The following is a 57,671-nucleotide window of genomic DNA, read 5'->3' on the forward strand; positions in this document are numbered from 1 at the left end:
GTGGCGCTAAATCATCATAGCCATATGGCAGTGCAGGTAAAGTAATGGTTGTCATGTTTCATTCCTTGCAAATTTGCTGGGTTTTACATTAAGTGCCTTTATTGTAAATGATTCTATAGACAATAGGGCAGTCTTTTAATACACAAAATATGCAAAAAATTTCTTTATGAGACATATACGATACAACAATGATTAGAGTTTTTAGTTCATTTAGTGAACGGTATAAAAAACTCTAACCTGTTTTTATAACAATGCTGATCTAAGCCCAGTTTCGGAAAAACTACTGCGCTTTAGCTTGTGATGCCTCATGATAACGACGATTCACTTCATCCCAATCCACAACATTATAAAACGCAGCAATATATTCAGGGCAGCGGTTTTGATATTTTAAGTAGTAGGCATGTTCCCATACATCCAGACCTAGAATAGGTGTATTGCCATGCATCAGTGGTGAGTCTTGATTAGCACTACTTTCCACAACGAGTTGATGTTCAGATGTGACGCTCAGCCATGCCCAGCCACTCCCAAAGCGACTAATGGCAGCCTTGGTAAAAGCCTCTTTAAAAGCATCGAAGCCTCCTAGTTGTTGATCAATGGCTTCTGCAACAGAGCCAGTTGGATTTCCTCCTCCTTGTGGACTCATGACTGTCCAGAACAGTGAGTGATTGGCATGGCCGCCTGCATTGTTGATCACCATATTTTTAAGGTTGGCAGGAACTTCATTCACTTTGGCAACCAATTCTTCTACGGGGAGTTTTTCCCATTCTGTACCTTCAATTGCACCATTAATATTATTGATGTACGTCTGATGATGTTTGCTGTGGTGAATTTCCATGGTTTTGGTATCAATATTGGGTTCAAGTGCATCGTAAGCATAAGGAAGCGTTGGTAAAGAATAAGCCATGTGTTTGATTCCTTTTAATCAAAATGATTTTATTGGCATAAATTAAAGCGTCTTCATTATTTATTTAAAAGCAAATGAGAATCAATATCTTTTAATTCGCTTTTATCTATACAAAAGGGGATAAAAATAAATTTTATTTATCATTTATTCTAGTTGGCAGCTGATAGGGTGAGTAACGCGGATCTGCTCTCCGACTGTTCGCGTATTTTAAATAGTCAGAAGCAGTGCGATGCGGAGCGTCTCATGATTTTAATCAGTTAAATTGGATAGGGGCTGGTCTAAATATTGAGTTGAAATATAAAGGAAAGGAGTGAAACAAACTTCACTCCCTTGATGGATGGATCGGGTTAAATTGGGTTGTTGAGTTCAAAATATGCAGTGTCAATTGAAAATTGATCGGCAATGGCTTGTGCCAAGCGCTGTACACCATAACGTTCAGTGGCATGATGGCCGCATGCGAAATAATGTACCCCAAGTTCTTTAGCTTCATAGAAAGTACGCTCACTTACTTCACCAGAAATATAAGCATCACAATCTGCTTGAGCTGCTTTGGCGATAAAGTCTTGCGCTCCACCCGTACAGAAGCCTATTTTTTTAATTGCAGTTTTATCACTTGGTAAATGGATCACATTAAAATCAAAAATAGTCTGCAACTTTGCCTTGAAGTGTTCAGGGCTGAGCGAGTCGTCTAAATAGCCGATATTACCAATAGGATGCTTTTCACTTGGATCTAGTGCTTCCAGATCGTGTAGACCAATCAAATCGGCAATAGCGATGTTATTGCCTAATGTTGGATGTGCATCCAAAGGTAAATGATAGGCAATTAAAGAAATATTATTTTGAATCAGTTTTTTAATACGATTGCCTCGCATTCCTGTAATTGGGTAGGGTTCACCTTTCCAGAAATAGCCATGATGAACAAGCAATGCATCAGCTTGCTGAACAATGGCAGCATCAATCGCATCTTCTGATGCGGTTACAGCACAGACAATTTTGTTGACTTCAAGCTTGCCTTCGATTTGTAAGCCGTTTGGTGCATAGTCTTTAAACTCATTTGCTTTTAAGGTTTGATTACACCACTGCACAATGTCATGCAAATTTGCCATGCGATTCCTCAATTGTTTACATCTTTTCTAAAGATCAATAAGAACATATTTTTAAATGTAACTAAAGCTAGACAAAACTTTTTAACTTTTGCATTGATTTTAAGCAATTTACTTTACAATAGTGGAAACTTCCAGTTCTTCAATAAATTACGTTCATAACATAATTTCGCGTAGAGGATAATAAACGTGCGCCGTGCATTTACATGGTTACCTTGGGTATTACTCATTCTTGTTATATTTAGTTTTCTGGCTTGGCAGAAATCGCATCAGCCGAAACCAACTGTAGCGGCTGATGGTGTAAAAATGCCAGCCGAGAAGGTTGAACCGTTGATCGATACCTCGCGTGCGGGTGGGGTGGTGTCGTATAGTGCTGCGGTTAAAGTGGCAGCGCCAGCCGTGGTCAATATTTTCACGACCCAGAAAGTAAAGCAGATGAATCATCCTTTATTGAATGATCCTGTATTTCGTGAGTTTTTTGGCAACCAAGTACCGCAACAGCCTCAAAATGAAAACAGTTTAGGTTCAGGCGTGATTGTACGTGCAGATGGATATATTCTGACCAATAATCATGTGATCGCCCAAGCTGAGCACATTGTAGTTGCACTTTATGATGGTCGTCGTGCTGAAGCAAAAGTGATTGGTACTGATCCTGATACAGATTTGGCTGTGATTAAGATTGAGTTAGACAAGTTACCTGTTCTTCCATTTAAATTGAGTGGTAATGAAGTGGGTGACGTTGTACTTGCAATTGGTAACCCATTTGGTGTGGGGCAAACCGTGACTCAGGGCATTATCTCGGCAACTGGACGTTCTGATTTAGGAATTAATACCTATGAAGACTTTATTCAAACCGATGCTGCAATTAATCCGGGGAACTCGGGTGGCGCATTGATTGATGTTGCGGGCAATCTGATTGGTGTTAACACCGCGATTTTCTCTCAATCAGGTGGCTCATTAGGGATTGGTTTTGCGATTCCTGCCAAAGTCTGCCAGCAAGTGCTGAACTCTATTCTGAAAGATGGTCGTGTCGTGCGTGGCTGGTTAGGAATAAGTTTGATTCCAAATAACTTGGATGAAGATGTATTGGCTGCTAAACCGATTGGCGTTACTGTTGCAGATGTACTACGCGAAGGTCCTGCTGATTCTGCGGGAATTAAACGTGGTGATAAAATCATTCAGGTGAATAATGAACAGATTTCTTCTGCTTCACATTTAATTAATTATGTTGCATTACAAGCACCAGAAAGCTTAATTGATGTTGTGATTGAGCGTGATGGTAAGCAGCAAACCGTGCAAGTCAAAGTTGGGGAGCGTAAAGTGCAGCAAAATGCACAATCGCAATATATTCCGCTGCCTAAACGTCAGTAGTAAATTTGATTGATGTTGATTAATAAAAGGGCTGCTCAAGTGCAGCTCTTTTATTTTATGCATTTATTCATAGTGTAAAAAGCCTGCTGATTGATTCAATCAGCAGGCTTTTTACATTTTTAGAGCTTTTTATTTTTTATTAAAGCATCGAAATTTGATGATTTGATGACAGTTTTCTGATTGTTAGATGACAATAATGAAGAGTCGAAATATGTGCTTAATGTGCACAGAAGGCTTGATTGAAGTATTCAAATAAATCAGGCGTTTGAAACCAGATCAGAATCGAGATGCTGATGAGGCCAACAACGCAGACGAGCAGGATCAATGTAAAATATCGTTCAATATTCATCATGAATGATAGCCTCTTCATTGACGAAAAGATGGATCACCACACCAAATACGCTAAGCACTAAACAGGCCAGCCAGATCATATTATAGTTACCTGCAAGGTCATGATTGACGCCGCCTAACCAACCACCGAAAAATGAACCGATTTGATGGGTAAAGAACACAATACCACTCAGCATGGATAAATATTTGACCCCAAACATGTTGGCTACAATGCCATTGGTGAGTGGAACCGTTGAAAGCCAAAGTAAGCCCATAATGATCCCAAAAGCATAAACGGTCAATGTGCTGAGTGGTAGCAATAGAAATGCAATAATCGCAATCCCACGTAAACCATAAAGCAACATCAGTAACTTCGGTTTTGAATAGCGGTCGCCTAACCAGCCAGCACCATAAGTCCCAATGATGTTAAATAAACCAATGAGTGCTAAAAACACCGTTCCTGTTGTCGCATCAAAGCCGTGATCGATCAGATAGCCAGGCAGATGTACCCCTAAAAACACCACTTGGAAGCCACAGACCAGAAAACCAAGAGATAGCCACCAAAATGGTTTGTGTTTTCTGGCAATGTGTAAAACTTGTTTAAAGCTGAGGCTGGGTTGATTTAACGCTTTAGGTGTTGTAGAGGCAGGGGATTTCAATAACCAAGCCAGCGGGACAATAAATGCAATGGCAAAGGCACTCACCAGTAAAGCAGAAGACCAACCGATCGTTTTAAGTAGCAAGAGGGTTGAAGGCAACATGATAAACTGCCCAAAGGAACCCGCAGCACTGGCAATCCCCATCACCATACTACGTTTCTCTGGTGGTGCAGCACGACCAACCGCAGAAAGCAGTACGGTAAAAGAGGTCGCTGATAGCGCAAGCCCGATGATAAGGCCTAAGCTAAGATTAAGTAAAAGACTTGTGGAGCTAAATGCCATGAGCACTAAACCAATGGCATAGAAGAGGCCACCTGTCATGACCACTTTTTTCGTTCCATATTTATCAGCTATGGCCCCTGTAAATGGTTGCGCTGCACCCCAGATTAAGTTTTGCATGGCAATGGCAAAACTAAAAATATGATGACCCCAGCCGTAGGTATCACTCATGGGAACGAGGTATAAACCAAAACCATGGCGGACACCTAATGAGAGTGCAAGGATCAGTGCACTTCCAATTAGCATATAGACCAATTGTTTGGAAAATTGAGGAGTTGGCATTGTTGTTGTGATCTTGGAATAAGTGAAAAGTATTTTAAAATACTTCTATTGATATTTCGATTCTAAAAATGATTAGAGTTCTATTTGTTTGAGTAAATTGTTTACTATTAAAAATGTCAGGAAATAAAAAAAGCAGCGATGGCTGCTTTTTTTATGAGTTAAGACTTTTAGAAACGATAGCCGACACCGACATAGGTAATCAGTGGGTCAATATCAATTTTGGTATTGGCTTTGATGAGTTCTTTGCCAGTGTTGGAGTCTGAAATGGTAATTTTTGCATCACTACTCATTGGTGCATAAGTTACCGAGCCTACAGCAAACCAGTTAGGGGTAAAATCGTAAGTTGCACCTAATGTTGCCATTGGTGCCCAAGCATCATCTGCTTCGACCTTAATTTTAGGATTAGCCGATGATATTTTACCATCAAGCGCTGCCCCAGCTTTGTTATCAAGCACATTCTGAATCTTATGACCAGCAGCAACTAAGTCATTGCCAACATTATCATCTAGTTTTAGATGAGTAAAATGGGCATACATAACGCCTATACCTACATAAGGTCGGAATTTATTCACACCAGATTTACCAAATTGATAATGAAGTTCAGCAGCCGGTAACCAGGCAGTTGCTGACGCGGCTTTTTTGCTCTGTGAGAGGTTCGTAATCGGAATATCTTTTCTCAGCGGTAAGTCTCCACCAATAATCAGTCCAGCATCGATTATGCCTGCAACTTTTCCTGGCTTATCTGATCCACTTAAGGGTGCTGAGATTTGTCCTTCTCCCTTGATGTTAACTTTGGGTGGTATACCTGCTTTAAATTCTAAGGACACATTATCAGTAAAATGATAATTGGCCATTATACCAAGTGTATCGACATTATTTGCGGTCAGACCTGTTCCTTGGGCTTGCCAATTAGATAAACCATTGATGGTGGCATCTCCAGCAACTTCTGAATTTAAATAGGTTTTTCCATCAGAACCCTTGTGAGTAATAAGTGGTTTTGTTAACGGATTAGTGACCAGACTTTGCAGGGTATCATGTTTTTTCTTACCATCTGCTGTGGATTGATCTACAGCACCCAAAACAGAGTCAACGGTGATATCACCGACTTTGGACTTTGTTCCCTCGGCTACACTCGTGTTGATATTAATTGGGTTGCCGTTGCCTTGAGGCATAGCATGTAACCAACCTGCGGAAACCGAAAAGCGTTTGAAACCATCGCCATCTTTTAGACTGAAATAAGGTGAGTCTGCAAAAGCAAAAGTGGGTAGGGCACATAAGCCTGTAATTAGGCAAGCGAAGGGCTTTTTCATCATTTGAGGACTCCATGTCCGAATGTTTGTTAGGATTTTTCTTGCGCCCACCTTAACGCGATTTTTATTTGGGCTTTGTTTAGTTAGGATTTATAATTGTTATGCTTATGAATTTTTTGTTTGATTTAGATAAATTGATGAAGAAATTGTGAAGGAATAAAAAAAGCCACCGAAGTGACTTTTTAAACTAAATTTAAGGAAAATTAATCACATAAAGCGTGATAGATCTTCTTCTGGGCGAGCTGTTAAAACTTCGATCCCTGTTTTGGTTACTAAAATTGTATGTTCATATTGAGCAGATAACTTGTGATCTTTTGTGACGACGGTCCACTTATCACCTAAAAGTTTAGTCTGCCAAACACCTGCGTTTACCATTGGTTCAATCGTAAAGGTCATGCCAGCCTCTAGGCGCATACCTGTACCTTTTTGCCCATAATGTAACACTTGTGGTTCATCATGGAACACATTGCCAATGCCGTGACCACAATATTCACGTACTACACTAAAGCGCTCAGATTCAACATATTGCTGAATTGCATAACCGACGTCACCAAGGTATGAACCATCCTTTACTGTTGCCATGCCACGATACATCGCTTCCTGAGCCACTGAGCACAAGCGTTTAGCTAAAATTGAAGTTTCACCACCAATGACATACATCATATTGGTATCGCCGTGATAACCATCTTTAATTACGGTCACATCAATATTAAGAATATCGCCATTCTTTAAAATTTTATTTTCAGAAGGAATACCGTGACAAACCACATGGTTTACAGAAGTACAAATAGAATGCTGGAAAGCAGGGCGACCAGGTGCAGCACCATAGCCAACGCAGGCAGGAATCGCCTGTTGAACATTTTCAATATGATTGCGACAGATTGTATCGAGTTCTAATGTACTCACACCCGCTTTGATATGCGGTTTAATCATGTCTAGAACTTCAGCCGCCAATTTGCCTGCAACACGCATCTTCTCAATTTCTTCGGGCGTTTTGATTAATCGACGAGGAGCTGTATAAGTCGTATTCATGATCTCTAAAAACTTTTGGTAATTTGCAAGCGTCTATGGTATAAATAGCCGCCTATTTTATCAAATGCTTTTCGTGACTATCTTTTATTATTTATGAAAAGATTTTACGAAGATATCTGATAACAATAGTCGTAAAAAAATCCGCACATATATCGACACATTACTCTGGGTGCCTAGCAATAGGTGGAGAATGCGGATATATGGAGGCCTAACCCAAACTTTAAGGTAAAGAAAATGGCAGATTACAACGTAAGCATGCGCGACCTTCTTCAAGCAGGCGCACACTTTGGTCACCAAACTCGTTTCTGGAATCCAAAAATGCGTCAATACATTTTTGGTGCGCGTAACAAAATTCACATCATCAACCTTGAGCATACTGTTCCTGCGTTAAATGATGCTTTGAACTTTGTTAACAACCTAGCGAGCAAAAAGAACAAAGTATTGTTCGTTGGTACAAAACGAGCTGCTTCTAACATCATCCGTGAACAAGCTCAACGCGCTGGTCAACCATATGTAGATCACCGTTGGTTAGGTGGTATGTTGACGAACTGGAAAACACTTCGCCAATCTATCAACCGTTTAAAAGATCTTCAAACTCAATCTCAAGATGGTACTTTTGCTAAGCTTACTAAACGTGAAGCTTTAGAGCGTACTCGTGAGATGGAAAAACTTGAACGTGCTTTAGGCGGCGTTAAAAACATGGGTGGTTTACCTGACGCATTATTTGTAATCGACGTTGATCACGAAGCGATTGCAATCAAAGAAGCGAAAAACTTAGGTATTCCTGTAATCGGTATCGTTGATACAAACTCTAACCCAGACAACGTTGATTACGTTATTCCGGGTAACGACGATGCGATCCGTGCAGTAACTTTATATGCTTCTGCTATGGCTGATGCGATTCTTGCTGGTAAAGAATATGCTCAATCACAAGCAAATGCACAAGCTAAAGGCGACGACGCTGCTAAAGACGCTTCTGAGGCTTAATGCGTTTTGACGCAAGCTTGTCATTTTTGCGACATGTAATGGTGGCAAATTAAAGCGTCGAGATTGCAAACGGCCCAGAGATTCTTTGGGCCGTTTTTGTTGAACAGATTTATTTTCTACCGATTTTAGGAGATCAACATGACTGCAGTTACTGCGAGCATGGTAAAAGAATTACGTGACCGTACTGGTCTTGCAATGATGGAATGCAAAAAAGCATTAACAGAAGCAGGCGGTGACATCGAACTTGCGATTGATAACCTTCGTAAATCAGGTCAAGCAAAAGCTGCTAAAAAAGCAGGCAACATTGCTGCTGATGGTGCGATCACTATTATTCAAAACGGTAACAAAGCAATTCTTGTTGAAGTTAACTGTCAAACTGACTTCGTTGCTAAAGACGAAAACTTCAAAAACTTCTCTGATAAAGTTGCTGCTGCTGCACTTGCTGCAAACGAAACTGATGCTGCGAAAATTGCTGAACTTAAGCTTGAAGACGGTGCGACTGTTGAAGAAGCTCGTGTTGCATTGGTTCAAAAAATCGGTGAAAACATTCAAGTTCGTCGTGCTCAAATCGTTGAAGGCGAAAACTTGGCTGTTTACAAACACGGTTTAAAAATCGGTGTTGTTGTTTCTTACACAGGTGATGCTGACACTGGTAAAGGTATTGCAATGCACGTTGCTGCGTTCAACCCAGTTGCTGTAAATGCTGAAGCTGTTCCAGCTGACTTGATCGCTAAAGAGAAAGAAATTGCTGAAGCGAAAGCGTTAGAATCTGGTAAGCCTGCGAACATCGTTGAGAAAATGGTAACGGGTTCAGTTGAAAAATACTTGAACGAAGTTGCTCTTGATCGTCAAATGTATGTAATCGACAATGACAAGAAAGTTGCTGATGTATTAAAAGCGACTGGTACTGTTGTAGCTCAATTCGTTCGTTTCGAAGTGGGTGAAGGTATTGAGAAGAAAGCTGAAATGAGCTTTGCAGAAGAAGTTGCTGCTGCTCAAGCTGCTGCGAAGTAATTCGTATCTTCTAAAAAACCCAGTCTTTATGACTGGGTTTTTTATTGCCTGTTAAAAAGCCCAGCAAGAAGAGTGGGCTTTTTATGGATGGGCTTATTGGTCTTGTTTCTGTAGCTCGTATTTTTCAGCCAGTTCGCCAGTAATTTCTTTGCCTTCTGTATCGAGGGCTTTCAAGTAGCCTTCAGCAACAAAGTATTTGCGGCCATCACCCGCTTTATCGAGCTCAATAACAGAGGTGTTTTTGCTGTCAAAAGTAAATTTACCTTTGCTTTCAAATGCTTTTCCATCACCTTTACCAAGATAGGTTTCTTTGAGTGTGTAGGTTTTATCCAAATTGAGTTGAAGTTGGGTTTCAATACCTTCGCAATCTGCACAAGGAAGAACGCCTTTATATGTGCCATTCCAGTCTAATGAGTTTTCTGCGGTATGTGCGCTATCTACAACTTCTGAGCTGCTTTCCGTGCTCATTGCAGGTGGGGTTTGTTCATCAGTTTTAGGGGTTTCTGCTTTATTACATGCGACTAAAAAAATAGAAGCTAAAGAAATGGCGATAATTGATTTTTTCATCTTAGATATAACCTTGTGAAAACATTAATATCCAAGTTATTAGATTTTAAAAAGAAATGGTAGTAAGGGAATGTAAGGGTTATTTAACCTTTGGTAAAGCAGGACAAGTTAACCTTGTCTTGCTTTGAAGCGGGGGTTGATTTGCAAATGATAAATAGCTTGCCACGACGTTTAACAATTTGGCAGTCACTGCTGCGACGTTTGGCGCTTTTGAGGGATAAGCATACTTTCATTTTGGTTCCTAAGTTTTAATGTAATGTTATAATATTACATTTAATTTGTGCTGTAAAGTTTGCCTTATTATTTGAAGAATAGTGGTGATGAGATAAGTGTGGGAAATAAAAAAACCCTCATCTTTCGATGAGGGTTTTTTGAATCTGGAGCGGGAAAGGAGACTCGAACTCCCGACCCCAACCTTGGCAAGGTTATGCTCTACCAACTGAGCTATTCCCGCAATAGGACGCATTATAGAGAGTTTCATTCAAGTGTCAACTCTTTATCATGCTAAGTGTTGAATTAATCAGCACGTCGCCAAATTGTACCTTGACGGGTATCCTCCAAAACTACACCTTGATCCAATAAAGACTGGCGAATGCCATCGGCTTTCGCAAAGTCTTTGGCTTTTTTTGCATCGACTCGTTGTTGAATGAAGTTTTCAATTTCAGTATCAGACAGTTTAAGTGCTTCTTGACCAATATCTGACTTAAGGAATTCATCCACATCATGTTGAACTAAACCAAGAATGTTCGTTAAGTGGCGTAGGGTAGAGTAAAGCATTGTTGCTTGTTCTGCTTGCTCTTCTTTCACTGCACGATTTAGTTCTTTATTCAGTTCAAATAGTACCGCCATTGCTTCAGCAGTATTAAAGTCATCACACATGGCATTGTTAAAGCGTTCAACAAAGCCCTGTTCTAGCGTCTCAACCGTTTTTTGACCGTACACCTGTTGATAGGCTTTAAACGAATGATAGAAACGGCTGAGTGCTGTTTTTGCTTCTTTTAGAGCCACATCAGAGAAGTTAACCGGGCTACGGTAGTGTGATGACACAATGAAGTAGCGAATCACTTCAGGGTGGAATTTCTCCATCACATCGCGAATGGTAAAGAAGTTGCCTAAAGACTTAGACATTTTCTCACCATCTACATTGATGAAGCCAACATGCATCCAGTAGTTTACATATTGTTCGCCCGTTGAAGCCTCACTTTGTACGATTTCATTTTCATGATGCGGGAACATCAGGTCTGAACCACCACCATGAATATCAAAGTGGTTGCCGAGGCAGCAGGTTGACATTGCTGAACATTCGATATGCCAACCTGGACGACCGTTACCCCAAGGTGAAGCCCAAGCAGGTTCATTTTCTTTGGCGTGTTTCCAGAGTACAAAGTCAAAAGGATGCTTCTTTTCAACTTCAACATCGACACGTTCAGATGCACCTGCTTGCATATCATCCAATTTACGGCCTGACAGACGGCCATAGTTATTGAACTTGCTGACTTCAAAATAAACATCGCCATTGGCAGCAGGGTATGCAGCTCCTTTATCAACCAATGTACCGATCATATTTTGCATTTGATCAATATATTCGGTGGCTTTTGGTGCTTCATCAGGTTCAGCACAACCTAAATTTGCTGCATCTTCATTCATGGCTTGAATAAAGCGAGCTGTGAGTTGCTGGATGCTTTCACCATTTTCATTGGCACGTGCAATGATTTTGTCGTCAATATCGGTAATATTGCGGATATAACGAACTTTCCAGCCTTGGCTACGCAGGAAGCGAATGATGTAGTCGAATGCAACCATAACCCGAGCGTGTCCGATATGACAGTAGTCATAGACTGTCATGCCACAGACATACATATCGATTTGACCTTCTTTACGTGGGACAAATTCAACTTTTTTACGTTGCTCAGAGTTATATAGAACAAAAGGTTGCATAAGGGTTTTCAAACACTCTACAAAAATCGTTATTCATCATAACGTATGCACCATATTTCATAAAGTTATCAGTAGAAAAAAGATGGCTTTCGTTTGCAATATTTCTTTATTCATGGCCGATGGGGTGCGATACTCGAATTTGTGCCTTTTTTGCAAAATAATAATAAATGATAGCCGTTGCCAAGAGACCGACTAACCAGGAGATATCGACTCCACCTAGCATGGTCGCGATTGCACCCGTGTAAACTTTACTGTGAATAAAGGGGAGTTGTAACAGTACTCCCATGACATAACAACCAATACCAATAGGGTTCCAACGACCATATTCCCCATCTGGATCGTATAACGCGGCAACATCACATTCTTCTTTAGAAATGAAATAGTAGTCCACGAGGTTGATGGCGCTCCAAGGAATAAAAAAGGTGAGCAAGAACAGAATAAAGGCCTTGAAGGTATTTAAAAAAGTATGTTCACCAAGAATCGCGATGAGTGTAGAAATGGCAACCATCGCAAGCACGATAGATAAACGCGTCATTTTTGAAATTTGAGAATGAGGTTTGAAACTATTCCAAATCGTTGCAATGCACATAAAACACCCATAAGCATTCAGCGTTGACAGGGTGACTTTGCCAAAGGCAATACTGAAATATAAAAAGGTAATAATAAGAGCAGCCGTATTCATGCCGACGACATATTGCACTTCATTTCCGACAAATCCGCCTTGAGCAATCTGTGCAATGAATACGCCTAAAGTCATCGAAATTTGGGAACTGAGTACAGAGCCTAAACCGACTGCCAAGAAGACACGTGTGGAAGAGGTGTTTGAGGGTAAATATCGGGAATAATCAGCAACATAAGGACCAAATGAAATTTGCCAAGAGGCTGACAGTGAGATCGCTAATAAAAAGGATGGCCAGCTAAATTTTTGAACGGCAATTAACGCTGCAAAATTTGAATGAGTCAAAATTTGGCTTAAAATAATCACAAAGGCAATGATGCCAATGACACTGGCAACTTTCCCGACCCAGTGGATTAGACGATAACCAATGGTTGCAAAGATCACAATAAAAGCTGCGTAAATTAAAATTCCTGTTGTGCTGCTTACATTGATCAATTGTGCGATGGCTTTACCCGCCAAAACCTCACCTGTGGCAGTAAATCCGATGTACATTAAACAAACTAAGAAGATTGGAATACAGGCTCCATAAACACCGAACTGGACGCGGCTGGAAATCATTTGGGGAAGACCCAGTTTAGGACCTTGTGCGGCATGTAAGGCCATGACGATGGCACCGAAGCATTGCCCAATCAATAAACCAATAACTGACCAAAATACATCGCCACCAAGTACAACAGCTAAGGCACCTGTAACGATTGCAGTAATTTGCAAGTTGGCACCAAACCACAATGTGAATTGACCAAATATGCTGCCATGCCTTTCATGTTCTGGAATGAAATCAATACTGCGGCTTTCAATAAACTGATGTTTTTCTTTCTCATCCAATGAGCTCATTTTCACTCCGTATCCTTGAAATACTTATCGTTATTCACAAATACATGATTTGTTGCTTAAGTATGTTCATGTATAAACTGACATGTATATGTATATACAATTTGGTTTAATAATAAGCAAGTCTTTTGTGCAAAGCGTGGAAGGGACAAGCGTTTATAGATGAATGTAAAAGTGGCGAATACATAGATGTTCAAAAGATTGACATTTAGCTCATATATAATGAGTCTTGTTTCATGCTTCATCTCTCCATTTTTCATGAAAACTTATACATTTAGAAACGTGTAAGATTTGCAGATATGTTAGAATCCGCATCATTCTTTTGATTAAAATCATCTACCCTGTGGGTGGATAGAGTATTATTTTGAGTCAAGCTCATATGTCACAAGCCATAGATTTCCAAAAAAGTGCATTAGAAACTTTGCGTGTCGAACAACAAGCAATTGAAGTTCTTGCTGCACAGGTTGATGAGCGTTTTGATGTTGCATGTGAAATACTTTTGCAATGCAAGGGACGTGTCGTCATTACAGGTATGGGCAAGTCTGGTCATATTGGTCGTAAAATGGCGGCTACCTTTGCATCGACGGGAACGCCCTCTTTCTTTATGCATCCAGGTGAGGCGGGTCATGGCGATCTGGGCATGCTGGTACGTGGAGATGTACTCATCGCAATTTCTAACTCGGGCAAGAGTGATGAAATTATGATGTTGATGCCACTCATCAAGCATTTAGGGGTGCCACTAATTACGATTAGTCGTGATGATAAAGGCCCAATGCCACAAACGGCTGATGTGGCATTAACTTTGGGTGAGGCCGATGAGGCATGTCCTTTAGGCTTGGCACCAACTTCAAGTACTACTGCGACACTGGTGTTGGGTGATGCTTTAGCGGTTGCTTTATTGGAAGCACGCGGCTTCACTGCCGATGACTTTGCACGTTCGCACCCTGCAGGTGCATTAGGTAAACGCTTGCTTTTACATGTGAAACATTTGATGCATACAGGGATTGAGCTACCAAAAGTTCGCCCTGATACGCCGATGAATAAGGTGTTGTATGAAATTTCAGATAAGCGTCTGGGTTTAACCACGATTGTTGACGAAAATGATACATTATTAGGTATTTTTACGGACGGTGATTTACGTCGCATGATTGATCAACAACAAGGTTTTGATGTGAACTTGCCTGTTTCGGCTGTAATGACTAAAAAACCACTGACGATTTCTCAGGAGGCTCGTGCGGTCAAAGCATTGGAAAAAATGCATGAGAAAAAAGTGAATCAATTTGTGGTCGTTGATGAAGCCAATAAGGTCATTGGTGTGATTGCTATGCATGACCTTATTCAGGCTGGAGTAAATTAAGCTATGGCATCTTATGCTTTACAAGAACAAGCGCGTCATTTGCAGGCACTTGTACTTGATGTAGATGGAATTTTAAGTGATGGTTTTGTCACACTAACCAATTCCGGCGATGAAATTAAATCATTTGATATTCGTGATGGCTTGGGGATGAAGCTTGTCCAGAAAGCGGGTATGAAAGTGATTATCATCACAGGGCGTAAAAGTAACATCGTTGAAAAACGGATGTCTGATCTGGGTGTCGATTTGGTTTTTCAGGGCCGTGAAGATAAAGGCGCTGCATTACGTGAAGCTTGTGCTCAATTAGGACTCTTGCCCGAAGATTGTATCTATATGGGAGATGACTGGCCTGATTTGTCTGCATTCGCTATTGCAGGCATGAAAGTCACTGTACCAAATGGGCATGAAGAAGTGCGCCGTCGTGCCAATCTGGTTACTCAGGCGATGGGTGGCCGTGGTGCTGTACGTGAAGTGTGCGATATGTTATTGATGGCAAAAGGTGTTTACCAAGAACTGCTTGAAAAATATCTTGCTGTACCACATTAATATAGTGTTGATTTGCTCAAAGGTTAGGTAACCCAGTTTATGGATACCAAAGTTTTATATGTTGTCGCTGTTGCGGTCGCTGCTGTGAGCGGTGGCTATTACTATTATAGTGGCAAAGCAAAAAAGCTGGATGTTGATTCAGCAAAGAATATGACTTATTCAGCACAAGGTGTTCATTTAACGCAAACAGATGAAAAGGGGAATCTGTATATTCGGGCTGAAGTTAAACAGCTACAACAGAATATGCAATCAAAAACTTCTCAGCTTGATCAACTGAATGCGACGATGTACAAACAGGGTAAGCCTGATGCAACATTTTATGCCAAACAAGCAAATGGCTTTGATGATAATAGTAAAGTCATCTTGCAGGGCGATGTCGTTGCAACAAAATTGTCTGATCAAGGTAAAATGGAGTTCTACACTGATGAACTCACAGGTTACCCAAAAACAAGAGAACTCGAAACACAACATCAAGTCACGGTTCAATCACCATCTGCTGAGTTCGTGAGTCAGGGTTTAAAGGCTAATTTAAATAATGGTCAATATGAATTTTATAAAATTCGAGGAAAGTATGCGCCAAGCTCTTAATTCTAAATCTCGTTCTGCTTTCCTTAAACAAGCAACTTGTGCTGCTCTTGTTGCACTTTCTTCTGCTGCTAGCTTTGCTTTGCCATCAGATCGGAATCAACAACTTTCTTTGGTTGCTGATCGTGCTACCTATAATGATAAAACGGGTATAACAACCTATACTGGCAATGTTGTTATTGAGCAAGGGACAATGAAGCTTCAAGCTGATTCTCTTGTTGCAAATTTAAATAGCAAGAAAGAGATTCAAATTATCACGGCTAAAGGACAACCTGCAAAATTTCAACAGCAAATGGATACTAACAAAGGTTTAGCGCGTGGTGAAGCACAGACGATTGTCTATAATGCTGATACAGGAATCATTACCTTAACTGGCAAAGCATATCTGTATCAAGATGGCTCGAGTATTCGTGGTAATAGCTTAAAATACAGCATGAACAAAGGGGACGTTGAGGCTCAAGGTTCTTCGACCAATCGGGTACAAATTATTATTCCACCTTCTAGTTCAAAAAGTTTCCCAGGGGCGCGTGATTAATGGAACAGTCGGGACAACAACCACAAACGCTTTGTATTAAGCACTTAGCTAAAAATTATAGTAAACGTTGGGTTGTAAAAGATGTATCTTTTACAATGCAAAGTGGACAAATTGTGGGCTTGCTTGGGCCGAATGGTGCAGGTAAAACCACGAGTTTCTATATGGTGGTCGGGCTTGTTCGTATGGACAAAGGGGAGATCCATCTCGATAATCTTGATTTATCTGATCTCGCAATGCACGAGCGTGCGCGTAAAGGGATTGGCTATTTACCACAGGAAGCCTCTATTTTTAGAAAGCTCACGATTGCTGAAAATATCATGGCAATTTTGGAAACCCGCAAAGACTTAAATAAACAGCAGCGTCAGCAACGTTTAAATGAATTATTGAGCGATTTTAAAATCAATCACATTAAAGATTCATTGGGAATGAGCGTTTCTGGTGGTGAACGTCGCCGTGCTGAAATTGCACGTGCCTTGGCTGCAGATCCTAAGTTTATGCTTTTGGATGAACCTTTTGCTGGCGTTGATCCAATCTCTGTTGGTGATATTAAAGATATTATTCAGACGCTCAAAGATCGGGGGATTGGAGTACTCATTACTGATCATAATGTTCGTGAAACGTTAGCGATTTGCGAGAAAGCCTATATCGTGAGTGAAGGTTCTGTGATTGCTGAAGGCACACCGCAAGAAATCTTAGACAATGAACAAGTGCGTAAAGTATATTTAGGTGACGATTTTGTTGTTTAAGGCTCCTGATAGCCGAAACTTTAAAAAGGAACCTACGGGTTCTTTTTATGATCGAACCGAAATTAAAGAAGAAAAATTATTTTCCGATTAGTTTTTATATTTTTTACTTAAGTTAATGATAAATATTTATTTTATACCTTTTGTATAATTTTTATATTCTATAAAAGTGTGAACTGTTTTACAAAAATATAAACATATCATTAGCTGAAATTATGTGCGGAACATAGTGTTTTTATAAAAAAATGATTAAAATGAAAATGCTGAAATGATAACAATACGAAAAAAATATGAACTTGCAAAAAGATATAAAAGTGAATAATGGATTGTGGATAAAAGTATAGATTTCAAGTGGTTACTTTATGTAGCAACCTTATCTGTGCCGATGACACATGCAACACCACCAAGTGAGCAATATCACACTTTAAAGAACAATCTAACGAAACTGTTTGTTCCGCAAAGCAGTGATGAGTTTAAGGTCGCACAGATGCAGAAATTAAGTAATTTCTCTGTGGACTCTTCATTAGGGAGTGATTTACCCGTAGTTGGTTCTGGACGTCCACAAGAAACGATTCCGACGGCTTTTTGGCAGAATCAATCTAAAGTATTAAAAGATGCCGTCCAGATTGCCGTACAGCGTAACCCAGAGATTGCCCAAGGGATTTCAGCATTGGCGTCTCAAAACGCCAATATTGATGTTGCCAAATCAGGTTACTATCCGCAAGTGGGGGGGGGGCGTAAGTACAGGAGATCTGGGTAAGAAAAGTACCCGAGGACAGCAATTACTCACTCTGAGCGCGACACAAATGCTCTATGACTTTGGAAAAGTGAAGTCTGGAGTCGATGTTGAAAAAGCAAAAGTCGTTGTTGGGCAAGCCAATGTCTTGGTTAAAATTGATGATATTTCATTGGATGTTGCACAAACAGTTATTAATATTCAGCGTTATCATAAGCTTATACAGATTGCTAATCAGCAGATTGCTGGGATAAGACGCATTCAAGAAATTGCAAATCTACGTGCAAATGCGGGAATTAGTAGTCAGGCTGACCCGATACAGGCACAATCTTATTTACAATCTGCACAATCTGCAATGATCGCCCAGCAGTCTTTACTGAGTCAGTATCAACAGCATTTATATACTTTATTGGGTTTTGATACACAAAGTATACAATGGATCATCCCAGATGAGTTTGTTAAACAGTCTGATTTATATGCCGCACCGCAGTTCAATACGATTCCGCAGATGATTGCCGCACAGGCAGGGATTGAAGTTGCACGTAATCAAAAATTACAAACACAGGTCAGTAATTATCCGACACTATCTGTAAAAGGAGAACTGAGTCAAGCTTTACACGGTCGTAACCCCAATAATGAAAAAGATGGTGGGTTTGATAGTGCCATTATGTTTGAAGCAACCAGTCAGTTCTATCAAGGCGGGGCGACATCCTCAAGAACCCGGGCTGCCAGTTTTGCTGAAGAGGCAGCAAAAGCACAAGTTAATGCAGTATATTTAAAAGTGCTGGATCAAATCCGGACCAGCAGGGAGCAAATCGAAAATAAGCAACGTCAAATGCAGGTCTTGGCGGGGCAACAAGCGACAACAATACGAACAAGAGAACTTTACCAAGAACAATATAAATTGGGAACTCGCACTTTGGTAGATCTGCTTAATGCAGAGCAAGCGATTCATAGTGCGAACTCAGAGGCAGAAACAGCACGTTATGATATCTACAGCAGTATTGCACAATACATTGCTGCGACAGGACGTTCTCGTCAAGCCTATGACCTCAATAATATAAAAATCCAAGGATTTGAGGTACAACCATGATCACTACAAAAATAAACTATCAGCCTTGGTTACAAGCCATACTGACGATTGCAAAGCATTATCGAATTGAACCTTCTGAGGAACGGATTCGCCTACAACTTGACTGGAATCAAAATCAAAATTTAGACGAAGTCCTTATTTTGATTAGTCGACAGGTTGGCATGAATGTAAGAAGAATTGCATTTAGTGATGATGTCATTAATCCCTGGAGATTACCTATACTTGTAGAGCTTGCAGATGGGCAGGTGGGAGTGATTGATAAAGCCGATGGTTCAGGCCATGTCAGTGTTCAACTGAGTGGTGATCAAGGCTTTCGCAGAAATTTGCCGTTGGTGCACTCAAACACATCATAAAGAATGTATATGTACTGCGACCTGAGCAATCTGTGCCTGATGCGCGTATTGATGAATACATTAAACCTTATGAGCAAAGCTGGTTCTGGTCTATCGTTTTACAAGACTGGAAGCGTTATGTCGACATTATGCTGGCTTCGCTGATTGCTAACATTTTAGCTTTGGCAACGATTATTTTTTCCATGCAGGTTTATGATCGGGTCGTCCCTTCACAGTCAATTCCAACGCTTTGGGTGCTTGCAGCTGGTGTTCTGATTGCTGCCATTTTCGAGTTTACCTTGCGGCTTTCTCGGGTTTATATTTCTGACATTATTGGAAAGCGTGCTGATTTAAGAATATCAGATCGTGTCTTTGGTCACGCTTTGAGAATTAAAAATAGTGAACGCTCAAAGTCAACTGGAACTTTTATTTCTCAAATTCGTGAACTGGAAGGTGTTCGGGAGCTCGTTACATCAACCACTATGGGCGCTCTGGCGGATTTGCCATTCTTCTTTTTATTCTTGGTGATCTTTGCAATTATTGGTGGTGATTTATTTTGGGTCATGCTTCTAGTGGTGCCATTAATGATTTTGCCTGCAATCTTGGCACAAAAGAAATTGGCAGAACTTGCCCAAGAAGGAATGAGAGAATCGTCTATTCGTAATGCGATCTTGGTAGAGGCCGTTCAAGGCATTGAAGACATTAAGCTATTACGTGCGGAGTCTCGGTTCCAAAATCAATGGAACCACATGAATGAAGTATCTGCGGATATCAGTATGCAGCAACGTAAGATTGTTGGTGTACTCACGGCTTGGACACAGAAAATTCAGGGGCTGACTTATGCCGCAGTAATTCTGGTGGGTTGTTTTGCTGTAATGAAAGGGGATATGACAACGGGTGCATTGGTGGCATGTTCGATTTTATCTTCTCGTATGCTTGCACCGATTTCACAAATTACGGGGATTTTAGGTCGTTTACAACAGGCGAAAGTAGCGAAAAAGAGCCTGGATGAATTAATGCAGAAACCTGTTGATCAACCTGATCAAGCGCATTTGGTACACAAAGAGGTGCTGCATGGTGATTATGAGTTGAGCAAAGTGGTATTCCAATATACAGAGGAAGATCCACGTCCAAGTTTAGTCATTCCACAACTCAAAATTCGGGCTGGGGAGAGGATTGCAATATTGGGGCGTAACGGTGCTGGTAAGTCAACGCTGCTACAAATTTTATCTGCCATGCAATTTCCAAACTCTGGTTCAGTACATTTAGATGATCTGGATATTAGTTTGATTGATCCTGCTGATGTTCGTCGCGATATGGGACTGCTCAATCAGAATGCACATTTATTCTATGGCACCATCCGTGAGAACCTGACGCTTGGGGCACCTTTAGCCCGTGATGAAGATATCTTAAAAGTGCTCAAAGTGACTGGAGCACTTAGTTTTGTACATGAAAAGAAAGAAGGACTAGATCATTTGGTCTTGGAAGGTGGGGTTGGTTTTTCTGGGGGGCAACGACAAGCCTTGTTACTGGCACGCTTATTAATTCGTCAGCCTAATATCTTATTGCTTGATGAGCCTACAGCTGCAATTGATGATGTTGCTGAAAAACAATTAATTGATCATTTGAAAAATTGGTTAGGTTATCGAACTTTAGTCGTTGCTACGCATCGACGTGCTGTTTTGGAGCTGGTTGACCGAATTATTGTCATGAACGAGGGTAAAATCGTCATGGATGGACCAGTAGATCAAGTCTTACAACAATCAACGATAAAACAAAAAATAGTTTAATAGTTCGAGGAAAATTTATGAGTGAACAACAACAAAACAGCAGCCGTTCGATGAATGTAACTTATAAGGAGCCTAAGTTACCTCGTTCGACGCTGGTTGTTTGGATGATTGGGATTGGTTTATTTTCACTCTTAATCTGGGCATGGTTATTTAATTTAGAAGAAGTTTCAACGGGTACAGGGAAGGTAATTCCCTCTTCAAAAGAACAGATTATCCAGTCGCTTGAAGGGGGGATTCTAACTAAACTGGATGTCAAAGAAGGTGATGTTGTTGAAAAAGGACAAGTGCTTGCCCAACTTGATCCAACGCGATTTGCTTCAAATGTTGGTGAATCTAAGTCTTTGTTGATTTCCGCACAGGCAACGGCAGCACGTTTGCGTGCTGAGGTCAGCGGAACAGCATTGAGTTTCCCAGAAGAAGTACAAAAGAATCCAAAACTTGTACAAGAGGAAACAGCATTGTATCTCTCTCGCCGTGCTAACTTGAACCAGTCGATTGAGGGCTATGAACAGGCTGCTAAATTAGTCCGTCAGGAATTGGCAATGACCGAGCCGCTCGTGGCAAAAGGTGCAGCCAGTGAGGTTGAAGTTCTACGTTTGAAACGTGAAGCCAATGATCTTAGTAATAAGATCAATGACACACGTAATCAGTATTATGTCAAAGCACGCGAAGAGTTATCTAAAGCAAATACCGATATCCAGACTCAACAACAAATCGTCAATGGTCGGAATGACAGTTTGCAGCGTGCAGTATTTAAGGCACCCGTTCGTGGGGTAGTGAAAGAGATTGACGTTACCACACTAGGGGGAGTGATTCCGCAAAACGGAAAGCTGATGACAATTGTTCCTTTAGAGGACAAATTATTGATTGAAGCACGCATTTCACCACGCGACATTGCATTTATTCGTCCAGGGCAGGAGGCATTGGTCAAAATCACGGCCTATGATTATTCGATCTACGGTGGTTTAGATGGAAAAGTAACAGTGATATCACCAGATACTATTCGTGATGAAGTGAAGCAAGATCAATTCTACTATCGTGTCTATATTCGTACGGATTCAGACCGTTTGTATAACAAAGCTGGTAAAGCTTTTAGTATTACCCCAGGTATGGTGGCAACGGTAGATATTCGTACAGGACAAAAAACCATTATGGATTACTTACTCAAACCATTTAATAAAGCGAAAGAAGCATTGCGCGAACGCTAGGCGATGTTGATTTAAAAAAAGCCTCGCTGTATGCGAGGTTTTTTATTTGTGATGTAAAAAGCTATAATTATGTTTTAAGTTTATATTTGTTTTTATGCCATTTACCATTGCCAGTACGGTTACTTTTGAAGAAGACATTAAAAAAAGTCGTTTCCAAGCGATTGCTGCGGTTGTTGAAAATGAACAGCAGGTGAAAGATTTTCTGGAACAGCATAAAGATCAGTCGACAACGCATCAATGTTGGGCATGGAAGATCGGTCATCATGTCCGCTTTAATGATGATGGTGAACCTTCTGGCACAGCAGGCCGTCCAATTCTTGCAACCATTGAAGGCAATGAGCTGACCAATGTGATTGTCTTGGTGAATCGGTGGTATGGTGGAATTAAACTGGGAACAGGTGGTTTGGTTCGTGCTTATGGGGGCTGTGCAGGACAATGTCTGCTCTTGGCTGAAAAGATAGAATTGATTGAAAAGAAACAAGTTCAATTTGCCTGTCTATTTAATGAATGGGCGATTATTCAGTATGAATTGATGCAGCAACAGATTGAATATCAAGAAAGCTATACCGATACAGGAGTCATGGTATTAGCCCGATTACAAGTGCATCAAATTGAAGCTTTGAGAATTAAACTTCAAGATGTGACTCGGGGTCGTGAATTGCTAAAAGTAATAGAGGAACAAGAACATGACGCATGATCCTTTATTAAAATATCGGGAACAGCATAAACAACGTTTGAATTACATGCCATGGTTATATTGGTCACTAAAACCAAAGCATCGTGAATGGGCTGAAGCATGGCAAGCTGAATATCAAGCCTATTTGATGGAGATGGAAACCGTTGAAATTGGAAAGAACTGTTTTATTTCACCTTTAGCGCATATTTTTGCCGAGCGAGGTCGAAAAATTTCAATTGGGGATAATACTTTCATCGCGGCGGATTGTACTTTACATGGTCCTTTGGAAATCGGGAATGAGGTTGCGATTAACCATCATTGCATTCTAGATGGGGGGAGAGCTGGGATCAAATTAAATGATCAAGTCCGAATTGCAGCCTATAGCCATTTATATGCATTTGATCATGGAATGGGGATGGATCGTCCTATTTATCAGCAACCTGTTACGTCCAAAGGAATTGAGGTGGGGTGTGATGTCTGGCTGGGGGCGCATGTTGGAATAAAAGATGGAATCAAAATTGGGCATCATGCAGTAGTGGGTATGAATAGCATGGTGACTAAAGATGTTGAAGACTACGCTGTCGTTGTCGGAAATCCAGCTAAAAAAATTCGCTATCGTACTGAATAAAAAGCACTAAAAAAGCGTATGAGATTCGATACATAAATTTAACCTACCATGCTTTTATCTATGTTAAGTTAAAAATAAGTAGAAGACCTAAGGTATATACCTAGAGAGAGGCGAAAATGAACCGTGTAATTGCATGTATTGATTCTTCACCCTGCATTGATGCTCTGGCAGAGGCGGCTGTGTGGGTAGCCAGACAAACCCAAAGGGAATTAGTACTGTTGCAAATCTTGGACTATTACCCAGCGAGTTATCATTTAGGTGAAATCAGTGGGGTGATTGGTTTTGAGAGTAATGCTATGCTTCTCAAAGAACTTGCCGAGTTGGAACAAAAACAAAGTGAGCTAGCACTGGATTATAGTAATAATTTGCTGAAACATATTTCAGAAATGATTGAAAAACAGTATGGCTTAAGCAGTTCTAAGATTCAGGAAAAAGGTGATTTTCTAGAGCAAAGTTTCAATCTCCTCAATGAAAATGACATCGTGATTATCGGACGGGTTGGGGAACGGGCGGCAGAAAAAAATAAACCAATAGGAAGTAATGTTGAGAATTTTATTCGTGGTGCCAATTGTACAGTGATTACTGTCGGGGAACACTTCCAGCCACCAAAGCGTTTTATCTTTGCTTATGAATATTCACCGACCTGCCAAAAAATGTTGCAACGCATTGCACAAAGTGACCTGTTAAAAAAACTTCAGTGCCATTTGTTGTATGTTGGAGATCATCCTGAAATGTTGGCGGAACCGGAAAAGTATTTGACTGATGCGGGTTTAGATGTGGTTTCTATTTATCGTTATGGTGATGTTGCCCAAAATATTCTTGAATATCAAAGAGAACATGATATTCAATTAATAGTATTGGGAGCTTTCAGTCATAGTAAAATTCATCAATTCTTCTTAGGCAGTATTACGACGACTATTTTCCGTAATGCCAATGTTCCACTATTAGTGGCTAAGTGATTCATTTTATTCTATATAGTTATCCGCAATTCCTGTGGATAACTATATGGAAAAGCACTAGAGATAAATATAATTTGTTGATATTACACAACTAAATTAAATAGGTTGTTTTTTAATCGCTATTTTACAATCGCGATTGCAAAACCATCATGTCCTTTCGAACCGACTGTTTGTAAAGCGGTGCAAGAGAGCAATTGAGGATGATCTTTCAAGGCTATGAATGCCTCACGAATTCCTTCAATACTTGGTTTCTTGTTGTTTTCATCCAGAATAGCACCGGCACGGATGACATTATCCAACACGATAATTGTACCTGAATGAGAAAGCTGTAAGCTCAGTTCAAAATATTCACGGTAGCTTTGTTTATCTGCATCAATAAAAATGAAATCAAAAGGCTCACTGTGATCCGCAATCAGTTGATTCATGACATCTGCACCGCGACCTTTTTTTAGCTCAATACGGGTTGGCATATTGGCAAAATCAATATTTTCTTGGGCAATCACGACATGGGTATCTCGACCTTCAACGGTAAGTAGGTAGCCATCTTCTGGTAATGCTTTGGCGAGCCAAATGGTGCTATATGCGCCAAAGGTACCTAGTTCCAATACCCGTTTGCATTGGTTCATCTGAATTAGCATCTGCAAAAACATGCCTTGATTAGGCGCAACAGCCAAATGATTAGAAAAGCCTTGAGTATCGGTATTGTCTAATGCATGTTGAAGTCTTGGGTCTGTGGGAATTAAATGTGAATTGATATAGTCATCAACCTCGGTCCACATCTGTTGCATAATCAAATTTACCTATCAATCTGTTAGCTGCATTTTAAACATTTATATTCAGAGTGCAATTTGATTGCAGCAAAAAGGGATCTAAATGATCCCTTTTTGCTGCGTAATCTACTTTTAGAAATTGCACATTGAGCTATTTCGGGTCAGATCTGGTCCCCAAGTACGGTAGCCTTGAGTATCAATATGAATCTGACCAGAACTATATAGGCCAATCCCTAAATCCAGACTCTGGCCATGCTGGGCCCAGAATTGGCATAGCTTAAACTTGGTTTGTTCAATATATGCGTAGTCTTGCGGTTGAGGATATTCAGGCCCGATACGAAAATCGATCGCTGAGTTAAATAAGTGCTTTGAAGAGCCAGCCCCGCCAGCACATTGGTTTAGGGGTAAATCGCGATAAACTGAAGTGACTTCAAAATCGGTTAAAACTTTGGCTGCGATTAAATACTTAAACACTCGTAGGGTTGATAGGGCATTACCCCACAATTCACGATTAGGAACCATATATTCTGTACGACCACATTTCTGCCAGTCACGTGCTGTACGTAATAGCTCAAAACTTGGAATGATGTGTGCGACATTATTTCGGTTCAGAAACTGTTCATACTCACGAACGCGTGCATAGTTATCACCTTGATTGAGCCATTGCCGATATGATGCGGGTTCAACTTTATTCGGAATCGGGCGAGTAAAGGTCACTTGTTCTTGTGGAATGTAAATTCTTTTACCTTGGTTTTGATTTACTTTTGTTGTGGAGCTGCTACAGCCCACCATCATCACAGGAATGATCAATAATGGTAATAGACCCTGTAATTTATTTTGCATGATAAAAGGCAGTTCAAAATCTGTAGGTGAACTATTTTAATGCAAAATAAGCCATGAATAATGAGGTAATTGCAAAGAAATGTGTGATTCAGGTATAAAAAAGACCAGTAAAACTGGCCTTTCAAATTATTTTTCTAAATATTGCAGTTTGTCTGGCTTGCCGTTCCACTCTTCACGATCGGCAGGTTGTTCGCCAATTTGGGTGATGTTATTACCCGCCCATTTCTCAGACAATTCAGCATTGAGTTCAATAAAGACTTCTTGACCTTCTGGTAATTCATCTTCAGAGAAGATTGCATTTGCTGGGCATTCAGGTTCACAGAGCGCACAGTCAATACATTCATCTGGATTGATGACAAGAAAGTTTGGACCTTCGTAGAAGCAGTCAACTGGACAAACTTCAACACAATCTTGATATTTACATTTAATACAATTTTCAGTGACAACAAAGGTCATGGCGACAGCTACCTAAAAAATATGGTTTTCATTTTGCATAGTGTATTTTAGGCAAAAATACTGATAGAAACAATTCCTTTTATTGATATTTATTATTCGTATCAATGAAATGGACTTATTTATATGACTTTTGTTGATAATAAGTCTCAACAACAGCGCTCAACTTGTTAGTTTGACTTTTTCTTCAGCCCACCACTATCTTGTTTGTTGACCGTTGCCCAAGCAATTCGCTCAGCTTCTTCTGGAGAGCGGCCTTGCTCCAGTTCACTTTGTGCAATATGTTTTGCTTGTCTTTTCTGTTTTGCTGTATAAGCCGATTTATCACCACGAGACATGAGATTTTCCTCACAGAGGTATTGATCTCATACAGCAATAACATGATCAAGCCGATAACGGGGTGAGGGATTGTTGATTTTAGTGCGCACTATGTAAATCAGCTCTGGTATAAAACCAGAGCTGAATTCGAGCTGATTAACTTTCGAGCGTCTGTGTTGTCTTAAATAAGGCTTTGAGTTGATACAGTTGTTCAAGCGCCTGACGAGGGGTCAGATCATCAACATCAATCTGTTGTAACAATTCCAATGCAGGAGATTTGACTTCAACTTCAATTACTCGCTCAACTACCGGAGTTTCAATTTCATGTTCAACAGCGCTGAATAAATCATTCTGTACGCTGCTTTGCAAATGTTGGTGTTGCTGTTTCTCCAGAATTTTTAAACGCTTCTGCGCCTCTTTAATTACATTGGCTGGAATACCTGCCAATTTTGCGACTTGTAAACCGTGGCTTTGACTTGCAGGGCCTTGTTGTACTTTATGCAGCAAGATCAAGTTGCCATTCAGTTCTTGGGCGGTGACATGGTAGTTATCAATGCCTGCTTCACTGCCAAGTTCAGTCAATTCAAAGTAATGTGTTGCGAACAGGCATAAGCATTTTACCCGTTTGGTTAGATCAACCACACAGGCCCAAGCCAAAGAAAGACCATCATAGGTACTGGTTCCACGACCAACTTCATCCATCAAGACCAAAGATTGACTGGTGGCATGATGCAAAATCTGGGAGGTTTCAGTCATCTCGACCATAAAGGTCGATTTACCTGTAGAGAGATCATCTGCAGAGCCAATACGGGTAAAAATTCGATCAATCGGACCTAATTTTGCTGACTTGGCTGGAATGAAACTGCCGCAATAGGCCAGTAGACTAATTAATGCGGTTTGACGCATAAAGGTCGATTTACCACCCATATTTGGACCTGTAATAATCGCCATACGATGTTGGGTGTCCAAAAAGGTATCATTTGGTGTAAATGGCGCTTTATTTAAGGCTTCTACCACAGGATGGCGACCCGCTTGAATTTTGATACCTGTTTCTGCGCTAAACTCAGGTCTTGCCCAATTGTTCAATCGGGCTTGATGGGCAAAGTTTGCCACTACATCGATATGTGCAATTGCGGCACTCATCATTTGTAAATGTGCAATATTTTGGCGTAACTCATCTAAAAGTGATTCAAACAGCAGTTTTTCACGGCTAAGGGCGCGTGATTCACTGGAAAGCACTTTATCCTCAAAACCCTTCAGTTCAGGTGTGATATAACGCTCAGCATTTTTCAGCGTTTGACGGCGAATATAATCGGCAGGCGCCTGTTCTGCTTGTGCACGGGTCAACTCGATATAGTAACCACTGACACGGTTATAACCAATTTTTAAGGTATTAATTCCTGTACGTTCACGCTCTTTGATTTCTAAGTCAATTAGAAATTGTCCAGCATGATCACGAATTTTGCGCAATTCATCCAGCTCATCATCATAGCCTTCTGCAATAACATTACCATCACGCAATAGCACGGGTGGATGTTCAACAATGGCAGCCATTAAATGTTGATGCAGGCTCTTAAAATCACCCAGTTCTTCATCTAATTGTGTTAACAGTTTAGATTGCTCTGTTTTTAATACAGGATCAAGGGCATGACGTAAGAATGGAATTTGTGCACATGCCTGACGCAATTGTACTAAATCACGTGGACGTGCACTCCCCAGAGCGACACGACTGAGTACACGTTCAATATCACCAATCTCTTTGAGCACCAAGCGCACAGGTGATTCGTGATAGCCTTTTAATAATTGCTCGGTTGCATCAAGACGCGCATCCAAAACGGCGGTATCACGAATCGGTTGCATCAAGGTTCGACTGAGTAAGCGTCCCCCCATTGCGGTTTGGCAATCATTAATCAACTGGAATAAAGATGTGCCATGTTCAAACAAGGGCTCAATAATCTCTAAGTTGCGACGGGTGATTGGATCAAGTGCAATAAAGTCGGTACTTTGCTCAATTTGAATGGAACGGATATGTGGTAAGGCCGTTTTTTGAGTTTCTTTGGCATAGTGAATCAGTGCTGCGGCAGCGGCTTTTGCCAGTGGAAGTGGGTCTAAGCCAAATCCAGATAAAGTCGATACACTAAACTGATCGCACAAGGTCTTTTGGGCATTATTTAAATTGAAATCGACATTCGGACGTTTAGTGATTGGGCAGTTCAGATTTTTCTTAATTTGCTCAATAATATTCTGATCCACCAGATCTTCATCGATCAGAATTTCACTTGGCATTAAACGCGCCAGTTCAATGGCCAATTGTTCAGGTTTATAGTCTTGTTGTTGGACTTTAAAGATGCCTGCACTCAAGTCGAGTAAGGCGAAACCAATTTGATTTTGTTGAATACAGAGCGCAACCAGATTCGACGATTGGTAACTTCCCAATAAAGCATCATCGGTTAATGTGCCTGGTGTTAAGATACGGACTACTTTACGCTCAACTGGACCTTTGCCTGTGACCTCACCAACTTGTTCGCAGATGGCGACAGTACGGCCAGCTTTGACTAAACGAGCCAGATAGCCCTCTGCTGCATGATAAGGTACACCCGCCATTGGAATTGGCTGACCACTGGCTTTGCCACGGTGGGTCAGGGTAATACCTAAAAGTTTGGCTGCTAAATGTGCATCTTCAAAGAAAAGCTCATAAAAATCGCCCATACGGTAGAACAGCAATGCATGTTGATAGTCTGTTTTGACTTTGAGATATTGCTGCATCATCGGCGTATGTGATGAAAGATCAGTCATGATTTCAGCGCTATTCATGCGTATTAAACTCTTTAAAAATCAATAATATTTACTTTTGGTGATTGAACCAATTTCAGTTTTTGTGAATATGGATGCCACTCAAATAATGATGACAACTAAATAAACGTAGAGAATTGCATCCATAGTATAAAGCGGCTTCAAGCCTTTCTAGTGATGCAATGGTAACAAATTTGAGTTATTGAAAAAAAGGGTGGTGAAATGAGAGTATGTATATTCAATGTACAGTTAGCCATTTACGATAAAATCATAGATTTTGAATGGTAGGGTTTTACATGAAAACTTTTTCTTTTTAAATGCTTATGATGCATAGTCAAAGATTTAATATGATTTTACTTCGATGCAAAATTAAGTGGAATAAGTTAACAGCCGGAGTCTTGAGCCGCTATCATTGTCTTGATAATTACAGTATTAAACTGAGTACTTAATAATGAAAAATATTTTATTTATTTCTGCTATTTTGATTCAGCTACCAAGCTATAGTCTCGCTAATGACTCAACCGGTTATGTCGGTACGGGTGGAGTGTCCTATATTAAAAATGCGCAGATTGCGATGCAAAGTGAAGAGCTATTTATTAGTAAAAAGCTGATTAAGGTGGATTATCTGTATAAAAATTTAAGTTCTCAAGATGTGACGGAAACCATTTTATTTCCCTTACCGCGTATTGATAACTTCTTTGAAGCGGATTTTGCCCATACCGAAGCATTGTTAAAAAGCTTTAAAATTATTGTTGATGGTAAAAATATAAAACCAGAAATGCATGTGCGCACCTTTATCCAAAAGGATGAAAAGTCGCCGCTGATTGATGCAACAGATCTATTTAAACAATGTGGTTTTAGCCAAATAGAGATGCTTAATCCCTGGGTTCGCAACAATGATGACTCTGCCTATTATGTAGATAAATTAAAGCAATGTAAGCAGCCAAAAATGCAGAAAATTTTGGCGAATTTTAAAAAAGATGATGAAATTCCATGGTCATCTCAAGTGATTTATAGTTGGAAGCAAACCTTTAAAGCCAATGCATTGACCAAAATTCAGCATCAATATCAACCTTTGGTGGGCGGGTCTGTGGGTCTCACACCAGACGAAGATAGCCAGCAATTTTGCATAGATAAACAGTTTAAGCAGGGCCTTAAAAAAGCACAGGCAGAACATTCGCCGTTTAGTGCGTTAGGTTATATTTTGACGACAGGTGCTAACTGGGCAAAGCCTATTGAAAACTTTAAGTTAACGATTGAGCGTGATAAAGACGAACTGGTTTCATTTTGTTGGGATGGCAAAGTTAACAAAATTAGTCCGACTCAATTTCAAATGAGCAAAACCAAGTTTGTACCAAAACAAGATTTAGACGTTATTTTTGTTCATCTCCCATAAACCCATACAAACTTTAATCTGTATAAAATTGCATCACTTGTTATTGTGTGTCATAACCTAACTATGGCGCACAATAACAAGAGGATGCCGTATGTTGCTCAAGGGAAAAGTAGCAGTAATTTTTGGAGGCAGCGGTGCAATTGGCACTGCGATTGCGCGGGTTTTTCTTCGTGAAGGAGCACATGTTTATTTATGCGCAAGAGATTTAAATAAACTACAAAACATTGCGACACAACTGCAAAAACATAAAGGTGTGGTACATACCGTTAGTGTTGATGTGCTAGATAGCCAAGTAACCAGTGAGGCAGTTGCTCAAATTGCCCAAGCGACGGATGGACTCGATATCGTCATTAATGCGACCAGTTTTATACATAATCAGGGTAAAGAACTTTTGGAGTTAAACCTTGATGAGTTCGTTGGGGGAATAAATCCATTTCTAACGGCGCAGTTTAATATATCGAAAGCTGTGGTTCCTTATATGGGCGGTAAGCGCGGCGGAACCATCATTTCAATTGTGGCACCATCAGCTCGGATGGCAATACCGGGACATTTAGGACATATTGTGGGCTGTGCTGGAATTGAAGCGTTTATTAAGGCGCTTGCCAGTGAGTTAGGTTCTAAAAATATACGGGTACTCGGTGTGCGCTCGCATGCAATTGTTGATGCGGTTCAAGCGGGTTCTTATACACGTGAATTGTTTGAGTCTAAAGCACAGGCCATGGGGCTCAGCATAGGGCAATGGCTTGAAGGTGCTGCTCAAGGCACCATGCTAAAGCGACTACCGACACTTTCACAAGTTGCAGAAACCGTTGCTTTCCTTGCCTCGGAACATGCGAACTCAATGACCGCAACGGTTGTAAACATGACTGCTGGTGCAATAATTGATTAAAAATAAATATTATATTTTGTTTTATTTCAAACGATTAAATGAGTATTTGTTGCTCTGATGCTAGGCGGCTTGCATAAAAAACTGCTGATGTTGCTAGCTTAATTATGGAAATACCTTTCATACTATAAAAGAGAGGAGTTTTTTAAGACAGGATGAAACGTGAATTTAAAGAATCTGGAAGCATTTTACTGGGTGGTGACGCTGAATAGTTTTAATAAGGCAGCGACAAAATTACAGACCACTCAGCCAGCAGTTTCACAAAAAATCACTGCCATTGAAAATGACCTTGGATTTAAAGTTTTAGATCGAAGTTTTCGCCAACTGAAACCCACGCATAAGGGCATGACCTTATTTAAATATGCTGAAAAATTGATGCGTTTAGAAACTGAACTCATCGCAGAATTAACTGAAAATCAGCATTTGACTGGCATAATTCGTTTAGGCGTTTCGGAAACTATTGTCTACACATGGTTGGTCGAATATATCGAGAAAGTTCAGCAAGAATTTCCCAAAGTTTCGGTGGAAATTGTGGTTGATCTGACCCCGAATTTACAAGAAGGTGTACGCACAGGCGATCTTGACATGGCTTTTTTACTCGGACCAACATTGGCTTTTGAGTGTATCGAACAGGCGCTTTGTGATTTTGAACTCAGCTTTTTGGCTTCGCCGTCATTTAAGGGTGGGGTTGGGCAAATGTCATTGAAAACCTTGATGTCGCATACGATCTTAACCTATCCAAAAATAACTTATCCCTATAAAGAACTTAAAGCAAAAATGAAGGAACAGGGGCTGGATGAGCCGCTTTCGATCACCAGTTATTCTTTAGCCACACTGTTACGTTTGGCTGAGCAAGGTTTGGGAATCGCTGTGGTGCCGACCTTAACCGCTTTAAAAGAAATTACCGATGGTCGATTAGAAATATTAAATACGCCAATTCAGTTAAAGACCTTTCACTTTACCTCGATTTATATTCAAGGCAGTGATGTTGCTTTAAAAGAGAAATTAACCGATGTCGCCGTGATGGTCTCAGAAAGTGCGATGCAAAGGCTGAATCAACACATCAAAAAATAGAAGCTGCTTCACTTACTTTACAGTGTATTGCTTTGCTCTAGAACAAGGTCATTTGTTGGATAAGCCATAAAAGCAGCTTATGGAATGTGATAAGTAAAATTTATATTGAACAATATTAAAAATAAAAAATAATAAATTCATATTCTTACTTTAAATTTTTCTGTAAAAGTCGTATTGTCCAGCTGGCTTGCTTATGTTCTTATTCTAAATGGAAGATTTGATTACCCATCACGTTGTGGGAGAACAGGGAATCTTTTTGATTTAAAAGGATTAAAGCAGATCGTTTGTAAATAAAATGATGCTCTTGGATCAAGTTAAAAATCGCGTTATTGAGCTCAAATGGATGAGGAACGCATAAATATGTCTTTACTGAAGTCTTCTTTTCTATCCGATCGCCAATGGGCCATCGTCGCCTCAATATTTATGATGGCAACTTCGGCAATGGGGCCTGGATTTTTAACCCAAACCGCTGTATTTACGGTGAAGTTAGGTGCCGCATTTGGGTTTGCCATTTTAGTTTCAATTTTGATTGATTATGTGGTGCAACAAAACATTTGGCGTGTAGTGACCCTCACGCAAATGCGTGCATCCGATATTGCCAATAAGGCTTTACCGGGCAGTGGTTATCTGCTCGCGTTTCTGGTGATTCTAGGCGGTTTCTTCTTTAGCATCGGAAATATTGCAGGCGCGGCATTAGGTCTCAATGCGCTATTTGGTTTGGATACCAAGTGGGGCGGTATCCTCAGTGGTGCCTTGGCGATTTTGATTTTTGCCTCAAGAAAAGCCACGCTTGCGATGGATAAAAGTATGATCGTATTGGGATTGCTGAAAATCATCCTGATCATCATTGTGGCTGTGATTGTAATGCCACCAGTTGGACAAGCGGTACAGCAAACCTTTGCACCAGACCAAATTGATTTTGCCATTATTACCACCATTGTCGGTGGTACGGTTGGGGGGTATATCTGCTATGCAGGTGCACACCGTTTACTGGATAAAGGCGCAGTTGGTCCCGAAAATATCGATGAAGTGGCCAAAGCTGCAACCAAAGGTATTGTGGTGGTTGGCATCATGCGCTATGTGCTGTTTCTAGCATTCTTGGGTGTGGTGGTCAGTGGAGCAAGTATTGATCTCGCCAGTCATAATGCCAATCCTGCCGCACAGGCATTCCAGTACGCTGCGGGGACATTCGGTTATAAATTATTTGGCCTGATCTTCTGGGCAGCAGGGATCAGTAGCACCATTGGTGCAGCCTATACCTCGGTTTCATTCTTCACTGCATTTAAAAAGAACTTAACGCCAAAGCAAAGCAATTACACCACGATTAGCTTCATTGCCTTGGCCTTATTCCTGTATGTGGTATTAGGTGCAACGCCAGCCGGTCTATTGATTTTTGTTGGTGGGTTTAATGGTTTAGTTCTACCAATCGGACTTACCATTTTTGTCTATGTTGCGGCTTGCCGTAGAGACTTGATGAGCAATTATAATTATCCAAAATGGTTAATTATTCTGGGTGCGTTAACCTGTGTATTGACGTGGTGGATGGGCTATATGTCGTTTACAACCGTGTTTAACTATTTGACTAAACTGTAAGCCAGATGATCGTGAATTGATAAAGGAATGATGCCATGTTTGTAGATTTAAATAGTGATTTGGGCGAAAGCTTTGGTTCATGGAAAATGGGCAATGATGATCAGATTTTACCTGTGGTGACCAGTGCCAATATTGCATGTGGTTTTCATGCAGGAGACCCGCTTGGCATTTTAAAAACAGTGCGTAAAGCCGTTGAACTGGGTGTAACGATCGGTGCACATGTGTCTTATCCAGATCTAGTTGGTTTTGGTCGCCGTAATATGGATGTGTCACGTGACGAATTGATTGCTGATGTGCTGTACCAAATTTCAGCGCTGGATGGTTTAGCAAAAGTGGCAGGTTCAAAAGTGCAATATGTTAAACCGCATGGTGCACTCTACAACACCATTGCCCATGATCAAGCTCAGGCAGCCGCAGTGATTGATGCGATTAAAATGTATCATCCTGAACTGGTTCTAGTGGCTTTGGCAGGTTCAAACTTGGTCGAGCAGGCACGTGCTGCGGGTTTAAACGTGGTGTCGGAAGCATTTGCAGATCGTGCTTACAACAGCGATGGTTCACTGGTGTCTCGTCGTTTAGACGGTGCAGTTTTACACGACTCAGCATTTGTGGCCAGTCGTGTGGTGTCCATGCTGAAAAATGGTGGAGTAGAGTCAATTGATGGTGTATTTACTCCCATTCAGGCTGACACCATTTGCCTACATGGTGACACCGATGGCGCTTTAGAAATGTCAGCAGCGATTAAAGCCGAACTACTAAAACACAAGATTGAAATCCGCCCGTTTGTAAATAAAGTATAAGGATGAGCACCATGTATAAGGATATTAAAGTCGACCCAGCTCAGCTTGAAGCCGCTTTAGGTGCACGCTTAAAAATCCGTGCTGGTTTTGATCAGCCGACAGCAGGCATGGCTGCGGGTATGACGCAGGTGAATATGATTTCGGTACCGAAAGCGTGGGCCTATGACTTTTTGCTCTATGCACATCGTAATCCGCAAAGCTGTCCAGTGTTGGATGTGCTCGAAGAAGGCATCTATGCAACCAAGCTTGCTGCAGACTCAGATATTAGAACCGATTTCCCGCGTTATCGCATTTGGAAAGAGGGCGAAATGGTCGATGAAGTGACCGATGCGAGCGAGATTTATCATGCACATCCTGATTTGGTGACTTTCTTGATTGGTTGTAGTTTTTCTTTTGAAACTGCTCTGCAAGAAGCGGGGATTGAGGTACGACATATTCAGGATAAGACCAATGTGCCAATGTATCTAAGTAATATTCAGTGCCAGCCCGCAGGGCGTATTTCAGGCAATATGGTGGTTTCCATGCGACCTATTCCGTCACATCAAATTAGTGAAGCGGTAAAAATTACAGCGAGTATGCCGAGTGTGCATGGCGCACCCGTACATATTGGATATCCTGAAGGCTTGGGCATTCGGGATCTAAATCAGCCTGATTTTGGTGAAGCCTCCCGGATCGAAGCAGGTGAAATCCCCGTGTTTTGGGCCTGTGGAGTCACTCCACAAGCGGCAGTCATGAACTCTAAAATTCCTTTTGCAATTAGCCATGCACCCGGCCATATGTTGATTACCGACATTCCTGACCGCGCGTGGATGGGCTAATTGGACTAAGCAACCATTAAAAAGGATAAGCCAATGCGTTTTTTATCAGTTAACGTTGATTGTTTTCTGATTGAGCTTACAAGCCTAGAAGAAACTTTGGCCTTGTACAATACATTGCAAAACAGGCCATTAAATGGAATTAAAGACCTAGTCCCTGCTGCCAAAACAATTTTGGTTTTTTTCAACGAGATCGAAACCAACTTTAAGACGCTGGTTGCTTCAATTCAGAGCCTCAAAGTTGATGCTGGATTTGAGCGTAGTGGTCAAGAAGTGATAGTCCCGATTCGTTACGATGGTGAAGACCTTGCACAGGTGGCTGAGTTGCAAGGGCTGTCTGTTGTTGATGTGATTAGAAAACATCAGCAAAGCATGTGGAATGTTGCTTTTATTGGTTTTGCGCCGGGCTTTGCTTATATGAGCAGTCCTGACCGACCTTTTACCGATATTCCACGCTTAACGGTTCCGCGTAAAAAAATACCTGCAGGCTCGTTAGGCTTGGCTGGGAGATATTCTGGTATTTATCCGAAAGACAGTCCGGGTGGCTGGCAACTGATTGGTACTACTTCAGAAAAAATGTGGGATTTAGAGCGTCAAAATCCAGCGCTCTTGTTGCCGGGCATGACGGTACATTTTAAAGATGTCACGCATCGTCCGACAACGGTGAATATACCGCAGCAAATCACGCGTACGGTTGAACCGAAACAATCGGTGCCATTGTTTAGCATCACTGCACCCAGTTTACAGATGCTTATTCAAGATGAAGGACGTTTTAACCAGACCAAGCTAGGGGTGGGTATTGCAGGAGCAATGGACGTATCTGCGATGCACAGTGCCAATCGTCTTGTAGGGAATCCAACTGATACGCCCGTGATTGAGGTTTTAAATGGTGGCTTAAAGGCCAAACTGCAGCATGCCGCCGTAATTGCAGTGACAGGCGCCATCTCAAATATCCGTGTGAAATTTGCCGACGGTCAAACTGCAGATTTTGCCAGTTATCAGCTCATTGATCTGGATGACGGTGATGAGTTTCACATTCAGCCGCCTACAGCGGGGCTGAGAAACTATCTTGCCGTTCGTGGTGGCATTGAGGTTCAACCTGTTTTAGACAGTGCTTCATTTGATAGTTTGGCGGTGTTAGGGCCAGAACCGCTAAAACTTGGTGATACCATTTATCAGGGGCGGGTCAAAGTCACCAATATCAGCATTAACGAAGTGGCTCAACTAAATCTGCCCAAAGTCGGTGATCTGGTTGAGCTCGATATTGTGATGGGCCCACGCACTGATTGGTTTGAACCAGACAGTATAGACCTACTCTGTCAGCAGGAATGGCTGGTGACCAATGAAAGCAATCGCGTTGGACTTAGACTGTCAGGTGCTGAACCTTTAACTCGCAAAATTAGCCATGAACTGGAAAGTGAAGGTGCGTGCATTGGCGCTTTGCAGATTCCACCCAGTGGTCAACCAGTTTTGTTTATGAATGATCACCCTTTAACGGGTGGATATCCCGTCATTGCTGCGGTTGCGAAACACCATTGGAACTTGGTGGCACAGATTCCCGCGGGTTGCCGTATCCAATTTAAAAAAATTGCTGAATTGACAGATTTTGAGAATAAAAGATGAAAACTGAAAAATTATTGATTGCCAATCGTGGTGAAATTGCCATCCGGATTATTCATGCTTGCCGTGATATAGGCATTGCATCGGTCGCGCTATATGCCGATGACGACATTGGCAGTATGCATGTCGAGCTTGCCGATGAGGCTTGGGGTTTGGCTGGTGCGACTGCCAGTGAAACCTATTTAAATATTACGGCCATTATCGAGATTGCAAAAAAATCCCAAGCAACGATGGTGCATCCGGGTTATGGCTTTTTATCTGAGCGTGCCGAATTTGCCCAAGCGGTGCTTGATGCAGGCTTAAAATGGGTGGGGCCTTCACCAAACGCGATTGAAAAACTGGGTGATAAAATTGAAGCGCGTAAAATAGCAGCTTCGGTGGGTGCACCTTTGGTTCACGGGACGCAAGACCCGCTCAACAATGCTGATGAAGCTTTGGATTTTGCCAAACAGTTTGGTTTGCCGATTGCGATTAAAGCTGCATTTGGTGGTGGCGGTCGAGGTTTAAAAGTGGCTTGGAAACTTGAAGAAGTCAAAGAGCTGTATGATTCGGCGGTACGTGAGGCCAAAGCTGCTTTTGGTCGTGGTGAATGTTTTGTCGAGCAATATCTGAATCAACCCCGTCATATTGAAGCTCAAGTGATTGCCGATCAACATGGCAATATTGTGGTGCTGGGGACACGTGATTGTTCATTGCAACGCCGTAACCAGAAGTTAGTCGAAGAAGCACCAGCACCCTTTATTAGTGATGAGACTTACCAACAAATTTTACACTCGGCAAAAAACATTTGTCAGGCAGCAAACTATGTCGGCGCAGGCACAGTTGAATATTTACTCAGCAGAGATGGCAAGCTGTCATTTTTAGAGGTAAACACCCGTTTGCAAGTTGAGCATCCTGTTACTGAAGAAACCGCAAACGTGGATTTAGTGGTAGAACAAATCCGTGTTGCACAAGGCCATGAACTTTCGATTAAAGCGACACCCAAAGTTCAAGGTCATGCCATTGAGTTTCGTATCAATGCCGAAGACCCAGCACGCGGTTTTATTCCTGCTTTTGGGGTATTGAGCTTGTTTGAAGCACCGTTTGGTCATGGTGTGCGAGTCGATACAGGCGTTCGCACGGGTTCATTGGTCTCCAGTCATTTTGACTCACTCATGGCAAAACTGATTGTGACTGGCCCAAGTCGTGAGGTTGCGATTGCTCGTGCCAGACGTGCCTTAAAGCAATTTAAAATTGAAGGGGTTGCTTCGGTTCTAGACTTTCATCGTGCGATACTCAATGAACCTGACTTTACAGATGAATTTAATGTACATACCCGCTGGATCGAAAATGACTTTAAACAAGAATTAAAGCCAAGCAAGCGCGGTATTCCAAACCATCAACAACCGATGTTGCTCAGTTATATTGAAATTGATGGCAAATTACATCGTTTAGGCTTACCAGCAGGTATGTTTGCACAAGGTTCAGTAACAACGACAACGCCAGTACAATCTGCCGAGCCAGAAATACGAGCTGAGCATTTACTTGCACCCATTCATGGGGTAATTAGCGCTTGGAAAGTTGCGCAGGGTGAGCAGGTTACAGAAGGACAAGTGGTGGCCATTATGGAAGCCATGAAAATGGAAGTCCCTGTGTTGGCACATCGCAGTGGCATAATAAAAAGCATGGTAGAGCAGGGAAGTACCAATCAAGCGGAATCAATTATTGGCATGATTGAGTGAGGCTTGAAACAGGTCTTTATTGCTGAAATTGAAGTATAGAACGTATAAAAAAAGAGGCAATGATTTGCCTCTTTTTTATTTCATAACGAATGAAGATTTATTTAAGTTCGTAATCAGCTAACAGACCTTTATGATCGTAGTGCAGTACAATATTTTTGGAATTCTGAATTTTTGCTAAATCATCCATTGGAATGAAAAAGCATTCTGCCAATAAAGATGGACTAACATTGTTGATTGTGGTCTTTTCAGTCTTGCGGTAGCGTAACCAATTATAGCTTGCCCATAACAATAAAGAGGTACAGCACATCGCAACGATCAGTGTTAACCAAAAGAAATTATGGATCTGTACGCTGATCTGTTCTGCAAAAATATAATTTTTAATTAATTTACCTTGGTATAGCCATAAAAATATTACCAATAAGGGTAAAAACAGCAGTGTCCAGAGTGCCCAACCGATGCCTTGAAGTAAATAGTGTGCGCCTTTGTTTTTTACATATTGCTGTTGGTCAATATATTCAGGAATATCGAGTTGTGATTCATCAACAACAATATTTGAATGGAGGGGTTTCATTCGGATTCTCCTCTAAACCCACGATCAGGGCTGACCCATCTCGCTCTTTTTTTAGGTGTAAATAAGGCTTTCGGGACAGCAACCACTGTTGTTGCTGCACTGAGTACCCAGAAAAATAGTGGGTACCAAATCACCCAGAAATAATTTCTCAAGAAACGATTAGCGTCATATCGTTTGTCGATGAATAAGCTGACAAAAAACTGAATCAGACAGGTGACCGCTAAAATGACGCCGTACCACTGTGGAAATAAGGATTTAATCTGCCATGTTGGGGACAGCGGAACGACTAATCCAAGGAAAAACAGGAGAATGATCAGAAAAATGACGTATGCCCAAATCATACTGGTAATTGCTTCAAGCGCGACAGGCCACATTTTGAGTGCTGAAACTTTAAAAAGCTTGGGAAGGTAGGTTTTGATGACTTCAACGCCACCTTGAGCCCAGCGCAATCTTTGTTTCCATAACCCTTTAAAGGTTTCAGGCATATAGATGTAACACAGTGCATTTGGAACATAGTGAACCGTACCGGGTTTGTCGGAGACTCAATATTCTGAGAGACTATTCCGATGAAAAAACCAAACTATACCCCCGAAATTAGAGAAAGAGCGGTTCAATTACTAATTGAATCTGAAAAAGATTATCCATCGAATTGGGCAGCAGTTTCCGCAATTGCTCCTAAAATTGGCTGTACTCCTGAAACACTTCGTGTTTGGTATCAAAAATACTTAGATCAACAAAATCCCGCCAAAGTACAACAGGTATCTGACCAAGAAAAAATGAAGCAAATGGAACGTGAAATTAAAGAATTAAAACGTGCCAATGAAATTCTACGTAAAGCAGCCGCTTTTTTCGCCCAGGCGGAGCTCGACCGCCCACACAAATAATGGTGGATTTTATCCATAACAATAAGGCGTTATATGGTGTTGAAGCGATTTGTAGAATTTTACCGATTGCAGCTTCGACCTATTATCGGGCTTTAGATTTCGTTGATAACCCAGAACATCGAGCGAAACGTGCTCTGCATGATTTACATCATGCAGAGCAAATCAAACGTATTTGGAAAGAAAGTTCAGGTCGATATGGTGTACGTAAAGTTTGGCAAAAATTGAAACGTGAGGGTTATGTTATTGCACGTTGTACAGTTGCTCGATTGATGCAAAAGCTAGGTATACAAGGTGTTTGGCGTGGTAAGAATAAACAAACCACCCGTAGCCGAGATGATCAAAAACGAGCAGATGATTTAGTGAAACGGAATTTTAGTGCTGATCGACCTGACCAATTATGGGTCAGTGACTTTACGTATATTCAAACACATTCAGGCTGGGTCTATACCGCCTTTATTATTGATGTGTTCTCACGAGCAATTGTTGGATGGAAAGTATCTACACGGATGAATACAGATATGGTGCTCGATGCATTGGAGCAAGCATTGCACGATCGAGGCATGCCAAAGAATGTGATTCATCATTCCGATAGAGGTGTTCAATATCTTTCTATTCGCTATACCAATCGTTTAGATGCTGCAAATTTACGAGCATCAGTCGGTACGACAGGTGATTCATACGATAATGCTCTGGCTGAAACGGTGAATGGCTTATACAAAACAGAGGTGATTGAATATTTAAAAGCAGATTGGCAAGGTTTAGCAGATGTACAACTTGCGACACTAAACTGGGTAGATTGGTTCAATAAAAAGCGTGTACACAGTGCACTGGGTTATGTATCGCCTTTTGAGTTTGAAGCAATGTACTATGATAAGATTAACCCGTTAGGTCAGGTGGCCTAACTTAAATAAAAAAGTCTCCGACAAACCCGGTACGGTTCATAAGTTTGTCTTGAATAATATTTACACTTTTCTTTTACAGAGTCTTGCAGACATTTCTTAAATTTGTAATCCTTGTTCAAAGGGTGTCTAGTTGAACTTAGGCAGGTGTTTGTTGTAGTCGGGCCGCTACAACTTAATTAAAGAGCACCTGTATGTTTAATCTAAAGATTTTTGACACAATCTCTACGGAAGTATTGACTTTAAAAAGTGATCTTGAACTGAATACAGAAATTCAACTGATCACAAAATATAAAAGTTCGCACTCCGAAGCCTATAAAAAAGCCATCGTTTTAATATTTAAAGAACGAGGTTATTCAAGCTTGGAAATAGGGCAACTATTAGGTTCCTGATTCTTAGATTTGTTTATTAAATCAAGATCACAGAAACGATACATTGCTAACTATATGTATTTATTTGAAATATAGTCAGTTCTGGAAAATTGTTTAGCGGATATAACAGTATTGTTTAGTCAATATGCTATATTCCTTCAATTTTTTGGGTTGCTGATATGAATATAGAGCAAGGTAATTTAAACCTATTTCATTTTATAAATGCCTCTGAAAACGCGTCTGAATTTACAATAAAGCTTGCGATATTTGTTGCTAATGATTTGTTATATTTAGTGGTTTTAGGTTTTTTGATTGCTTGGCTAAAAGGGAGTTTTGCTGTTAAAAAGCAAATTGTTAAAGCGACAATTTTTACTTTAATTGCTTTTATTGTTAGTCAGATCATCTCGAACTATTTTTATTATCCTCGTCCTTTTGTTGCAGAGATTGGACGGACGATTATAGAACATGCGCCGAGTGGATCATTCCCAAGTGATCATATGCTATTTTTTAGCACCATCGCTTTCTCATATCTATTTTCTCAGCAAAAGCGTATCGGTTATATCTTCTTAATTCTTGCATGGTTTGTGGCGTGGTCTCGTGTTTATTTAGGGGTTCATTATCCTTTGGACATGATCGGGGCATTTACGCTTGCACTGTTACTCAATTTGGTCGGCATCTCGATCTGGCAGAAATATGGAAATTACTTGGTGAGTTGGATTTTAAAAGTTTACCAATATGCATTCTCAAAATTTATCAAAAAGGGATATATACGCTAACGATTCAGTTTCAATTAAGCTAAGTGTTTTAATCTAAAACTACGGTTTAACCGTAGCAAGCAAAGCAATACTTTAGCCACATTCTCCAGATGTGGCTTTTTTTTGACGATTTAAACAAGTCAGTTAGATAATTTCAGATGGGCACAATTCTTTAGCTGTGGGTATGGCTAGTTCATGTATCAATAATATTGACTCAAAATTTAATCAGGAAAGTTTAGGCGCAGTTTCCTTCATTAATATCCGAACACGTGCTTGGATTAGCATCAAGATGGGGACTAATGCCATCTCAAAATATGCCGCATGATTCGGAAATAGCAACTTATACTAATCCTTTATATTTGGGTATTGAGGTGGTGCAAAGAATATATTTGGAAGCTGCTAATTTTTCACAGGTAAAGTGGGATGTTGTACCAGTGTTTATTTGGCCAGTCGTCATTTTGTCTTTAGCAGCATGGCTGTTTTGAAATCACTTGTCCCAAGATCTGTAGAGATGGAGATGATCAATTGTATTTAATCCAGCTAGATAAATTAAACTCGATACTTTCATGGATTGGAAAAAATCTTATATGATTTTGTAAAATATTTAGCTTAGATCATTCTAAGCATTAATCGTGTTGCTTAGTGTAAAAATGTAATAAAAATCAAGTATACTTCTCCAAACATTTTTATCAGATTGCTATGAATTTAAAAATATTAAGCCTATGTTTTATAGCAACTTTTTTAGGGGTGGGCTGTGGCGAGCAACCGAATAAAATTGCAGAATACTCAGAGGCGAGAAAACAATTTGATTTGATTGATCAGAAAATCAATGCACTCATGGATATCTTAGATAGCCCTCAGACAGAGCGAGCAAAACTGTTACAAGTCTTGTGCCATGATTATCCTGAGATATTTGAGAAGCAATACATCCCTGCATTATTGAAACTGGCATCCAAAGAATACACCGAGAAACAGTTAAGGAACGAACTGGAACTCGTTATGTCCTATTATGAACATAAATTACTGATCCGCTGCGAATAATGCATGTTTTGTGTATTAGGCACTGTGCTTGATGCAATTCTGTCTTTATAAATAGACAAATAACAAATAAGTCACCCCTTAACCTGAGTGCTAAGGGGGACTAGAGGAGTACAGGAATTCCGCTATTCCTATAGCATCGTTGGAACTTCTTCTGGGCGCATATCGAAGATCAGCACTTCCGCATGCTCTCCGTTGCGAAAAGACAAGGTTCCACCTTCTCGGATACGGGCTGCATCACCCGCATTGAATGTGTGACCATTGATCTCTAAGTGACCTTTAGCAACATGAAGATAGACATAGCGACCTTCAGGAATATTGAATTCAGCACTTTCATCACCATCGAATAGACCAGAATAAATATTGATATCCTGTTTAATAGTTAATGTCTTATCACCACCTTTGGGTGAAATCATCAAGTGCAGTTTGCCGCGTTTATCTTCAGGTGAAATATGTAATTGTTGATAGCTTTGTTCAGTATTCGCTTCATTGGGTACTACCCAAATTTGTAAGAAGTGAACCTCTTCTTGTGCAGAGTGGTTGTATTCACTGTGGGCTACACCACGGCCTGCACTCATCAATTGAATATCACCAGGAACAATGACTGACCCTGTCCCCATTGAATCTTTGTGCTCCAATGAACCCTCTAATACATAGGAAATAATTTCCATATTGCGGTGAGGGTGTGTCCCAAAGCCTTTAGAAGGGGCAACGATATCTTCATTGATTACCAGCAAATCAGAAAAGCCAACTTGGGGACAATTGATTGCATTGCTACCGTTCCCTCCATGTAAGTGGGATAATCATGAAACAAGAGGCGAATTATTTGATGTGAATGCCTTACTTGTAGGGTGAAGTATTGCAAAGGAACTCAAATGAGCAAAAATTATTGGGAAGAGGTATATCAATCTAAACAAGCCGATCAGGTTAGCTGGTATCAGCAATATGATCATAAAACACTAGCACTGATCCGATCTCAGAATCTATTACCTGATGTAAAACTTATTGATGTTGGAAGTGGGGCATCCCTATTAATTGATCAGCTGATCGAGGCAGGCTATAAAAATATACATGTGCTTGATTTATCCGAAACAGCCTTGAAGACAACACAAGCCAGATTAATTGAGAAGAATTTGGATAGCAGTCAAATTCATTGGCTCGTTGCAGATGTTTGTACAGTTGGTCTGGCTGCTCAGTTTTTCGATGTATGGCATGATCGGGCTGTATTTCATTTTATGGTGACTGAAGAGCAACAAGCGCAATATCTAAAAAATGTACGGCATGCCTTGAAGCCAAGCGGATTGATGATTCTGTCTACGTTTGCCGAAGATGGCCCAACACAATGTAGTGGTTTAGCAGTAGAGCGCTATAATGTTGAAAAGTTAGTGCAGAGACTTGGCAGCGATTTTAGCCTATTGCATCAGGTGCTTGAAACACATATTACCCCTTGGGGTGCAGAACAAAAATTTCTAAATACTATGTGGCAGTTTAAAGGCCAAAATTAAACTGAGGATAGTCCGAGTTGATCAGCGGCAGGCAGTTATAAGCATGCCTTGTGTCGTCATATTTGGTTTAATGCTGGAATTCGGATGCGCTCATTTTGTCCTGAGCCTCTTGTAAATGGCTGAAAATTTCATTGAGAGTTAAGCAACGTATTAATTCCTAGATATTGGAACTCAGACAGATGCCAGATGAATCATTTTGATACGTTTACCTGTGAACTGTAACTGCTTGGTTAATTAAATATTAACGAAATTTATAATTTCAAGGTCAATTTCAATAGGTTAGTGATTTAAAAAATAAAAAGATAATACTTATAACTCTTGTTACAACCATTTAGTCGACAATTTATTGAAAATTTCCCATAGTCCTATGAACTATACATATTGGGAGAACTGTTATGGATAAGATTACAGTCATCGTCAAGGACCAAGAAGAAAACGAATCGATTGTCGTTGCGCAGCTCAATGATTTAGAAGATCAAGATATTCCTTTTTTTAAACGGGTTGAACATATTGAAGTAGAAGGAAATATCATTTTTCCAAATATTGACCTATTGTTTGAAAGCAATGCAGATGGAAAAATATATAGATTAGTTGCACCTGTGAATGATAAAAGATTTATTTGAACTTAATCCTGTTATTCAATGCGATAAAAAGACCCACTTATGCTGAATGTCTAAGCGGGTTTTTTTATTTGGATCATTTAAGAAACACTTGCAGAATACATTTAGCGTGGGAGAGAAATGCTAAAGAGCTTGCAGATTTATTGTCGTTATACAAGCGCTTTATATCGCTAGCGTCATATGAAATTTATCAATGTTGTCACGAGTGAATAGGATTCAAGCCTTTAACAATGTCATTAAATGCCGAACCATTGAGCCAAAAAGATTTCTTTAGAAAAAGGGTGGTCATAATACTCTCTGCTGCTTCACTATTTTGGTTGTCGCAAAATAGACCATAGCTTTCACCTAGCACAGTGTTGTTCTCGATCAGGCGAATAAAGAAAGCATGTTGTTCGTCAGCATAACCTAGAATAGCATCACGTTGATTGTTCATTTTTCATGTCTCCACATCAAAAATATTTGAATAAAACCTAACTGCTGAGAGATCAAATATATTAGTGAATTAGATCAACAACTTAACATTTAAATATTGCATTAAAAAACTATAAGTTATTCATTTAAAACATTAATTTTGATTTGTCCTACATCCGTGTCTAAGTGAAACAAGTCAAAATCTGATCTATGGAATTTATTGTTATGCAAAATTTATTGTACGTCAACTTGAATTTGTAACTTTTTCAAGTTAAATTATTTGCAAGTACTTTAAACTTGGGTAAGGGGGAGTTATGTCTAAAAAAACTGAATTTGAGCATGGCGGTGCCAGAAGCAATGCAGGGCGTAAGGCAAAATTCAGCGAGCCAACCAAAGTGATTCGTGTTCCTGAGTCCCAAGTTGATTTCATCAAAAACTGGTTACTGAATAATGTCAAAACCGATGCGCGTACCGATTTAACGAGTTCGATGAAAATCCAAAATGTGCAGGCTAAGAATGACCGAATTTATCATATTCCGCTGGCAACGGAACGTGTTGCTGCTGGTTTTCCTTCGCCTGCCCAAGATCATGTTGAACAAGCACTGGATTTAAATGAATTTTTAATTCGTAACGAAAATTCGACTTTTATTGTCAAAGCTAATTCACTGTCAATGTTGGATGCAGGGATTGATATTGATGATCCTCTGGTGGTAGATCGCAGCCTTGCTGCTAAGTCCGGAGATATTGTGATTGCCTTGATTGACAATGACTTTACTGTCAAACGGTTAATGGTTGACCATCACTTTAGTCCACCTAAAGTCTGGCTGAAAGCCGAAAATCCTGATTATCAGAATATTTATATTACAGAGGGGCAAGAGCTACTGATCTGGGGCGTTGTGACCTATAACTTAAAGCCAATGAGGTAACTCAATGAGCCTGCCACAACGTATTTTTGCTTTGATTGATGTGAATAACTGTTATGTCAGTTGTGAACGTGTGTTTAATCCAAAGCTGGAAAATCGTCCTGTGGTCGTTCTGTCAAATAACGATGGCTGTGTGGTTTCTCGTTCTTATGAAGCAAAGCAGCTCGGCATTCGAATGGCTGTTCCTTTTTTTCAGATTGAAGAGATTATTGGTCAGCATCAAGTACAGGTCTTTTCCAGTAATTATGCTTTGTATGCGGAAATGTCACGCCGTTTCATGAATATCTTAGGCAGTTTTGTAGATCCGTGCGAACAGGAAGTGTATTCGATTGATGAATGCTTTTTAGAGTTGACAGCTTATCAACACAGTTATGATTTAACCCAATACGCTCACAAGATTCTAGATACCGTCAAAAACTGGTTAGGTCTACCATGCTGTATCGGGATCGGTTATTCCAAAACCCAAGCCAAACTTGCTAATCATTTAGCTAAAAGTCATAGCTGTTTTAACAGTGTGTGTAATATCGTGGCTGAAGACCCGTGCGTGATTGAAGACTTGTTACAGCAGATACCAGCGGGCGAAGTGTGGGGCGTTGGGCGGAAGATCCGACAGCGCTTAGAAAAAATGAATATTTGTTCGGTGATGGACTTGGTTCAAGCTGATCCGAAAATGTTGGGCAAGTATTTTTCTGTAGTGATGGAAAATACTGTCAAAGAATTACAGGGCATGGCCTGTTTAGAGATTGAGGATGTAGTGAGTGATCGACGGCAAGTGTTAAGTAGTCGCTCATTTGGCCAGCCGATACAAGATAAAAATGACTTAAGTGGCGCACTCACTGAATTTAGTTTACGTGCAGTTGAGCGGTTAAGGCAGCAAAAACTACTGTGCAAAGCCATTGGGGTCAGTATTCGAACCAATCGTTTTAACAAAGAGCAATATTATCGCCCTTATACGGTGGTGTATCTATCTGACTATAGCGATGACCGTTTAGAGATTATCAAGGCAGTACAGCAGGGACTTGACCGTATTTATCAAGGCGGACATCGTTATAAAAAAGCGGAAGTGATTTTGCTGGATATTATTCCACAACATAGCCATGCTGTAGATTTATTTCACGATACTGATGAAGTGATTGCTCGGCGTAAGCTTTCCGTGGCCTTCGATGACATTAATGAGAAATTTGGACGGGATACCATGAAGCTGGGGCGCTTGATCACTCCACATGGGCGAGCATGGCAGATGACGCAAAAGCATAAATCACCGAGTTATTTGACCCAATGGGATCAGGTTTTAAAAGTTAGATAGCATCCGTATGTATCGGAGATCATGACTAAGCCCTTATTTACTGATGGTGGTGAGCATAATAAATCATTGATCACGGTCACATTTTTACACTAAAAATATGAGTTGATAATGTGAGCTGATGTTTTAAGATGAATAGCACTTCAATATTTTGGGGATAATTTATTTGGATATGATGACGTCTGTTGAACGAAATAGGGATATTGATCAGCTGATTCAAGCGGTTTCAGATTTGGCTGTACAACAAGGCGATCATATTTCTGCGATACCTCAACTTTCTTTTCATCATCGAATGCATCCAACCGACAGCACCCATTGTATTTACAATTTGGGTGTTGGTATGATTTTACAGGGACAAAAAGAGGTGGTGATTGGTGATGAGCATTATCTTTGTCGTGAAGGGCAGAGTATCTTGACCACTATTGATTTGCCCGTAACCTCACATGTTGTAAAGGCTTCTCCACAGCAACCATTTTTAGCGCTCTTATTATTACTTGATCTGCAACTGGTCAATCAAATGGTGGCAGACATGCCTGTAGAGGCTTTAAGCGTATCAGATGAGAGCCAGCATTCTTTTTCGGTGCAAGTTGCAGATCCTTCCTTAATTGATGCCTTTTTGAGGCTGGTTCGTGTTTTAGATGAACCTTTGATGTTGCCGCATTTAGCTCCTTTAATTCAAAAAGAAATCATTGTCCGAGTGTTGAATGGCCCACACGGTCGGTACTTACGTCAGTTAGTGAAATCAGGTTCGGCAAATCAGAAAATTCATCAGGTGGTGAGTTGGTTAAAGCATCATTATGTGCAACCTATGCGGATGGATGATTTAGCGGATAAGGCCTTTATGAGTCCTTCAACTTTTAGGCAACATTTCCGTGCAGTGACGGGCATGAGTCCATTGCAATACCAAAAGCAGTTACGGTTACAGGAAGCGCGGCATTTGATGTTTAACCAAAATGTTGATGCAGGACGAGCTGCTGGGTTAGTGGGATATGAAAGTGCGTCTCAGTTTAGTCGAGAATATAGCCGTTTATTTGGCGAGTCACCGCAGCGGGACATTCAACGCATGCGACAAGGTTTATAATTATTTATTTAAAAGAGATTGTACTTATTTTCATATTTCATATGAGCTCAGATGTGCGAAGAGGTAGGTGATGCGATGTATGCGTCAGATCAAACCAAAGAACAAATTAAAGTATTAGCCAATAAAGTTGATGGACTCGTTCAAATTGAAGATTTCCAAACTGAGATTGCAGGTTTTTCTTTACATCGGCGTATAGCCAAACAGTCTATCCATTGTATTTATGGACTCGGTCTAGGCATTGTCTTGCAAGGGCAAAAAGAGGTGCTGATTCGCGATAATGTGTATCGCTATGGGGCAGGTCAAACCATGCTCACCACCATTGATTTACCCGCGATTAGTCGAGTGACGCAAGCCTCGTATAATCAACCTTTTTTGGGGATGATGCTGTCATTAGATTTAAACCTGATTATTGAAACCGTACAGGTATTAGATGACAAGATTAAACTTAAAAACCTGCCTGCATTTTCAATCGAAAACCTTGATCTTGCATTGGTCAATGCATTGACACGTTTAGTCGATTTGATTGAAGAACCGAAGATGATTGATCAACTTGCGCCCATCATCAAGCAAGAAATTGTACTCCGTTTACTGGTTGGACAACACGGTGTTTATTTACGTAATTTGGTCAAGGCAAGTGTGTCAGATCAACATGTTTTCAACGTGATCCATTGGCTAAGAAATAATTTTCTGCAAGAAAACTGTATACAAGATGCTTTTGAGCAAGCACATATGAGTGCAGCGACATTCAGAAATCATTTCAGAGACATTACGGGTATGACGCCGCTGCAATATCAAAAACAATTGAAATTACAAGAGGCTAGAAAACTAGTGTTATCACAATCCATGAATATACAGCAGATTGCTGATCGGGTTGGTTATGAAAGTCAGTCACAATTTATTCGAGAATATTCACGCTTATTTGGTAATACGCCAAGTCGAGATCTACCACAGTAAAACCTCAGAATAGGCAAACTATTTTCAAAAATAGGCAACTTTGATTGTACGTCGTCTCTAAAATGGGATGATCAGCAAAGAGAACTTTGCTTACTCTTTCCTATATTCAGAGGTGATGAAATGGAAGCAGTCAAAATCAAAAATACCTATTGGGATATTGCCGCAGATTTATATTTTCCACCTACTTTTGATCAAACTAAAAAATATCCAGCAATTATAAGTGCACATCCAATTGGTAGTTGCAAAGAGCAGACCTCGGGCAATGTTTATGGGGGAGCACTCGCTAAAGCGGGTTTTGTGGTGATCGCATTTGATGCCAGTTTTCAGGGAGAAAGTGGAGGAGAAGCTCGTTATATCGAAGATCCGTCGTTACGTGTTGAAGATTTTCGCGTTGTGGCAGATTATCTGGTTACGCTGGATTATGTCGATGAAAATCGAATTGGTGTTTTAGGTATTTGTGGTGGCGGTGGGTACTCGATCAACGCAGCCATGACAGAACGTCGGATTAAAGCGGTAGGGACAATTACGGGTGCAAACTATGGACGTGTAATGCGCGAAGCAAGTGGTGGTAATCCGATTGCATTTTTAGAGGCGATTGCAGCTCAGCGTACAGCGGAGGCAAGAGGTGCTGCACTTCGGGTGGATCAAGGCTTGTATCCAACGGTTGAAGCAGCCAAAGCGGATCATGCCGATATTGATCCGTTAGAAGCGACGGAGTATTACCGTACTGCACGGGGCGAAAAGCCAAATGGTGTGAATAAAACGCTGTTCTCTCACAACGCTGTTGCTGTGGGTTGGGATGCATTTCATTTGGCAGAAATCTTATTGACTCAACCCCTGATGATTATTGTGGGGAGTAAGCCTGGAGGTTTTGGTGCCTATCGTGATGGTTTTGAAATTATCAATCGTGCTGCCTCAAAAAATAAAGAATTGGTGGTGGTTGAAGGTTGGTCTCATTATGACCTCTATGACAAAGCAGAGCCGGTCAAAATTGCTTTAGATAAGCTGATTCCATTCTATCAAGCCAATCTTTAATTCTGGCTTGTTGTTCAAAAAACGGTGTTTTGAGTTGGTCGGGCGACTGATCAACTTTCTATTTTTGCAAAATTCTCTACTAGAGTTGAATGGTGGTATGTTCAGTGAATTCTAAGTTATTCCAGTCTTTTCAATTAACTGCAGATTTGAACTTACGCAATCGAATCGTCATGGCGCCAATGACAACTTGGTCAGCAAATAGAGATAGTACGATTTCAGCTCAGGAACTTGAGTACATGCGTAAGCGTGTGAAAGATGTAGGCTTGGTGATCACAGGCTGTACACATGTGCAAGAAAGTGGGATTGGCTTTACCCGCGAGTTTGCTGGTTTTGATGATCGCTTTATACCGAGTCTGACCCAATTGGCTCAAGCAGCTAAAAGTGGCGGAGCACCTGCAATCCTACAAGTTTTTCATGCTGGTATGAAAGCGATTCCAAACTTGATTCCTCATGCAGATATTGTCAGTGCGAGTAGCTTGGCAATTACTTCGGGACCGTTTAAAACTGAACAACTTTCCAGTCGGGCATTATCTCACGATGAAGTTTTGCAATTGATCCATGATTTTGGTGAAGCAACGCGTCGAGCGATTGATGCTGGATTTGATGGGATTGAACTGCATGGTGCACATGGCTTTATCATTCAAAACTTTTTTTCACCTTTATATAACCAACGTGATGATGCATGGGGCGGTTCATTAGAAAAGAGGATGGCATTTCCTCTAGCAGTGGTAGCGGAGGTGCAACGTGTTATTCAACAACATGCACAGCGCCCTTTTGCATTGGGCTATCGTATTTCGGTTGAAGAGTATGAAGACAATGCTTTGTCTATTGCAGACAGTCTGGCGTTGATTGACCAATTAATTGCAGCTGATATTGATTATTTACATGTGTCTTTAGTCGATGTGCTTCATTCGATGCCTAAGCATGATCTTCAACAACAGCTTAGCATCCACCATGTATTAAAGCGGGTGGCAGATCGAATTCCTGTGATTGCGGCAGGTTTGTTACGTACACCTCAACAGGCTGAACAAGCTTTAGGTCTAGGTTTGCCGCTTATAGCGATTGGTAAGGCTTTGGTGATGAATCCAAATTGGGTGGCGTTGGCACAGCATGGACAATTCGATAATATTACACTTGAATTGAATCCTATTGATGTGCCTGAACTAAGTATTCCCGATCTGCTATGGCAGGAAATACAAGAAAGAGAAGGTTGGTTTAAACTACGTCGCACTGAAACGATTTAAGCCATGAGTGAGGATCAGACGATGATTGCAGAAAACACTTATGATGTTATAACAAGCTAAATTTTGTTGATGAAGCCGTAAAACAGTTAACAGCGTTCTTTAGCGCCAAGCTTTAATATAACGCGATAAAAAAGACAGGCGCTTGGCCTGTCTTTTTTATCTCTGTAGGCTTTGAAGCGGTTATGCATACAGTTGTTGCGGTAATTTTTTCACGAGTTGATCAATCGCCAAACGGGTTTTAAGGGGCATGAAGGGCAGAGTAGGCCAAAGGACGTGGATTGGAAAGTCAACACTGGAGAAATTTGCCAATACCTGAATTAAGGTCCCTTGTTGCAGCTCGTAATGAATCAGCCAATCGGGTAGCCAAGCAATACCATGATGTGACAGGACCGTATTTTTAATCGCTTGCATGTCATTTAACAGCAATTTTGCTTGTGGTTTGATGGTATAGCTCTGTTTATGTTCATCTTGAAGATGCCACTTGGGTTGCTGTCCTGAATAGGGATAAGCAATCGTCGTATGCTGTTGTAGATCATCGAGCTGATGTAAAGCACTCGACTTTTCAAGATACTGTGGTGTTGCACAGAGCAGCATGCGGTGATCCCCCAGTTTTCTTGCAACCAAATGATGACTATCGGGCAGCGTACCAATCCGAATGGCCAAGTCAAAGCCATCTTCCACCAGATCTATGGTTCGATCATTCAAAGAGAGTTCGATTTGCAAATCAGGATGTTGCTGTGCAAGTTCAACCATTAGCGGTGCGACATACAGTTGTCCAAACAGTACTGGGGCTGAAATTCTCAATAGCCCCGTCGCATTGATTTTTCCTTGATCTAATAAACTTTCAGCAGTATCGATTTCTGCGAGCGCACGATGGCTGTGTTCATAAAACAGAGCACCTTCCGTAGTTAGGCTCAGTGTACGAGTGGTGCGCTTAAACAAAGTCACGCCCAAGCGCTCTTCTAAGCGGGCGATACTCTTACTGACAGCTGAGCGAGTCAGATGCAATTGTTCAGCCGCGTTGCTAAAACTTCCTGCTTCAACCACGGTGACAAAGATTGAAATCGTATTGAGTTCAGTTTGCATTATTGTAGATTATTTGGAATCAATTGGTGGAAATAGTATCACTACTGGTGATTTAAATCTAATAGTAAGATAGCTCCATCAAAGATATGGAGAACAACGATGGCGAAAGTGCTGGTATTAAAATCAAGTATTATGGGTGATCAATCACAAACTAGTCGTTTAGTCGATGTATTTTTACAAGAGCGTGCTGAGAAAGGGTTGCAGGATGAGGTTATCATTCGTGATTTAGCAGCACTTAACTTACCTGTACTTGATGCCGAAATTTTCCAAGCGTTACGCGGTGCTGAAAATGTTGCAGCACCGATTCAAAAAATTATCCAGTTATCAGATGAACTGATTGCTGAATTGAAGGCAACCGATTTATTGGTCATCGGTGCGCCCATGTATAACTTGAATGTTCCAACACAGTTAAAAAACTGGTTTGATTTAGTGGCTCGTGCCCGTCACACCTTCCGATATACTGAAACTTATCCGCAAGGTTTGGTGGAAGAGGTCAAAGCCATTGTGATGACCAGTCGTGGTGGAATCCATTTGGGGCAGGTAACGGATGCGGTGACGCCTTATCTCCAGTCTGTTTTAGGCTTGATGGGCATCCATGATGTGAATTTTGTCTATGCAGAAGGTCTGGATATGCCAGCGTTAAGAACAGATGCTTTAAAAGCCGCACAACAAAAGGCTCAGCAGGTTGCCATTTAAAAATTGATAAACCCTTTTACTGCTGCTTGATTGGCAGAATCGGACAAACACGGTGCCGTTTGTCCGACTTTTTCATATCCATATAAAATGAGGTTGATCGGCATCAGAATGTGGTTTACTGAGTCCTAAATTTTTTCGACAGGCTAATTCTGGAGTTTGCATAATTTTTCACGATAAAGGCTGCGACACTTTTACGCGAGACGAATGTGTCTTTAAAATGCTTCTGGGGTTCTGTTGTTTCAGAGTCAATTTCATCTCCATTCATGAGTCACGCCGCAGGCAAAATAATCTAATTCAGATTAGAGACCTCTAATACATCCGTAGCTTTGCGATATCTTGACCCTGAACGGCCTGTTGCACTTGTTTCAAATTGAATACATCACCTGCGATAACTTTTGTATTGGTAGCTAGATTTGACGCTAATTTTCTTGTATCGCAGACAAATAAGGTTTGAGTGAGATCAGCTTGATTGACGAGCATGTCAATTACTCATTTAGCCGGACGCTCCATGAATTAATATATTTCATTTGAGCTGCCTTCTGCATAGAAAATCCGTCTGTATAGCGTATTCTTACTGTTTTAGATGTCCTTATTGAAGCTTAAATATCCAAATAGACGTGACCTGGAATGCTCAGTTTTTACCTAATTTAATGAGCTTGACGGTTTTTTTAAGGAATCCATAAAAAAGCCTCATCGAAATGAGGCGGTATATTGTTGCGGTGAGTTTAATTAACGAATGTCATGCCACCATTGTTTGAAGCTTTGATGCTCATTATCCAGTTCAACCAGCTCGCCAATCATGGGAGTGGCAAGGCGATATTTTCTGTTCTTTGAATATTCGACAATGCGGGTAATCGGTTCATCCCATGCATGCTTGGCCAAACTGAATTTTGAATGGTGCACAGGAATCATATTGCGTGCATTCAGTTCTTCAGTTGCTTGTGCTACCTCATCAGGATGGCAATGCACTGAACGCCAGGCCGCATCGTATTGTCCATTTTCCATCAAGGCCCAATCAAAGGGGCCATATTTCTGTCCAATCTCGATAAAGTGTTTGTCATAACCGCCATCGCCGGTATAGAAAATCTTTTTATTGGGGGATTGGATCACGAACGATACCCAGAGATTTTTGCCGCCGTCAAATGCACGTCGAGAATCATGATGGGTGGTTTCGGTGATAATAGTAATGCCATCATCAAATTCGATTTTGTCACCCCAATCTCTTTCGATTAGCTTTTCTTTGGGATAACCCCAGTACTCAAAGTGTTCGCCTACACCTAGACCTGTAATGACATATTTAACTTTATTTTTGAGTTTAAGTGTTGTTTCATAATCAAGATGGTCATAGTGATCATGCGAAATCAGTAGATAATCAATATTAGGTAACTCTTCAACGGTATAAATATCAGTCCCTTTATAGGCACGTGTGCCCCAAGGAAAAGGAGAGGCTTTGCCGCTCATGACGGGATCAATCAAAAAGGTTTTGCCATGCAATTGCATAAATACGGATGAGTGTCCAAACCAGATGATGACATCCTGTTTAGGATTGAGGTTGAGTAGATTGGTTTTAATTGAAGGAATCGGATCAATTGGATTGCGATGAGGAATGGTTTTAATAAAGGTTTTGTAGAGTTCTACCGCAATACTTGAACCTTCACTCATTCCAGACTTTTCGATCAGGTTACGGAATTGGCCTTGTCGATAATTGGGAGAGTTCTCGATCAATTGGAGGCGTTTACCAGAAGGGATTTTGCCGAATAGAGGTTGTTGGGTATATATGGCACTGCCAGCAATGAGCAGAACAACAGCGATCGCAAAAAGAATAAGCATAAATGGAGTCCACCTTTTCATTTGAGCATTCGATACAACACTAATAAAAACTAAAAGCGACAAAATGATGAAATATGATCTAAAAGTCGACGAATGAAAACTTGCCTGTAGTGACTGAATTTTTGCCTAAACTAAGGAAACGTTTATTTTCGAGGCGAATTGAATTTGGATTGATGTGATTGAGCAAAAGGAAGTCATTTAGGCAGGGTTGGTTTATGTTAGACTAGCCAAGGTTACAGTGTTGCAAATCACTGTGAATGAGGACAATGAGTAGTTAACATGATCGGGCAGCAAAGAAACATATTGGCAACTTTAGGAATAGATGTTTGGATTCCGAGAGAAGTCGTGTGTCAAAAAAATACTGTACCGAGTCTATGGCGAGATCAAGTGGTGGATGAAGCACCACAGCCTTCAGTACCGATGATTGCTCCTGTATCAGCTGTTCAAGATCATGTCTTACCTGTATCGACGACAACTACAGTTGAAGCACCTCAGCCTGCAGAAATCATTGCTAAGCCTGTGGTCAAAGAGACAGTTGTTGAAAAAGAGCAGATTGTCATTACAGCGCAGATTCAATCATTAGAACTGCAAATGTATGTCTTAGAAAACAGTGCCATTTTATTAGAGAGCAGCCAGCTCAGCGATGGACAACGCCAGCTTTGGCAAAATATTCAAAAGGCGAAACTCGGACAATATGCCGAATTGAAATGGCCTTTTCCCTTGGCTGCATTGCAAGAGAGCAGAGGGCTGTCGTCTTATATCCAAGGCTTTCTGGATGCCACTGCAAATAACAAAAAAATATTATGCTTAGGTCAGCTGGACTTTATTCAGCATTCCAATATATTACATTTAGCGAGTTTAGAAGAAATGCTGGCTCAACCTCTATTGAAAAGGCGGTTGTGGCAGCTCATG

General features: G+C 40.8%; 55 protein-coding genes, 1 tRNA gene, 5 pseudogenes and 1 other annotated feature (2 of these 62 only partly in view). Of the genes and pseudogenes, 37 read left to right on the forward strand and 24 right to left on the reverse strand.

Annotated features, from left to right (window positions below; genetic code table 11):
• From NQU59_RS09510 to NQU59_RS09520, 3 genes are all read right to left on the reverse strand, one after another.
• Positions 1–55, reverse strand: the 5' portion of a protein-coding gene (locus tag NQU59_RS09510) for a superoxide dismutase (protein ID WP_005243197.1). It extends 572 nt beyond the left edge of the window; only the first 55 of its 627 coding nucleotides appear in the window; its start codon is at positions 53–55; its stop codon lies off the left edge, out of view.
• A gap of 225 nt (positions 56–280) precedes the next feature.
• Positions 281–904 carry a superoxide dismutase gene (locus tag NQU59_RS09515; protein WP_257063249.1) on the reverse strand — a complete coding sequence of 208 codons (624 nt, stop codon included), beginning with the start codon at positions 902–904 and terminating at the stop codon, positions 281–283.
• 347 nt (positions 905–1,251) lie between these two features.
• Positions 1,252–2,010 (reverse strand): Nif3-like dinuclear metal center hexameric protein, encoded by a 759-nt coding sequence (locus tag NQU59_RS09520; RefSeq protein ID WP_257063250.1) that lies wholly within the window; start codon positions 2,008–2,010, stop codon positions 1,252–1,254.
• Positions 2,011–2,196: 186 nt separating this feature from the next.
• Between NQU59_RS09520 and NQU59_RS09525 the strand changes: the two genes are divergently transcribed.
• On the forward strand, positions 2,197–3,378 hold the full coding sequence (locus NQU59_RS09525; RefSeq protein WP_005243194.1) for a trypsin-like peptidase domain-containing protein: 1,182 nt from the start codon (positions 2,197–2,199) through the stop codon (positions 3,376–3,378).
• A 217-nt stretch (positions 3,379–3,595) separates the two neighbouring features.
• Here the strand turns inward: NQU59_RS09525 and NQU59_RS09530 are convergent, their stop codons facing one another.
• From NQU59_RS09530 to map, 4 genes are all read right to left on the reverse strand, one after another.
• Positions 3,596–3,730 (reverse strand): hypothetical protein, encoded by a 135-nt coding sequence (locus NQU59_RS09530; protein WP_005243193.1) that lies wholly within the window; start codon positions 3,728–3,730, stop codon positions 3,596–3,598.
• Positions 3,717–4,928, reverse strand: coding sequence for an MFS transporter (locus tag NQU59_RS09535; RefSeq protein WP_257063252.1), 1,212 nt, complete (start codon positions 4,926–4,928; stop codon positions 3,717–3,719). Before NQU59_RS09535 ends, NQU59_RS09530 begins: the two co-directional genes overlap by 14 nt.
• A 167-nt stretch (positions 4,929–5,095) precedes the next feature.
• The gene (locus tag NQU59_RS09540) at positions 5,096–6,241 is read right to left on the reverse strand and encodes an OmpW/AlkL family protein (protein ID WP_005243191.1); all 1,146 of its coding nucleotides are present in this window, start codon (positions 6,239–6,241) and stop codon (positions 5,096–5,098) included.
• 204 nt (positions 6,242–6,445) lie between these two features.
• The gene (gene map / locus NQU59_RS09545) at positions 6,446–7,270 is read right to left on the reverse strand and encodes a type I methionyl aminopeptidase (protein ID WP_005243188.1); all 825 of its coding nucleotides are present in this window, start codon (positions 7,268–7,270) and stop codon (positions 6,446–6,448) included.
• A gap of 234 nt (positions 7,271–7,504) precedes the next feature.
• On the opposite strand from map, the gene rpsB reads away from it, so the two are divergent.
• Positions 7,505–8,257: a 30S ribosomal protein S2 gene (gene rpsB, locus NQU59_RS09550; protein ID WP_004652723.1), complete on the forward strand. Its 753-nt coding sequence runs from the start codon at positions 7,505–7,507 to the stop codon at positions 8,255–8,257.
• Positions 8,258–8,395: 138 nt separating this feature from the next.
• Positions 8,396–9,271 (forward strand): translation elongation factor Ts, encoded by an 876-nt coding sequence (tsf, locus tag NQU59_RS09555; protein ID WP_004652724.1) that lies wholly within the window; start codon positions 8,396–8,398, stop codon positions 9,269–9,271.
• Between the two features lie 93 nt (positions 9,272–9,364).
• Here tsf and NQU59_RS09560 read toward each other — a convergent pair whose 3' ends face one another.
• The 5 genes and pseudogenes from NQU59_RS09560 to NQU59_RS09580 all read right to left on the reverse strand — a co-directional run bounded on the left by NQU59_RS09560 (position 9,365) and on the right by NQU59_RS09580 (position 13,289).
• Entirely contained in the window at positions 9,365–9,838 is a 474-nt protein-coding gene (locus NQU59_RS09560; RefSeq protein WP_257063254.1) for a copper resistance protein NlpE, read from the reverse strand.
• 108 nt (positions 9,839–9,946) lie between these two features.
• Positions 9,947–10,071 (reverse strand): annotated as a pseudogene (ykgO, locus tag NQU59_RS09565) (type B 50S ribosomal protein L36).
• 145 nt (positions 10,072–10,216) lie between these two features.
• Positions 10,217–10,292 (reverse strand) — tRNA-Gly (locus NQU59_RS09570).
• A gap of 62 nt (positions 10,293–10,354) precedes the next feature.
• The gene (gene cysS / locus NQU59_RS09575; RefSeq protein ID WP_257063255.1) at positions 10,355–11,776 is read right to left on the reverse strand and encodes a cysteine--tRNA ligase; all 1,422 of its coding nucleotides are present in this window, start codon (positions 11,774–11,776) and stop codon (positions 10,355–10,357) included.
• Positions 11,777–11,882: 106 nt separating this feature from the next.
• Positions 11,883–13,289, reverse strand: a complete 1,407-nt coding sequence (locus NQU59_RS09580) for a purine-cytosine permease family protein (protein WP_005243183.1) — start codon at positions 13,287–13,289, stop codon at positions 11,883–11,885.
• A 376-nt stretch (positions 13,290–13,665) separates the two neighbouring features.
• Between NQU59_RS09580 and NQU59_RS09585 the strand changes: the two genes are divergently transcribed.
• From NQU59_RS09585 to NQU59_RS09640, 11 genes and pseudogenes are all read left to right on the forward strand, one after another.
• Positions 13,666–14,643, forward strand: coding sequence for a KpsF/GutQ family sugar-phosphate isomerase (locus NQU59_RS09585; RefSeq protein WP_005243182.1), 978 nt, complete (start codon positions 13,666–13,668; stop codon positions 14,641–14,643).
• A gap of 3 nt (positions 14,644–14,646) precedes the next feature.
• Positions 14,647–15,186 carry a KdsC family phosphatase gene (locus NQU59_RS09590; protein ID WP_005243181.1) on the forward strand — a complete coding sequence of 180 codons (540 nt, stop codon included), beginning with the start codon at positions 14,647–14,649 and terminating at the stop codon, positions 15,184–15,186.
• Between the two features lie 39 nt (positions 15,187–15,225).
• Positions 15,226–15,774: an LPS export ABC transporter periplasmic protein LptC gene (gene lptC / locus NQU59_RS09595; protein ID WP_005243180.1), complete on the forward strand. Its 549-nt coding sequence runs from the start codon at positions 15,226–15,228 to the stop codon at positions 15,772–15,774.
• Positions 15,758–16,306, forward strand: coding sequence for a lipopolysaccharide transport periplasmic protein LptA (lptA, locus tag NQU59_RS09600; protein ID WP_005243179.1), 549 nt, complete (start codon positions 15,758–15,760; stop codon positions 16,304–16,306). The genes lptC and lptA overlap by 17 nt, the downstream gene beginning before the upstream one ends.
• Positions 16,306–17,052, forward strand: a complete 747-nt coding sequence (lptB, locus tag NQU59_RS09605) for an LPS export ABC transporter ATP-binding protein (RefSeq protein ID WP_005243178.1) — start codon at positions 16,306–16,308, stop codon at positions 17,050–17,052. The genes lptA and lptB overlap by 1 nt, the downstream gene beginning before the upstream one ends.
• 337 nt (positions 17,053–17,389) lie before the next feature.
• Positions 17,390–18,878 (forward strand): annotated as a pseudogene (locus tag NQU59_RS18860) (TolC family protein).
• Positions 18,878–21,000, forward strand: a pseudogene (locus NQU59_RS09620) (type I secretion system permease/ATPase). The pseudogenes NQU59_RS18860 and NQU59_RS09620 overlap by 1 nt, the downstream one beginning before the upstream one ends.
• Positions 21,001–21,017: 17 nt before the next feature.
• On the forward strand, positions 21,018–22,208 hold the full coding sequence (locus tag NQU59_RS09625; protein ID WP_005243174.1) for an HlyD family type I secretion periplasmic adaptor subunit: 1,191 nt from the start codon (positions 21,018–21,020) through the stop codon (positions 22,206–22,208).
• A 94-nt stretch (positions 22,209–22,302) separates the two neighbouring features.
• Positions 22,303–22,905 (forward strand): IMPACT family protein, encoded by a 603-nt coding sequence (locus tag NQU59_RS09630; RefSeq protein ID WP_043971863.1) that lies wholly within the window; start codon positions 22,303–22,305, stop codon positions 22,903–22,905.
• Positions 22,895–23,512, forward strand: coding sequence for an acyltransferase (locus NQU59_RS09635; protein ID WP_043971865.1), 618 nt, complete (start codon positions 22,895–22,897; stop codon positions 23,510–23,512). The genes NQU59_RS09630 and NQU59_RS09635 overlap by 11 nt, the downstream gene beginning before the upstream one ends.
• A 116-nt stretch (positions 23,513–23,628) precedes the next feature.
• The gene (locus tag NQU59_RS09640) at positions 23,629–24,471 is read left to right on the forward strand and encodes a universal stress protein (RefSeq protein WP_005243166.1); all 843 of its coding nucleotides are present in this window, start codon (positions 23,629–23,631) and stop codon (positions 24,469–24,471) included.
• Positions 24,472–24,590: 119 nt separating this feature from the next.
• Here NQU59_RS09640 and NQU59_RS09645 read toward each other — a convergent pair whose 3' ends face one another.
• The 5 genes from NQU59_RS09645 to mutS all read right to left on the reverse strand — a co-directional run bounded on the left by NQU59_RS09645 (position 24,591) and on the right by mutS (position 29,669).
• Positions 24,591–25,259 (reverse strand): O-methyltransferase, encoded by a 669-nt coding sequence (locus NQU59_RS09645; RefSeq protein WP_257063256.1) that lies wholly within the window; start codon positions 25,257–25,259, stop codon positions 24,591–24,593.
• Between the two features lie 114 nt (positions 25,260–25,373).
• The gene (locus NQU59_RS09650; protein ID WP_026040192.1) at positions 25,374–26,087 is read right to left on the reverse strand and encodes a D-Ala-D-Ala carboxypeptidase family metallohydrolase; all 714 of its coding nucleotides are present in this window, start codon (positions 26,085–26,087) and stop codon (positions 25,374–25,376) included.
• Positions 26,088–26,210: 123 nt separating this feature from the next.
• The gene (gene fdxA, locus NQU59_RS09655) at positions 26,211–26,540 is read right to left on the reverse strand and encodes a ferredoxin FdxA (RefSeq protein WP_004652744.1); all 330 of its coding nucleotides are present in this window, start codon (positions 26,538–26,540) and stop codon (positions 26,211–26,213) included.
• 167 nt (positions 26,541–26,707) lie between these two features.
• The gene (locus NQU59_RS09660; RefSeq protein ID WP_257063260.1) at positions 26,708–26,875 is read right to left on the reverse strand and encodes a hypothetical protein; all 168 of its coding nucleotides are present in this window, start codon (positions 26,873–26,875) and stop codon (positions 26,708–26,710) included.
• Positions 26,876–27,011: 136 nt separating this feature from the next.
• Positions 27,012–29,669 (reverse strand): DNA mismatch repair protein MutS, encoded by a 2,658-nt coding sequence (gene mutS / locus NQU59_RS09665; protein WP_257063261.1) that lies wholly within the window; start codon positions 29,667–29,669, stop codon positions 27,012–27,014.
• A gap of 430 nt (positions 29,670–30,099) precedes the next feature.
• On the opposite strand from mutS, the gene NQU59_RS09670 reads away from it, so the two are divergent.
• The 8 genes from NQU59_RS09670 (at position 30,100) to NQU59_RS09705 (ending at position 39,553) form a co-directional block, all read left to right on the forward strand.
• Complete coding sequence (locus NQU59_RS09670; RefSeq protein ID WP_043971534.1) at positions 30,100–31,044, forward strand: DUF4424 family protein; 945 nt, start codon at positions 30,100–30,102, stop codon at positions 31,042–31,044.
• 91 nt (positions 31,045–31,135) lie between these two features.
• The gene (locus NQU59_RS09675; protein WP_005243156.1) at positions 31,136–31,933 is read left to right on the forward strand and encodes an SDR family NAD(P)-dependent oxidoreductase; all 798 of its coding nucleotides are present in this window, start codon (positions 31,136–31,138) and stop codon (positions 31,931–31,933) included.
• Between the two features lie 159 nt (positions 31,934–32,092).
• The gene (mumR, locus tag NQU59_RS09680; RefSeq protein WP_005243154.1) at positions 32,093–33,004 is read left to right on the forward strand and encodes a LysR family transcriptional regulator MumR; all 912 of its coding nucleotides are present in this window, start codon (positions 32,093–32,095) and stop codon (positions 33,002–33,004) included.
• Positions 33,005–33,343: 339 nt separating this feature from the next.
• Positions 33,344–34,597, forward strand: coding sequence for an NRAMP family divalent metal transporter (locus NQU59_RS09685; protein ID WP_257063263.1), 1,254 nt, complete (start codon positions 33,344–33,346; stop codon positions 34,595–34,597).
• A 35-nt stretch (positions 34,598–34,632) separates the two neighbouring features.
• A complete protein-coding gene (locus tag NQU59_RS09690) occupies positions 34,633–35,397 on the forward strand; it encodes a LamB/YcsF family protein (protein ID WP_005243150.1) in 765 nt (254 codons plus the stop codon).
• A gap of 2 nt (positions 35,398–35,399) precedes the next feature.
• Positions 35,400–36,215, forward strand: coding sequence for a putative hydro-lyase (locus NQU59_RS09695; protein WP_257063264.1), 816 nt, complete (start codon positions 35,400–35,402; stop codon positions 36,213–36,215).
• 33 nt (positions 36,216–36,248) lie between these two features.
• A complete protein-coding gene (locus tag NQU59_RS09700) occupies positions 36,249–37,835 on the forward strand; it encodes a 5-oxoprolinase subunit B/C family protein (RefSeq protein ID WP_257063265.1) in 1,587 nt (528 codons plus the stop codon).
• Positions 37,832–39,553 (forward strand): acetyl/propionyl/methylcrotonyl-CoA carboxylase subunit alpha, encoded by a 1,722-nt coding sequence (locus NQU59_RS09705; RefSeq protein WP_257063266.1) that lies wholly within the window; start codon positions 37,832–37,834, stop codon positions 39,551–39,553. The genes NQU59_RS09700 and NQU59_RS09705 overlap by 4 nt, the downstream gene beginning before the upstream one ends.
• Before the next feature lie 97 nt (positions 39,554–39,650).
• Here NQU59_RS09705 and pgaD read toward each other — a convergent pair whose 3' ends face one another.
• Positions 39,651–40,124 carry a poly-beta-1,6-N-acetyl-D-glucosamine biosynthesis protein PgaD gene (pgaD, locus tag NQU59_RS09710; RefSeq protein WP_257063267.1) on the reverse strand — a complete coding sequence of 158 codons (474 nt, stop codon included), beginning with the start codon at positions 40,122–40,124 and terminating at the stop codon, positions 39,651–39,653.
• Positions 40,121–40,645 (reverse strand): annotated as a pseudogene (locus NQU59_RS09715) (poly-beta-1,6-N-acetyl-D-glucosamine synthase); the annotation flags it as partial. The pseudogene NQU59_RS09715 and the gene pgaD, both read right to left, overlap by 4 nt.
• Positions 40,646–40,690: 45 nt before the next feature.
• Here NQU59_RS09715 and NQU59_RS09720 point away from each other — a divergent pair.
• The 5 genes from NQU59_RS09720 to NQU59_RS09740 all read left to right on the forward strand — a co-directional run bounded on the left by NQU59_RS09720 (position 40,691) and on the right by NQU59_RS09740 (position 44,074).
• A protein-coding gene (locus NQU59_RS09720; protein ID WP_107114716.1) for an IS3 family transposase occupies positions 40,691–41,910 on the forward strand; the annotation gives its coding sequence in 2 pieces (ribosomal slippage) (positions 40,691–40,967 and positions 40,967–41,910; 1,221 coding nt in all).
• Positions 40,966–41,082 (forward strand) — a sequence feature (AL1L pseudoknot). It overlaps the preceding gene by 117 nt.
• A gap of 191 nt (positions 41,911–42,101) precedes the next feature.
• Positions 42,102–42,299, forward strand: a complete 198-nt coding sequence (locus tag NQU59_RS09725; RefSeq protein WP_005243137.1) for a hypothetical protein — start codon at positions 42,102–42,104, stop codon at positions 42,297–42,299.
• A gap of 158 nt (positions 42,300–42,457) precedes the next feature.
• Positions 42,458–43,054 (forward strand): phosphatase PAP2 family protein, encoded by a 597-nt coding sequence (locus tag NQU59_RS09730; RefSeq protein ID WP_005243135.1) that lies wholly within the window; start codon positions 42,458–42,460, stop codon positions 43,052–43,054.
• A gap of 278 nt (positions 43,055–43,332) precedes the next feature.
• Positions 43,333–43,518, forward strand: coding sequence for a hypothetical protein (locus tag NQU59_RS09735; RefSeq protein WP_010590169.1), 186 nt, complete (start codon positions 43,333–43,335; stop codon positions 43,516–43,518).
• A gap of 214 nt (positions 43,519–43,732) precedes the next feature.
• Positions 43,733–44,074, forward strand: a complete 342-nt coding sequence (locus NQU59_RS09740) for a hypothetical protein (protein ID WP_005243133.1) — start codon at positions 43,733–43,735, stop codon at positions 44,072–44,074.
• Between the two features lie 128 nt (positions 44,075–44,202).
• Here NQU59_RS09740 and NQU59_RS09745 read toward each other — a convergent pair.
• A pseudogene (locus NQU59_RS09745) lies at positions 44,203–44,829 on the reverse strand (pirin family protein); the annotation flags it as partial.
• A 117-nt stretch (positions 44,830–44,946) separates the two neighbouring features.
• On the opposite strand from NQU59_RS09745, the gene NQU59_RS09750 reads away from it, so the two are divergent.
• Together NQU59_RS09750 and NQU59_RS09755 are read left to right on the forward strand one after the other, a co-directional pair.
• Positions 44,947–45,576: a class I SAM-dependent methyltransferase gene (locus NQU59_RS09750; RefSeq protein ID WP_257063269.1), complete on the forward strand. Its 630-nt coding sequence runs from the start codon at positions 44,947–44,949 to the stop codon at positions 45,574–45,576.
• A gap of 395 nt (positions 45,577–45,971) precedes the next feature.
• On the forward strand, positions 45,972–46,199 hold the full coding sequence (locus NQU59_RS09755) for a hypothetical protein (protein ID WP_005243109.1): 228 nt from the start codon (positions 45,972–45,974) through the stop codon (positions 46,197–46,199).
• A 196-nt stretch (positions 46,200–46,395) separates the two neighbouring features.
• Here the strand turns inward: NQU59_RS09755 and NQU59_RS09760 are convergent, their stop codons facing one another.
• Positions 46,396–46,629 (reverse strand): hypothetical protein, encoded by a 234-nt coding sequence (locus NQU59_RS09760; protein ID WP_005243107.1) that lies wholly within the window; start codon positions 46,627–46,629, stop codon positions 46,396–46,398.
• A 292-nt stretch (positions 46,630–46,921) separates the two neighbouring features.
• Between NQU59_RS09760 and NQU59_RS09765 the strand changes: the two genes are divergently transcribed.
• The 6 genes from NQU59_RS09765 to NQU59_RS09790 all read left to right on the forward strand — a co-directional run bounded on the left by NQU59_RS09765 (position 46,922) and on the right by NQU59_RS09790 (position 53,147).
• A complete protein-coding gene (locus NQU59_RS09765; RefSeq protein ID WP_005243105.1) occupies positions 46,922–47,533 on the forward strand; it encodes a LexA family protein in 612 nt (203 codons plus the stop codon).
• Positions 47,534–47,537: 4 nt separating this feature from the next.
• Positions 47,538–48,836 (forward strand): Y-family DNA polymerase, encoded by a 1,299-nt coding sequence (locus tag NQU59_RS09770; RefSeq protein ID WP_005243102.1) that lies wholly within the window; start codon positions 47,538–47,540, stop codon positions 48,834–48,836.
• 169 nt (positions 48,837–49,005) lie between these two features.
• Entirely contained in the window at positions 49,006–49,914 is a 909-nt protein-coding gene (locus tag NQU59_RS09775; protein ID WP_257066245.1) for an AraC family transcriptional regulator, read from the forward strand.
• 51 nt (positions 49,915–49,965) lie between these two features.
• Positions 49,966–50,868: an AraC family transcriptional regulator gene (locus NQU59_RS09780; protein WP_005243099.1), complete on the forward strand. Its 903-nt coding sequence runs from the start codon at positions 49,966–49,968 to the stop codon at positions 50,866–50,868.
• A 120-nt stretch (positions 50,869–50,988) separates the two neighbouring features.
• Entirely contained in the window at positions 50,989–51,903 is a 915-nt protein-coding gene (locus NQU59_RS09785) for an alpha/beta hydrolase (protein ID WP_257063272.1), read from the forward strand.
• An 89-nt stretch (positions 51,904–51,992) separates the two neighbouring features.
• Positions 51,993–53,147 carry an NADH-dependent flavin oxidoreductase gene (locus NQU59_RS09790; RefSeq protein WP_032865323.1) on the forward strand — a complete coding sequence of 385 codons (1,155 nt, stop codon included), beginning with the start codon at positions 51,993–51,995 and terminating at the stop codon, positions 53,145–53,147.
• Between the two features lie 180 nt (positions 53,148–53,327).
• Here the strand turns inward: NQU59_RS09790 and NQU59_RS09795 are convergent, their stop codons facing one another.
• Positions 53,328–54,233, reverse strand: a complete 906-nt coding sequence (locus tag NQU59_RS09795) for a LysR family transcriptional regulator (protein WP_257063274.1) — start codon at positions 54,231–54,233, stop codon at positions 53,328–53,330.
• 99 nt (positions 54,234–54,332) lie between these two features.
• Between NQU59_RS09795 and NQU59_RS09800 the strand changes: the two genes are divergently transcribed.
• A complete protein-coding gene (locus NQU59_RS09800) occupies positions 54,333–54,929 on the forward strand; it encodes an NAD(P)H-dependent oxidoreductase (protein ID WP_043971586.1) in 597 nt (198 codons plus the stop codon).
• A 309-nt stretch (positions 54,930–55,238) separates the two neighbouring features.
• On the opposite strand, the gene NQU59_RS09805 is transcribed toward NQU59_RS09800, so the two are convergent.
• A complete protein-coding gene (locus NQU59_RS09805; RefSeq protein ID WP_005243087.1) occupies positions 55,239–55,409 on the reverse strand; it encodes a hypothetical protein in 171 nt (56 codons plus the stop codon).
• Positions 55,410–55,658: 249 nt separating this feature from the next.
• Entirely contained in the window at positions 55,659–56,759 is a 1,101-nt protein-coding gene (locus NQU59_RS09810) for an MBL fold metallo-hydrolase (protein WP_257063275.1), read from the reverse strand.
• 279 nt (positions 56,760–57,038) lie between these two features.
• On the opposite strand from NQU59_RS09810, the gene NQU59_RS09815 reads away from it, so the two are divergent.
• Positions 57,039–57,671: the 5' portion of a hypothetical protein gene (locus tag NQU59_RS09815; RefSeq protein WP_257063276.1), read on the forward strand. It continues 6 nt past the right edge of the window; only the first 633 of its 639 coding nucleotides appear in the window; it begins with the start codon at positions 57,039–57,041; its stop codon lies off the right edge, out of view.

Source organism: Acinetobacter colistiniresistens, from assembly GCF_024582815.1.
Lineage (GTDB): Bacteria > Pseudomonadota > Gammaproteobacteria > Pseudomonadales > Moraxellaceae > Acinetobacter.

What these genes read in the sequence shown, in the direction of transcription:
- cysS (WP_257063255.1), bottom strand. Translation starts at nt 11,776, where the DNA reads ATGCAACCTTTTGTTCTATATAACTCTGAGCAACGTAAAAAAGTTGAA.
- NQU59_RS09785 (WP_257063272.1), top strand. Translation starts at nt 50,989, where the DNA reads ATGGAAGCAGTCAAAATCAAAAATACCTATTGGGATATTGCCGCAGAT.
- NQU59_RS09800 (WP_043971586.1), top strand. Translation starts at nt 54,333, where the DNA reads ATGGCGAAAGTGCTGGTATTAAAATCAAGTATTATGGGTGATCAATCA.
- NQU59_RS09760 (WP_005243107.1), bottom strand. Translation starts at nt 46,629, where the DNA reads ATGAACAATCAACGTGATGCTATTCTAGGTTATGCTGACGAACAACAT.
- pgaD (WP_257063267.1), bottom strand. Translation starts at nt 40,124, where the DNA reads ATGAAACCCCTCCATTCAAATATTGTTGTTGATGAATCACAACTCGAT.
- mutS (WP_257063261.1), bottom strand. Translation starts at nt 29,669, where the DNA reads ATGAATAGCGCTGAAATCATGACTGATCTTTCATCACATACGCCGATG.
- NQU59_RS09515 (WP_257063249.1), bottom strand. Translation starts at nt 904, where the DNA reads ATGGCTTATTCTTTACCAACGCTTCCTTATGCTTACGATGCACTTGAA.
- NQU59_RS09645 (WP_257063256.1), bottom strand. Translation starts at nt 25,259, where the DNA reads ATGCAACAGATGTGGACCGAGGTTGATGACTATATCAATTCACATTTA.
- NQU59_RS09690 (WP_005243150.1), top strand. Translation starts at nt 34,633, where the DNA reads ATGTTTGTAGATTTAAATAGTGATTTGGGCGAAAGCTTTGGTTCATGG.
- NQU59_RS09780 (WP_005243099.1), top strand. Translation starts at nt 49,966, where the DNA reads ATGTGCGAAGAGGTAGGTGATGCGATGTATGCGTCAGATCAAACCAAA.
- NQU59_RS09705 (WP_257063266.1), top strand. Translation starts at nt 37,832, where the DNA reads ATGAAAACTGAAAAATTATTGATTGCCAATCGTGGTGAAATTGCCATC.
- NQU59_RS09795 (WP_257063274.1), bottom strand. Translation starts at nt 54,233, where the DNA reads ATGCAAACTGAACTCAATACGATTTCAATCTTTGTCACCGTGGTTGAA.
- NQU59_RS09805 (WP_005243087.1), bottom strand. Translation starts at nt 55,409, where the DNA reads ATGCTCGTCAATCAAGCTGATCTCACTCAAACCTTATTTGTCTGCGAT.
- lptB (WP_005243178.1), top strand. Translation starts at nt 16,306, where the DNA reads ATGGAACAGTCGGGACAACAACCACAAACGCTTTGTATTAAGCACTTA.
- NQU59_RS09730 (WP_005243135.1), top strand. Translation starts at nt 42,458, where the DNA reads ATGAATATAGAGCAAGGTAATTTAAACCTATTTCATTTTATAAATGCC.
- NQU59_RS09790 (WP_032865323.1), top strand. Translation starts at nt 51,993, where the DNA reads ATGGTGGTATGTTCAGTGAATTCTAAGTTATTCCAGTCTTTTCAATTA.
- NQU59_RS09755 (WP_005243109.1), top strand. Translation starts at nt 45,972, where the DNA reads ATGGATAAGATTACAGTCATCGTCAAGGACCAAGAAGAAAACGAATCG.
- lptC (WP_005243180.1), top strand. Translation starts at nt 15,226, where the DNA reads ATGGATACCAAAGTTTTATATGTTGTCGCTGTTGCGGTCGCTGCTGTG.
- NQU59_RS09675 (WP_005243156.1), top strand. Translation starts at nt 31,136, where the DNA reads ATGTTGCTCAAGGGAAAAGTAGCAGTAATTTTTGGAGGCAGCGGTGCA.
- NQU59_RS09625 (WP_005243174.1), top strand. Translation starts at nt 21,018, where the DNA reads ATGAGTGAACAACAACAAAACAGCAGCCGTTCGATGAATGTAACTTAT.
- NQU59_RS09540 (WP_005243191.1), bottom strand. Translation starts at nt 6,241, where the DNA reads ATGATGAAAAAGCCCTTCGCTTGCCTAATTACAGGCTTATGTGCCCTA.
- NQU59_RS09635 (WP_043971865.1), top strand. Translation starts at nt 22,895, where the DNA reads ATGACGCATGATCCTTTATTAAAATATCGGGAACAGCATAAACAACGT.
- NQU59_RS09520 (WP_257063250.1), bottom strand. Translation starts at nt 2,010, where the DNA reads ATGGCAAATTTGCATGACATTGTGCAGTGGTGTAATCAAACCTTAAAA.
- NQU59_RS09770 (WP_005243102.1), top strand. Translation starts at nt 47,538, where the DNA reads ATGAGCCTGCCACAACGTATTTTTGCTTTGATTGATGTGAATAACTGT.
- rpsB (WP_004652723.1), top strand. Translation starts at nt 7,505, where the DNA reads ATGGCAGATTACAACGTAAGCATGCGCGACCTTCTTCAAGCAGGCGCA.
- NQU59_RS09725 (WP_005243137.1), top strand. Translation starts at nt 42,102, where the DNA reads ATGTTTAATCTAAAGATTTTTGACACAATCTCTACGGAAGTATTGACT.
- tsf (WP_004652724.1), top strand. Translation starts at nt 8,396, where the DNA reads ATGACTGCAGTTACTGCGAGCATGGTAAAAGAATTACGTGACCGTACT.
- NQU59_RS09580 (WP_005243183.1), bottom strand. Translation starts at nt 13,289, where the DNA reads ATGAGCTCATTGGATGAGAAAGAAAAACATCAGTTTATTGAAAGCCGC.
- NQU59_RS09630 (WP_043971863.1), top strand. Translation starts at nt 22,303, where the DNA reads ATGCCATTTACCATTGCCAGTACGGTTACTTTTGAAGAAGACATTAAA.
- NQU59_RS09735 (WP_010590169.1), top strand. Translation starts at nt 43,333, where the DNA reads ATGCCATCTCAAAATATGCCGCATGATTCGGAAATAGCAACTTATACT.
- NQU59_RS09535 (WP_257063252.1), bottom strand. Translation starts at nt 4,928, where the DNA reads ATGCCAACTCCTCAATTTTCCAAACAATTGGTCTATATGCTAATTGGA.
- NQU59_RS09775 (WP_257066245.1), top strand. Translation starts at nt 49,006, where the DNA reads ATGATGACGTCTGTTGAACGAAATAGGGATATTGATCAGCTGATTCAA.
- fdxA (WP_004652744.1), bottom strand. Translation starts at nt 26,540, where the DNA reads ATGACCTTTGTTGTCACTGAAAATTGTATTAAATGTAAATATCAAGAT.
- NQU59_RS09660 (WP_257063260.1), bottom strand. Translation starts at nt 26,875, where the DNA reads ATGTCTCGTGGTGATAAATCGGCTTATACAGCAAAACAGAAAAGACAA.
- NQU59_RS09685 (WP_257063263.1), top strand. Translation starts at nt 33,344, where the DNA reads ATGGATGAGGAACGCATAAATATGTCTTTACTGAAGTCTTCTTTTCTA.
- lptA (WP_005243179.1), top strand. Translation starts at nt 15,758, where the DNA reads ATGCGCCAAGCTCTTAATTCTAAATCTCGTTCTGCTTTCCTTAAACAA.
- NQU59_RS09640 (WP_005243166.1), top strand. Translation starts at nt 23,629, where the DNA reads ATGAACCGTGTAATTGCATGTATTGATTCTTCACCCTGCATTGATGCT.
- NQU59_RS09560 (WP_257063254.1), bottom strand. Translation starts at nt 9,838, where the DNA reads ATGAAAAAATCAATTATCGCCATTTCTTTAGCTTCTATTTTTTTAGTC.
- NQU59_RS09695 (WP_257063264.1), top strand. Translation starts at nt 35,400, where the DNA reads ATGAGCACCATGTATAAGGATATTAAAGTCGACCCAGCTCAGCTTGAA.
- NQU59_RS09530 (WP_005243193.1), bottom strand. Translation starts at nt 3,730, where the DNA reads ATGATGAATATTGAACGATATTTTACATTGATCCTGCTCGTCTGCGTT.
- map (WP_005243188.1), bottom strand. Translation starts at nt 7,270, where the DNA reads ATGAATACGACTTATACAGCTCCTCGTCGATTAATCAAAACGCCCGAA.
- NQU59_RS09810 (WP_257063275.1), bottom strand. Translation starts at nt 56,759, where the DNA reads ATGCTTATTCTTTTTGCGATCGCTGTTGTTCTGCTCATTGCTGGCAGT.
- NQU59_RS09670 (WP_043971534.1), top strand. Translation starts at nt 30,100, where the DNA reads ATGAAAAATATTTTATTTATTTCTGCTATTTTGATTCAGCTACCAAGC.
- NQU59_RS09585 (WP_005243182.1), top strand. Translation starts at nt 13,666, where the DNA reads ATGTCACAAGCCATAGATTTCCAAAAAAGTGCATTAGAAACTTTGCGT.
- NQU59_RS09700 (WP_257063265.1), top strand. Translation starts at nt 36,249, where the DNA reads ATGCGTTTTTTATCAGTTAACGTTGATTGTTTTCTGATTGAGCTTACA.
- NQU59_RS09590 (WP_005243181.1), top strand. Translation starts at nt 14,647, where the DNA reads ATGGCATCTTATGCTTTACAAGAACAAGCGCGTCATTTGCAGGCACTT.
- NQU59_RS09750 (WP_257063269.1), top strand. Translation starts at nt 44,947, where the DNA reads ATGAGCAAAAATTATTGGGAAGAGGTATATCAATCTAAACAAGCCGAT.
- NQU59_RS09765 (WP_005243105.1), top strand. Translation starts at nt 46,922, where the DNA reads ATGTCTAAAAAAACTGAATTTGAGCATGGCGGTGCCAGAAGCAATGCA.
- NQU59_RS09740 (WP_005243133.1), top strand. Translation starts at nt 43,733, where the DNA reads ATGAATTTAAAAATATTAAGCCTATGTTTTATAGCAACTTTTTTAGGG.